44 protein-coding genes and 1 pseudogene (1 of these 45 only partly in view) are annotated in these 53,718 nt (G+C 73.3%); 17 read left to right on the forward strand and 28 right to left on the reverse strand.

Going from position 1 to position 53,718, the window contains the following annotated elements; translation table 11 throughout:
- Positions 1-481, reverse strand: the 5' portion of a protein-coding gene (locus CHR28_RS29560) for a hypothetical protein (protein ID WP_094056769.1). Its footprint begins 74 nt before the window's first position; the window shows 481 of its 555 coding nt (coding positions 1-481); its start codon is at positions 479-481; its stop codon lies beyond the left edge, outside the window.
- Between the two features lie 325 nt (positions 482-806).
- Between CHR28_RS29560 and CHR28_RS29565 the strand changes: the two genes are divergently transcribed.
- On the forward strand, positions 807-1,241 hold the full coding sequence (locus CHR28_RS29565) for a protease inhibitor (RefSeq protein ID WP_094056770.1): 435 nt from the start codon (positions 807-809) through the stop codon (positions 1,239-1,241).
- 164 nt (positions 1,242-1,405) lie between these two features.
- On the opposite strand, the gene CHR28_RS29570 is transcribed toward CHR28_RS29565, so the two are convergent.
- The 9 genes from CHR28_RS29570 to CHR28_RS29610 form a co-directional block, all read right to left on the reverse strand.
- Positions 1,406-1,612: a CDGSH iron-sulfur domain-containing protein gene (locus tag CHR28_RS29570; protein WP_094056771.1), complete on the reverse strand. Its 207-nt coding sequence runs from the start codon at positions 1,610-1,612 to the stop codon at positions 1,406-1,408.
- Positions 1,593-2,246 carry a HemK2/MTQ2 family protein methyltransferase gene (locus CHR28_RS29575; RefSeq protein WP_094056772.1) on the reverse strand — a complete coding sequence of 218 codons (654 nt, stop codon included), beginning with the start codon at positions 2,244-2,246 and terminating at the stop codon, positions 1,593-1,595. The genes CHR28_RS29570 and CHR28_RS29575 overlap by 20 nt, the downstream gene beginning before the upstream one ends.
- Positions 2,247-2,267: 21 nt before the next feature.
- Positions 2,268-3,275: an iron-containing redox enzyme family protein gene (locus CHR28_RS29580; protein WP_094056773.1), complete on the reverse strand. Its 1,008-nt coding sequence runs from the start codon at positions 3,273-3,275 to the stop codon at positions 2,268-2,270.
- Between the two features lie 89 nt (positions 3,276-3,364).
- The gene (locus CHR28_RS29585) at positions 3,365-3,553 is read right to left on the reverse strand and encodes a hypothetical protein (RefSeq protein WP_094056774.1); all 189 of its coding nucleotides are present in this window, start codon (positions 3,551-3,553) and stop codon (positions 3,365-3,367) included.
- A gap of 113 nt (positions 3,554-3,666) precedes the next feature.
- The gene (locus CHR28_RS29590; RefSeq protein WP_094056775.1) at positions 3,667-4,674 is read right to left on the reverse strand and encodes a Ppx/GppA phosphatase family protein; all 1,008 of its coding nucleotides are present in this window, start codon (positions 4,672-4,674) and stop codon (positions 3,667-3,669) included.
- 92 nt (positions 4,675-4,766) lie between these two features.
- Complete coding sequence (locus CHR28_RS29595) at positions 4,767-7,592, reverse strand: NHLP bacteriocin export ABC transporter permease/ATPase subunit (protein ID WP_094056776.1); 2,826 nt, start codon at positions 7,590-7,592, stop codon at positions 4,767-4,769.
- A gap of 1 nt (position 7,593) precedes the next feature.
- Positions 7,594-9,819 carry an NHLP family bacteriocin export ABC transporter peptidase/permease/ATPase subunit gene (locus CHR28_RS29600; protein WP_094056777.1) on the reverse strand — a complete coding sequence of 742 codons (2,226 nt, stop codon included), beginning with the start codon at positions 9,817-9,819 and terminating at the stop codon, positions 7,594-7,596.
- Positions 9,816-10,622 (reverse strand): HlyD family efflux transporter periplasmic adaptor subunit, encoded by an 807-nt coding sequence (locus CHR28_RS29605; RefSeq protein ID WP_094056778.1) that lies wholly within the window; start codon positions 10,620-10,622, stop codon positions 9,816-9,818. The genes CHR28_RS29600 and CHR28_RS29605 overlap by 4 nt, the downstream gene beginning before the upstream one ends.
- Positions 10,623-10,762: 140 nt before the next feature.
- Positions 10,763-10,978 carry a type A2 lantipeptide gene (locus CHR28_RS29610; protein ID WP_094056779.1) on the reverse strand — a complete coding sequence of 72 codons (216 nt, stop codon included), beginning with the start codon at positions 10,976-10,978 and terminating at the stop codon, positions 10,763-10,765.
- Positions 10,979-11,609: 631 nt separating this feature from the next.
- On the opposite strand from CHR28_RS29610, the gene CHR28_RS29615 reads away from it, so the two are divergent.
- Positions 11,610-12,983: a S1 family peptidase gene (locus CHR28_RS29615; protein WP_094056780.1), complete on the forward strand. Its 1,374-nt coding sequence runs from the start codon at positions 11,610-11,612 to the stop codon at positions 12,981-12,983.
- A gap of 220 nt (positions 12,984-13,203) precedes the next feature.
- Here the strand turns inward: CHR28_RS29615 and CHR28_RS29620 are convergent, their stop codons facing one another.
- Positions 13,204-15,351: a PP2C family protein-serine/threonine phosphatase gene (locus CHR28_RS29620; RefSeq protein WP_094056810.1), complete on the reverse strand. Its 2,148-nt coding sequence runs from the start codon at positions 15,349-15,351 to the stop codon at positions 13,204-13,206.
- 227 nt (positions 15,352-15,578) lie between these two features.
- Here CHR28_RS29620 and CHR28_RS29625 point away from each other — a divergent pair.
- Positions 15,579-16,199 (forward strand): annotated as a pseudogene (locus CHR28_RS29625) (LuxR C-terminal-related transcriptional regulator); the annotation flags it as partial.
- Here CHR28_RS29625 and CHR28_RS29630 read toward each other — a convergent pair.
- The 4 genes from CHR28_RS29630 to lanKC form a co-directional block, all read right to left on the reverse strand.
- Entirely contained in the window at positions 16,122-18,686 is a 2,565-nt protein-coding gene (locus CHR28_RS29630; protein WP_306437584.1) for an ATP-binding cassette domain-containing protein, read from the reverse strand. The pseudogene CHR28_RS29625 and the gene CHR28_RS29630 sit on opposite strands and share 78 nt — an antisense overlap.
- Positions 18,683-20,434 carry an ABC transporter ATP-binding protein gene (locus CHR28_RS29635; RefSeq protein WP_094056782.1) on the reverse strand — a complete coding sequence of 584 codons (1,752 nt, stop codon included), beginning with the start codon at positions 20,432-20,434 and terminating at the stop codon, positions 18,683-18,685. Before CHR28_RS29635 ends, CHR28_RS29630 begins: the two co-directional genes overlap by 4 nt.
- Positions 20,435-20,518: 84 nt before the next feature.
- Entirely contained in the window at positions 20,519-20,635 is a 117-nt protein-coding gene (locus CHR28_RS29640) for a SapB/AmfS family lanthipeptide (RefSeq protein ID WP_094056783.1), read from the reverse strand.
- Positions 20,636-20,690: 55 nt separating this feature from the next.
- On the reverse strand, positions 20,691-23,312 hold the full coding sequence (gene lanKC / locus CHR28_RS29645) for a class III lanthionine synthetase LanKC (protein WP_094056784.1): 2,622 nt from the start codon (positions 23,310-23,312) through the stop codon (positions 20,691-20,693).
- Positions 23,313-23,497: 185 nt separating this feature from the next.
- Here lanKC and CHR28_RS29650 point away from each other — a divergent pair, with 185 nt between their 5' ends.
- Positions 23,498-25,951, forward strand: a complete 2,454-nt coding sequence (locus tag CHR28_RS29650) for a SpoIIE family protein phosphatase (protein ID WP_107473145.1) — start codon at positions 23,498-23,500, stop codon at positions 25,949-25,951.
- Positions 25,952-26,093: 142 nt separating this feature from the next.
- Here the strand turns inward: CHR28_RS29650 and CHR28_RS29655 are convergent, their stop codons facing one another.
- Entirely contained in the window at positions 26,094-26,789 is a 696-nt protein-coding gene (locus CHR28_RS29655; protein WP_094056785.1) for a type 1 glutamine amidotransferase domain-containing protein, read from the reverse strand.
- Positions 26,790-26,945: 156 nt separating this feature from the next.
- Here CHR28_RS29655 and CHR28_RS29660 point away from each other — a divergent pair, with 156 nt between their 5' ends.
- The 7 genes from CHR28_RS29660 (at position 26,946) to CHR28_RS29690 (ending at position 32,606) form a co-directional block, all read left to right on the forward strand.
- Complete coding sequence (locus CHR28_RS29660; protein ID WP_373453400.1) at positions 26,946-27,881, forward strand: LysR family transcriptional regulator; 936 nt, start codon at positions 26,946-26,948, stop codon at positions 27,879-27,881.
- A 73-nt stretch (positions 27,882-27,954) separates the two neighbouring features.
- Complete coding sequence (locus tag CHR28_RS29665; protein WP_094056786.1) at positions 27,955-28,374, forward strand: CBS domain-containing protein; 420 nt, start codon at positions 27,955-27,957, stop codon at positions 28,372-28,374.
- A 213-nt stretch (positions 28,375-28,587) separates the two neighbouring features.
- Complete coding sequence (locus CHR28_RS29670) at positions 28,588-28,761, forward strand: hypothetical protein (RefSeq protein ID WP_179272598.1); 174 nt, start codon at positions 28,588-28,590, stop codon at positions 28,759-28,761.
- A 103-nt stretch (positions 28,762-28,864) separates the two neighbouring features.
- Complete coding sequence (locus tag CHR28_RS29675; protein WP_094056788.1) at positions 28,865-29,932, forward strand: glucose-1-phosphate thymidylyltransferase; 1,068 nt, start codon at positions 28,865-28,867, stop codon at positions 29,930-29,932.
- A 19-nt stretch (positions 29,933-29,951) separates the two neighbouring features.
- The gene (gene rfbB, locus CHR28_RS29680; RefSeq protein WP_094056789.1) at positions 29,952-30,932 is read left to right on the forward strand and encodes a dTDP-glucose 4,6-dehydratase; all 981 of its coding nucleotides are present in this window, start codon (positions 29,952-29,954) and stop codon (positions 30,930-30,932) included.
- A complete protein-coding gene (gene rfbD / locus CHR28_RS29685) occupies positions 30,929-31,816 on the forward strand; it encodes a dTDP-4-dehydrorhamnose reductase (RefSeq protein WP_094056790.1) in 888 nt (295 codons plus the stop codon). The genes rfbB and rfbD overlap by 4 nt, the downstream gene beginning before the upstream one ends.
- The gene (locus CHR28_RS29690) at positions 31,803-32,606 is read left to right on the forward strand and encodes a methyltransferase type 11 (RefSeq protein ID WP_094056791.1); all 804 of its coding nucleotides are present in this window, start codon (positions 31,803-31,805) and stop codon (positions 32,604-32,606) included. Before rfbD ends, CHR28_RS29690 begins: the two co-directional genes overlap by 14 nt.
- 59 nt (positions 32,607-32,665) lie before the next feature.
- Here CHR28_RS29690 and rfbC read toward each other — a convergent pair whose 3' ends face one another.
- The 3 genes from rfbC to CHR28_RS29705 all read right to left on the reverse strand — a co-directional run bounded on the left by rfbC (position 32,666) and on the right by CHR28_RS29705 (position 37,422).
- Complete coding sequence (rfbC, locus tag CHR28_RS29695) at positions 32,666-33,274, reverse strand: dTDP-4-dehydrorhamnose 3,5-epimerase (protein ID WP_094056792.1); 609 nt, start codon at positions 33,272-33,274, stop codon at positions 32,666-32,668.
- A 4-nt stretch (positions 33,275-33,278) separates the two neighbouring features.
- Positions 33,279-35,222 (reverse strand): glycosyltransferase family 2 protein, encoded by a 1,944-nt coding sequence (locus tag CHR28_RS29700; RefSeq protein WP_094056793.1) that lies wholly within the window; start codon positions 35,220-35,222, stop codon positions 33,279-33,281.
- 169 nt (positions 35,223-35,391) lie between these two features.
- Positions 35,392-37,422 (reverse strand): DEDDh family exonuclease, encoded by a 2,031-nt coding sequence (locus tag CHR28_RS29705; protein WP_094056794.1) that lies wholly within the window; start codon positions 37,420-37,422, stop codon positions 35,392-35,394.
- A gap of 95 nt (positions 37,423-37,517) precedes the next feature.
- Here CHR28_RS29705 and CHR28_RS29710 point away from each other — a divergent pair, with 95 nt between their 5' ends.
- Positions 37,518-38,027, forward strand: a complete 510-nt coding sequence (locus CHR28_RS29710) for a metallophosphoesterase family protein (protein ID WP_094056795.1) — start codon at positions 37,518-37,520, stop codon at positions 38,025-38,027.
- A 129-nt stretch (positions 38,028-38,156) separates the two neighbouring features.
- Complete coding sequence (locus CHR28_RS29715; protein ID WP_094056796.1) at positions 38,157-38,852, forward strand: TetR/AcrR family transcriptional regulator; 696 nt, start codon at positions 38,157-38,159, stop codon at positions 38,850-38,852.
- Between the two features lie 30 nt (positions 38,853-38,882).
- Here CHR28_RS29715 and CHR28_RS29720 read toward each other — a convergent pair whose 3' ends face one another.
- The 5 genes from CHR28_RS29720 to CHR28_RS29740 all read right to left on the reverse strand — a co-directional run bounded on the left by CHR28_RS29720 (position 38,883) and on the right by CHR28_RS29740 (position 44,234).
- The gene (locus CHR28_RS29720) at positions 38,883-40,127 is read right to left on the reverse strand and encodes a right-handed parallel beta-helix repeat-containing protein (RefSeq protein ID WP_256984484.1); all 1,245 of its coding nucleotides are present in this window, start codon (positions 40,125-40,127) and stop codon (positions 38,883-38,885) included.
- A gap of 295 nt (positions 40,128-40,422) precedes the next feature.
- A complete protein-coding gene (locus tag CHR28_RS29725; RefSeq protein ID WP_094056798.1) occupies positions 40,423-41,475 on the reverse strand; it encodes an alcohol dehydrogenase catalytic domain-containing protein in 1,053 nt (350 codons plus the stop codon).
- A 26-nt stretch (positions 41,476-41,501) separates the two neighbouring features.
- Positions 41,502-42,509 (reverse strand): NADP-dependent oxidoreductase, encoded by a 1,008-nt coding sequence (locus CHR28_RS29730; protein WP_179272599.1) that lies wholly within the window; start codon positions 42,507-42,509, stop codon positions 41,502-41,504.
- A 149-nt stretch (positions 42,510-42,658) separates the two neighbouring features.
- Positions 42,659-42,991 (reverse strand): putative quinol monooxygenase, encoded by a 333-nt coding sequence (locus CHR28_RS29735; protein WP_094056799.1) that lies wholly within the window; start codon positions 42,989-42,991, stop codon positions 42,659-42,661.
- 136 nt (positions 42,992-43,127) lie between these two features.
- Positions 43,128-44,234, reverse strand: coding sequence for an XdhC family protein (locus tag CHR28_RS29740; RefSeq protein WP_179272600.1), 1,107 nt, complete (start codon positions 44,232-44,234; stop codon positions 43,128-43,130).
- A 190-nt stretch (positions 44,235-44,424) separates the two neighbouring features.
- On the opposite strand from CHR28_RS29740, the gene CHR28_RS29745 reads away from it, so the two are divergent.
- A complete protein-coding gene (locus CHR28_RS29745) occupies positions 44,425-46,404 on the forward strand; it encodes an elongation factor G (protein ID WP_094056801.1) in 1,980 nt (659 codons plus the stop codon).
- A gap of 82 nt (positions 46,405-46,486) precedes the next feature.
- A complete protein-coding gene (locus CHR28_RS29750) occupies positions 46,487-48,358 on the forward strand; it encodes a cellulase family glycosylhydrolase (protein ID WP_094056813.1) in 1,872 nt (623 codons plus the stop codon).
- Here the strand turns inward: CHR28_RS29750 and CHR28_RS29755 are convergent.
- Positions 48,339-49,592 carry a YncE family protein gene (locus CHR28_RS29755; protein WP_094056802.1) on the reverse strand — a complete coding sequence of 418 codons (1,254 nt, stop codon included), beginning with the start codon at positions 49,590-49,592 and terminating at the stop codon, positions 48,339-48,341. The two genes, CHR28_RS29750 and CHR28_RS29755, sit on opposite strands and share 20 nt — an antisense overlap.
- A 160-nt stretch (positions 49,593-49,752) precedes the next feature.
- On the opposite strand from CHR28_RS29755, the gene CHR28_RS29760 reads away from it, so the two are divergent.
- Positions 49,753-50,412, forward strand: a complete 660-nt coding sequence (locus CHR28_RS29760) for a TetR/AcrR family transcriptional regulator (RefSeq protein WP_094056803.1) — start codon at positions 49,753-49,755, stop codon at positions 50,410-50,412.
- Positions 50,413-50,500: 88 nt separating this feature from the next.
- Here the strand turns inward: CHR28_RS29760 and CHR28_RS29765 are convergent, their stop codons facing one another.
- Positions 50,501-51,508: a GlxA family transcriptional regulator gene (locus tag CHR28_RS29765; protein ID WP_094056804.1), complete on the reverse strand. Its 1,008-nt coding sequence runs from the start codon at positions 51,506-51,508 to the stop codon at positions 50,501-50,503.
- Positions 51,509-51,644: 136 nt separating this feature from the next.
- Between CHR28_RS29765 and CHR28_RS29770 the strand changes: the two genes are divergently transcribed.
- Complete coding sequence (locus CHR28_RS29770) at positions 51,645-52,532, forward strand: NAD(P)-dependent oxidoreductase (RefSeq protein ID WP_094056805.1); 888 nt, start codon at positions 51,645-51,647, stop codon at positions 52,530-52,532.
- Here CHR28_RS29770 and CHR28_RS29775 read toward each other — a convergent pair.
- Positions 52,529-52,879, reverse strand: a complete 351-nt coding sequence (locus tag CHR28_RS29775; protein WP_094056806.1) for a hypothetical protein — start codon at positions 52,877-52,879, stop codon at positions 52,529-52,531. The genes CHR28_RS29770 and CHR28_RS29775 overlap by 4 nt on opposite strands.
- Positions 52,876-53,718, reverse strand: an 843-nt coding sequence (locus CHR28_RS29780; RefSeq protein ID WP_179272601.1) for a cytochrome c oxidase subunit I, incomplete at its 5' end; no start/stop codon positions are given. The genes CHR28_RS29775 and CHR28_RS29780, both read right to left, overlap by 4 nt.

Consider the following 53,718-nt stretch of genomic DNA (forward strand, 5'->3'; position numbering starts at 1 on the left):
CGAGGGAGTCGCGCAACTCCGCCAGCCAGTCGTCCGTGTGGCGCTGGACCAGACGTACGCACCAGGCCAGCGCGTCACTGCGGCTGCGGGCGACGCCGCCGGCGACCAGGGTGTCGAGGACCTGCCGCTCCGGCTGGCGCAGCCGTGTCATGACGGGTGCGGCGACATGGGTGAACAGGGCCCGCCGCCCGTCGCACTCCACGCCCCAGGACACCTTTCTGCGGAAGCGGTGTTCGGCCTCCCGGGCCACGGCCATCCGGTCCTCGCGCGTGCGCTCGCGGAACTCCTGCATCCGGCTCTCCAGGGCCGCCTCGCGCTCGGCGTCCGAGGCGTCCTCGGTGAGCCGGGGCGCGGGGATGCGGCCGATGACGGTGATCTCCTCACGGTCGACCGTGACCTCGGTCAGTTCCTCGAAGAGGTCGTCGGGCAGGCGGCCGGCGAACCAGCCGCGCAGTTTCTCTCGCTGCTCGTTCGTAATCATGTAATGACGATTACTCGGCGGGAGCATGAACGCAAGCGGTTGCAAAGTGGTCACCCGAGAGCTGAATCGGAATGTTTCAGGCCTATTAACGAGCGCACCGGAATCAGCCATCTGGCCGCTTCCTGACGCCGGAGACCGTGCGGTTACGGGCTTCACCCGCTCCGATTCCGTAACTTCACGCCACTGATTCAACACGCAAGGTTACTGAAACCCGTGGGGTCGATGTGTGTTTCCGCGGCGGACTCGGCAGAGTGGCGCTCGCCGACCCGGCACCGACCGAGCACGGGCCGGCACACCCTGTCATTCGAGCGGAAGGATGCACACAATGCGGACCACCGCGCGCTGGGCCACGACTGTCGGACTGACGGCCACCGCCGTCTGCGGACCCCTCACCGGGGCCGCGCTCGCCGAACCGGGTCAGGCCCCCGCCGCGCTCTACGCCCCGTCGGCCCTCGTCCTCACGGTGGGCCACGGCGAGAGCGCGATCTCCGCGACTCCGGAACGCGCGGTCACCCTGACCTGTGCCCCGCGGCCCGCGGGCACCCACCCGGCCGCCGCCGAGGCCTGCGCCGAGCTGCGCGGCGTCAGCGGCGACTTCGACGCCCTGACCGCCACCGAGGGCGTGATGTGCACCAAGCAGTACGACCCGGTGGTCGTCACCGTGGACGGCGTCTGGCAGGGCCAGCGCGTCTCCTACGAGCGCACCTTCTCCAACGACTGCATGAAGAACGCCTACGGCACGGGCGTCTTCTCCTTCTAGGAGCGGGCACTCCCATGGACCGGGATCGCGCCGTTCCCGTGAGGCACAGCGGACCGTGGCTGGGGAGCCGGGCCGCTGTCACGGGGAACCGCGATCTCGTACAAGGAGGCCGGCGGGCGGAGTGGGGCCGCCCGCCGGCCTCCGGGCCGTTCAGGTCCCCGGGCTCAGGCCCGGTCGCGATGGCTCGTGTCGCACCACGGATAGCGGCGGCTGCGCCGGCAGGTGCACAGCGCCACGCGGAAGCGGTCCGAGGAGACGACGGAGCCGTCCTCCAGCTCCACCTCCACCGGGCCCTCCATCAGCAGGGGGCCCTTGCGCTGCACGGAGACACGGCGCGGTGCGCCGGGCCGGTCAGACGGGGAGTTCGGCACGGACCACCACCAGCTCTTCCTTGTCCTCGTCGGCGGACAGCAGCCCGCGCTCCCGCAGCCAGTTCTCCCGGCCGCGCAGCACGGGACCGAACGCGATCCGCTGCCGCCGGGTCACCGCGGCCTTCAGACCGGCGGCGCGCAGCTGCGCCACCGTCAGGTCCGGGCCGCTGAGCGCCGACTGCACCAGCAGCAGCACCCCGCCCGGGCGCAGCAGCGCGGGCGCCTCCCGGCAGATGCGGTCGACGACCATCCGTCCGTCGCCGCCCGCGTCCCACGCCCGGGCCGCACCGCGCGGCGCGCGGTGGCCGTGGGGAGCGGGCACGTACGGCGGATTGGCCAGGATGAGGTCGAACGTCTCTCCGCGCACGGGGCCGAAGAGGTTGCCGTGCCGGATGCGGACACGCAGTCCCGCGAGCCGGGCGTTGAGCCGGGCGGCCAGCACGGCGCCCCAGGACACGTCGACGGCGGTGACCCGCAGGCCGCGGCGGGCGGCCTCCAGGGCCAGGGCGCCGGATCCGGTGCCCACGTCGAGTACCTCCGCGCCCGGCGGGAGCGGCTCGTCGGACAGGGCACCGGCCAGCAGCTCGGTGTCTTCCTGTGGGGCGTACACGCCCGGGAGTACCAGTGGATTCACGGGCGCCGAGTACCCCCTTGTTCAGGAGGTATGGGTTGCCTCGCGGGCAAGCGGTTCACGCAGTGACGAACGTGACGCACGCCAGTCCGCGAGCAGCTTGGCACCGAAGCGCTCCTCGACGAATTCGGTGGCGTCGATGCCGAAGGCCACGTCCGTGGCGAGATGCGGCTCCTGCTCCAGCAGACCGCCGATGACCTCATGGCGCACGACCTGCTCGTGGACCGCGTCGGCCTCGACGTGCTCGTCGTAGAAGTGTTCGGCCGCGGGGCCGGCGCCGGTTCTGCGCATCGCCTCGGCGAGCCGCCGCGAGCCCGGTGACGAGGTGATCTCGACGGTCGCGAAATGGCCGACCAGGGCGCCCCTGAGGGCCCGGTGCAGACCGAACAGGGACATCATGTTCACGGTGACCAGGGCCTCGGCGGACGCCGCGTCGAGATAGCGGCCGTACGTGGTGTCCAGGCCCAGGTCCGTCATCAGGTCGGCGAACAGCCGGGCGTGCACGCGGTCGGCGCGGCCCCCGCCCCACTCGTCGAACTCGACCGCCGCCATCCCGGCCTTCGCCCGGCCCCACAGCCGCGGCAGCACCCAGGCGTGCGGGTCCGCCTCCTTCAGGTGGTACAGGGAGCGCTGCGCCGCGTACTCGCGCAGATGCCACAGCTCGCCTTCGTCGCGCAGGAAGTACGAGACGCCCGTACCCTCCACCGGCTCGACCAGCAGGGCCGCCAGCGCCTCGTCCACACTGTCGTGGACGCGGGCGTCGGTGCGCAGGGCCGACAGGAAGCGGTGCTCCATGGCCGCGCGCACCCGCAGCAGGTCGGGATCCCACTCGCGCTCCGGGGGCACCTGGGCGAAGCCCCGGTAGTGCAGCTCGTAGCAGAGGTAGAGGGCGAGCTGGAGGTCCTCGCCGTACACCGCGGCCCGGGCGACGTCCTCCATGCGGGGCAGTCGGCCCGCACCCCGCAGATACGCCGCGACGCCCCTGCTCAGCGGGCCGCGCGGCGTGGGTAGTCCTGGTTCTTCGTGCTCCATGCGCGCCGGGTACCCGCAGCGGGCCCAAGGTCACCGCCGGAGCGGGAGATCCTGGTCATGGCCCCGGGCGCGCGCCCGGGGCGCCCGTATCAGTCCCCTTCGGCCTGGTCCTGCGCGCCGGTGTTCGGGGAGGTGGCGTCGCCGGCCTCACCCCGGTGGCGCCGCTGTGCGGCGGAGTCCTCGGTGCGCGTCTCGGCGTCCTCGATCTCGCGCAGCACCTCCTCCAGGGCCGTCTCGGGCTGCTTGCCGGAGTGGTCGCGGTCGTGCTCGTGGGACACGGGTGTCTCCTTTCCTCGGTGCGGTGGGCGAGGCGCCGGTACTTCTGGTGTCGCCAGTGCTCCGGGTGTCGCGCTGGTGCGTCGGTGCGTCGGTGCGTCGTCCGGGGAGGCGCTCAGTGTGCGGAGGTCGCGATGCGCAGCGGTACGGGCTCGGCCGGGGCCGACTCCGCGTTGTGCCGGGACACCTCGGCCCACCAGGACGGGCCGTCCTCGATGTGCCGCAGCATCACACCCTCGCGGATCGCCCAGGGGCAGACGGTGAGGGACCGCAGGCCGGTCAGTTTCATCGCCGTGTGCCCGACGACCGCCCCGGCCAGGCTCTGCCCCGCCCGCGGGGCCGAGATGCCGGGCAGGCGCGCACGGTCCGCCGCGGGCAGGGCGGCCAGCTGCTTGATCGCCTCGCGCAGGTCCTCCCGGCGCATCTCACGGTCCACGAACGGGCCGTGCCGTCCGGGTGCGGCGCCGCACAGCCGGCCCAGCTGCTGGAAGGTGCGCGAGGTGGCGACCGCGGTGCGCGGACCCTCCCAGCGGATCCGCGCCGCGACGTCACGCAGCTGGTGGCGGACCTTGCGGCGCAGGGCGCGCAGCCGCTCCGGCGAGGGCGGGTCCTCGTCCTCGAAGTACTCGTGGGTGAGGCGGCGCGCCCCCAGCGGCAGCGACGCCACGAAGTCCGGCAGACGGCCGCGCCCGAAGGCGACCTCCAGGGTGCCGCCGCCGATGTCGAGCAGCGCGAGCGGGCCAGAGCGCCAGCCCATCCAGCGGCGGGCCCCGAGGAACGTCAGCTCGGCCTCGACCTCGCCGGGCAGCGTGCACAGGTCCACGCCCGTGCGGGTCCGGACGGTGTGCAGCACCTCCTGCCGGTTCGGCGCGTTGCGCACGACGGCGGTCGCGAAGGCCAGCGGACCGGCCGCGCCCCAGCGGGTGGCCGTCCTGCTCGCCTCCGCGACCGCGTGCACCAGCTGCTCCACGGCCGGCTCCGGGATGGGACCCCCCGGTGTGACCTGCTCGGACAGCCTCAGCCGCCACTTGGCGGTGTGCACGGGCAGCGGGACCCCGTCCGCCGCGTCCGCGACCACGAGTCTGACCGTGTTCGATCCCACGTCCACCACGCTGATTCGCATGCGCGGTGGGTACCCATTTCCTGCCCGGAGCAACGGCTCGGGCCGAGGGATGGCCGAGGATGCGCCATCGGAGTCCCGGTCGGCACGCCGTGTCACGCCATCTGCCGCCGCACCAGCTCGTGCAGCCGGCCGTTCGTGTCGGCGAGCAGCTGGGCGGGCGGGCCCTGCTGGATGACCTTGCCGTCCTCCATCACCACGACCCGGTCGGCGTCCATCACGGTCGACAGGCGGTGGGCGATGACGATCCGGGTGGCCTGGAGGGCCTTGGTGCTCTCGATGACCGTGCGCTGCGTCTCGTTGTCGAGGGCGCTGGTCGCCTCGTCGAAGAAGAGGATCCGCGGCCGGCGGATCAGCGCCTGGGCGATCATCAGCCGCTGGCGCTGCCCGCCGGAGACGGCCCCGCTGCCCGAGACGATGGTGTGCAGGCCCATCGGCATCCGCTTGATGTCCTCGGCGAGCCCGGCCATCTCGGCGGCCGCCATCGCCTCCTCGGGCGTGAACGGCTCGGTGCCGCAGATGACGTCCAGGATGGAGCCGGTGAACGGCTGCGCGTGCTGCAGCACCACACCGCACTGGCGGCGCACCGCCGACTGGTCGAGGGCCGCCAGGTCCTGGCCGTCGTAGAGCACGCTGCCCGAGACGGGGCGGTCGAAGCCGATCAGCAGGCGCAGCAGGGTCGACTTGCCGCAGCCGCTCGGGCCGACGATCGCCACGAACTCGCCGGGCCGCACCTCGAAGGACACGTCGTCCAGGACCAGCGGCCCGTCGTCCGTGTAGCGGAAGGACACGCGCCGCGCCTCGATCGCCCCGGTCAGCGGGCCCGGCCGGGTGCTCGCCGCGCGCACCTCGGGCGTGGCGTCCAGCACCGGCTTGATCTCCTCGAACAGCGGCAGCGCCGCCACCGCCGAGACGAACGCGCCGGTGAGCTGGGTGACGGACGTCAGCAGCATCGTCACCGACGTGTTGAACGTCAGGAACGCCGCCGCCGACATCGAGCCCCGGGCCGGACCGGCCAGCAGCATGAACATCAGCAGGGTGCACAGCGGCAGGTACACCGCGCCCAGCACGGAGGTGACGTTCTTGATGCGCCCGACCCGCTGCTGCAGTTCCCGGCTGCGCGCGAACTCCGACGCCCAGGCGGCGTAGGCGTAGTTCTCGGCGGCGGCCACCCGCAGCTTGGGCAGGCCGCGCAGGGTCTGGAAGGCCTGGTTGTTGAGCTTGTTGGAGAGCACCACCAGCCGCCGCTGCCAGCGCACCTGCCACAGACCGAGCCCCAGGAACACCGCGGCGATGACGACGAGCATGCCGATCGCGGCCATGGCCATCGGCACGCTGAACCAGAGCAGCAGCCCGAGGTTCATCGCGCCGACCGTCACCGACTGGGCGACCGTCGGCCCGACCCCGGCGAGCAGCCGGCGGATGGAGCTGATCCCCATGGCCGCGCTGGCCAATTCGCCGGTGGAGCGCTCGGTGAAGAACGTCGTCGGCAGCCTGAGCAGCCGGTCCCACACGGCCGGCTGGAGCGTGGCCTCGATACGGCCCTCCAGCCGCAGGATGGTCAGGTTCTGCAGCAGCATGAAGGTTGCGGCGACCACACTGCTGAGCATCACCGCCAGGCACACCTGCACGATCAGGTCCGTCTGCGCCTTCGGTACGAACTCGCCCAGTACCTTGCCCGTCGCGATCGGCACCAGCGCGCCGATCGCCACCGTGACCAGACCGCTGAGCAGCAGAGCCGTCAGGTCGCCGCGCATGCCCCGCATACAGAACCGCAGCAGCCGCAGCGGGCTGAGACCGCGCTCGGGCAGCGGACGGTAGAACATCACCGCGCGCGGTTCGAACTCGTCGGCGTTCGCCTTCTCGACGGGCGTCTCGCGTCCGGTGGAGGGATGCACCGCCACGTACCCGCCGCGCCGCCACAGAAGCGCCACCGGAGCGCCCGACAGGGCCCGCCGGCCCACCAGCGGCCCGACGTCGTCCCGCCACCAGCGGCCGTCCAGCCGTACGGCCCGGGTCCGCACCCGGGAGGCCAGGGCGACCTGCTCGACCGGGTCGAGGCGGTCGCCGCCGGTGCCCTTCTGCGTGGGCTCGGCGATGCTGATCCCGGCGGCCTGCCCGACCAGCCTGCACGCCGCGTAGGTCGCGTCGGCGTCGGCCGCGGTGGTCCGCTTCGACGACCGCTTGCCGATGGATGCGAGCAGCGTCCGATCGGCCTGGGCGCGGACCGCCTCACCGGCCTTGATGCCCTCGGCCGTGCGGTCCTCGTGGGTGCGCTCCAGCTGCTCGATCCAGCGGTCCAGGGTGGTCAGCAGCCGGTACTGCTGGTCGACCATGGACTGCCACAGCGCCGGGTCCATCAGCAGGTCGGCCGCCGCCTCGGCGCCGTAGAGCGAGCCGTACTGCACGCTGCCCGGCGGCACCTGCATCCAGAACACGTCGTCGTCCGTGGGCGCCGCGGCCCGTTCCGTGGCCATCGGCGCCTGGAACAGGATGGACAGGCTGCGGCCCACGCCGAGGGCGAGCGCGTACTCCAGGGGACTCGTCGTCGGCGGTACGTACTGCGGGTTGCCGTACTCGTCGTACGACCAGGTCGCGGTGTGGGCGGGCTGGTACAGCTCGCGCAGGCCGATGCGGTGCACCACGCAGTCCCGCAAGGGGCGGGCGACCAGGGTGTGCTGGGGCCCGGCCACCGGGCCGAGCACCAGCGAGCCCGCCTCCAGCCGGCCCAGGTGGTGCCAGTGGCCCTGCCGGCCGGCGTCGACCGCGAACAGGTCGACGGCGCCGGAGGCGACCAGCCACAGCACCTGGGGGCCTTCCAGGTCGAGGCGGTTGAAGCCGGCGCAGTCGAGGCGCGAGCCCAGCTGCCCGAAGGCGCCCAGGACGAGGTCCCCGTCGTGTCCTTCGTGGACGGTCGTCATCTCACCGTTCCCTGACCAGTGCCGCGTAGGCGCCGCCGAGCGCCACCAGTTCCTCGTGCCGTCCCCGCTCCACGACCGTGCCGTGCTGCAGGACGACGATCTCGTCGCTGTCGCGCACGGTGCTCAGCCGGTGCGCGATCACCACGCAGGCGCAGCCGCGCCGGCGCAGGTTGTCCATCACGACCAGTTCGGTCTCCGCGTCCAGCGCGCTGGTCACCTCGTCGAGCACCAGGATGCTGGGGCGGCGCACCAGCGCCCGCGCGATCTCCAGGCGCTGGCGCTGACCGCCGGAGAAGTTGCGGCCGTCCTGCTCGACCCGGCTGTGGATGCCGCCGGGCCGGCGCGTGATCACGTCGTACAGGGCGGCGTCGCGCAGCGCGTCCTCCACGGCGTCGTCCGGGATCGACGGGTCCCACAGCGCCACGTTGTCGCGGACCGTGCCCTCGAAGAGGAACACGTCCTGGTCGACGAAGGAGACGGAGGCGGCCAGGGCCCCGCGCGGGATGTCCTCGACGCGCTGCCCGTCGATGCGGATCACGCCCTCCCACGGCGCGTACAGGCCGGAGATCAGCCGGGACACCGTGGACTTCCCGGAGCCCGAGCCGCCGACCAGCGCCACCTGCTGCCCGGGCCCGACGGTCAGGTCGAAGCCGGTCAGCAGCGGCTTGTCGAGCGGGCTGTAGCCGAAGGTGATGTTCTCCAGCTCGACGTGGCCCTGCAGCCGGCGCGTCGACTCACCGGCACCGGGGCGGCCGTAGAGCGGGTCGGCCTTGAAGTTCTCCACGTCCTTCAGCCGGGCCACGTCGGCGGCGAAGTCCTGGATGCGGCCCGCGACGCCGTTGAGCCGGGTCAGCGGGGCGGTGAACCGGGTGACCAGGGCCTGGAAGGCGACCAGCAGGCCGACGGAGATGTGTCCCTCGACCGCCCGCATGCCGCCGATCCACAGGATCAGCGCGCTGTTGAGCGTGGCGAGCGTCGGCGCGACCACGCCCAGCCAGGCGCTGGGCACGCCGAGCCGCTGCTGCTCCTCCAGGGTGGTGGCGTGCTGCCCGGCCCACTTGCGGAAGTAGCCGTCCTCGCCGCCGGTCGCCTTCATCGTCTCGATGAGCTGCAGACCGGTGTAGGCGGTGTTGGTGAGCCGGGCCGTGTCGGCGCGCAGTTTCGCCGTACGGGTGGCGCGCAGCCGTACGACGATCCGCATGGCCACGATGTTCAGCAGCGCGACCCCGATGCCGACGAACGTCAGCTGCGGGTCGTAGGTGTACAGCAGCACCGCGTACAGCACGACCACGACGGCGTCCACGCCCGCCGCCGCGAGGTCGCGGGAGAGGGTCTCGGCGACCGCGTCGTTGGACTGCAGGCGCTGCACCAGGTCGGCCGGGCTGCGCTGGGAGAAGAACGTCACCGGCAGCCGCAGCAGGTGGCGCAGGAACCGGGCGCTGGACAGGGTCGAGGAGATGATCCGGCCGTGCAGCAGATTGGCCTGCTGGAGCCAGGTCAGCACGACCGTGAGCAGCACGCACGCCGCCATCGACGGGAACAGCACGCCCAGCAGCGAGGTCTGGCCGCCGATCAGGAACTCGTCGATGTAGGTGCGGCTGAGCGCGGGCACCGCAGCGCCGACGCCGACCAGCAGCAGGCTCGCCAGGACGGCGGCGGGCAGGGTGCCGGCGGTGCCGCGCAGCCGTGCGGGCATGGCGCCCAGGACGCCCGGCTTGCGGCCGCCGCGGGCGAAGTCCTCGCCGGGCTCCATGACCAGCACGACGCCGGTGAAGCTGCCGTCGAAGTCCTCCATGGGCACGAACCGGCGGCCCTTGCCGGGGTCGTTGATGTAGACGCCCCGGCGGCCGAAGCGGCGGCCCATGCCGTCGTAGACGACGTAGTGGTTGAACTCCCAGAACAGGACGGCCGGCGACTTCACCTCGGCGAGGGCGGCCAGGTCCATCTGCATGCCCTTGGCGGTGAGGCCGTAACTGCGGGCCGCCTTGAGCAGGTTGCTGGCGCGCGAGCCGTCGCGGGAGACGCCGCAGGCGATGCGCAGCTCCTCCAGCGGGACGTGCTTGCCGTAGTGGCCGAGCACCATCGCCAGGGACGCGGCGCCGCACTCGACGGCCTCCATCTGCAGGACGGTGGGGGTGCGGACGGCCTTCGCCCCGGCCTTGGGCACCTTGCGTTTCGGCGGGGCGGCGCGGCGCCTGCCCCGGCTCTCCTGGACGGGCGCGCTCATGGCAGCAGCCAGTCGACGGGACGCTGGTCGGCCATCTTGATGGAGCCGGAGGCCGCCGTCATGGACGTCAGCCTGAACGGCGGTCCCTCGGCGGAGGACCACGCGTAACCGCTCTTCGTGGCGGAGGACTTGTCCAATCGGACCGTCACGGCCACCGGCCTGCCCTTCTTCGTGAACTGCTCGCCCAGCTGGCTGTCCCCGAGGAACGCGGCGATCTGCTGCGGCGACTGGGCGGAGCGGTCGACGGACTTCACATGGCCGCGCAGCACGCCGTACTCCTGCGTGGGCACCGACTGCACGGTCAGGTCGACGGCGGCGCCGTCGGGGATCGAGGCGGCGTTCTCGGCGGGCACGTAGACCGTGGCGTAGAGGGGGTCCCCGGCGCGGGCGACCTTCTCGACGGCGGCCACGTCCGCGCCGGTCCTGATGATCTGTCCGACGCTCGTGGCGAGCGCGGAGACCCGGCCGGCGTCCAGCGTGCGCACCACGCTCTCGCCCTGGGGGGTGCGGACCTTGAGCACGGGGGAGTTCGCCGGGAGCCGTTCGCCCTGCTCGGCGAGGACGGCGGTGACCTGGCCCGAGACGGGGCTCTGCAGGATGTAACTGCCCTGCCCGTGCGTGAGGATGGCGGGCGCGCTGACGGTGGAGGCCACCGAACCGGTCACCGCCCACACCGAGGCGGCCGCCATCGCGACCACCGTCACGGAGAGCACGAGCCACCCCTGCGGGCGGGCGAAACGCACCGGAAGGTCGAGCTCCTCCGGTGACTGGAGCTTGGCGAGGGCCTGTTGGCGGAACTGCAAGGAACTTCCCTCACCCGGAGAAGAGGTTCTTACGGACGTGGCGGAGACGGCCGGGGCGCCCGGCCGGGCACCGCGTCATGGCACCCGAAGATCCCGGAACCGCCGGCTGCGGCTCCGGGAGTCGACGGCGTGAGGCCGGATCAGAGACCGGCGACCAGGTTGGTGACCGGGGCCGTGTTCAGGCCGGTGACACCCTCGACGGTGCCGACGGCGGTGTTCACCAGGCCGGAAACCGGAGCGATGCTGTCCACCGTGTCGGTGACGGTGTTCACGGCGTTCAGGGACAGGCCGCCGGAGACGGCGTCGAGCTCGGCGTCGGCGATCTCGACGGTCTCGACCTGGGGGGTGGAGTTCATGATGGAACTTCCCTTCGTATGGATATCTCACAAGGGGGGAGCGGCCCCCTCTGGGGACAGATGACGGCCGCGACCGCGAGCGCCGGGCAGCCGTTTCCGAATGCCCTTCGCGGCTCCCGCGGTGCGATGGATCAAAGCACGCCGCAGGCGCGGGCTTCCAATCAACCACCCCTCTCACCAGGGAACTTGCGGCGCAGTGGCACCTATCCGTGCAGGCTTGCGCACGCCTCGGTGGCGACTTCTTCACATGCGCCACGGCATCGGCTCATTCCCCCTCTTGAATCGCCGGACGGCGAATCCGGCACTCCCGTCGTAATGGCGTGACCGACGCGAAGGGCCGGGGGGCGAGTCCCTTTTCGGTGACTGGGTTGCGCATTCGATGTGCAGATTCGCTGGAGGTGGGATTCAACTCGGCGATCACAACAGATCGTTTCCGACCGGATGCGGAGTGTGTCGGGATCGGTGGCTCGGCGGGGCACGCGCGACTGACAGGCCGTCACCAGGTGCGGGAGCCACTTGCAAAAGGAATTGAACGCCCGGCGCGGCCCGTGCGTACCAACAGCCATCCAGGCGCCCCCCAACGAGCTGCCGGACGGCGGCCCCCACTCCGTCCCCCCAGGAGGAGAGAAGTTTGAGTCACAAGCGAATTCCGAAGCGCAAGGCCGCGATAGCGGCGGGCAGCGTGGTGGCGCTCGGCGCGGCCGCGATCCTGCTCCCCAACGCCAACGCCTCGCAGGACGGTTCGTCCGACGGCGCGGCGGCCGCGCCGAAGACCCTGAAGGCCGGCGACGCCTCGGATCTCGCCTCGCAGCTCGCCGGGCTCCTCGGTGACGCGTTCGGCGGCTCCTACTACGACGGTGACAACCAGCAGCTCGTCGTCAACGTCGTACCGGGCGACAACAACAACGTGATCGTGCAGGCGAAGGCGGCCGGCGCGAAGGTCCGCGAGGTCGACAACAGCTGGTCGGAGCTCCAGGACGGGGCGTCGACGCTGAAGTCCGAGGCGACCATCGAGGGCACCTCCTGGTCGATCGACCCGCGCACCAACAAGCTTCTGGTGACGGCCGACAGCACCGTGACCGGTGCCAAGTGGGACCGGCTGGAGTCCACCGTGCAGAGCCTCGGCTCCGGCATGGCGACCCTCAAGAAGTCGGCCGGCACCTTCAAGCCGTTCGTCTCCGGGGGCGACGCCATCTTCGCGGGCGGCTCGCGCTGCTCCCTCGGCTTCAACGTCACCGCGGGCGACGGCTCCCCGGCGTTCCTGACGGCCGGTCACTGCACCCTCGGCGGCAACGAGTGGTCCGACACGCAGGGCGGCCAGCCGATCGCCACGGTCGACCAGTCGACCTTCCCCGGCAACGGTGACTTCGCACTCGTGAAGTACGACGACCCGGCGACCCAGGCGCCCAGCGAGGTCAACCTCGGCAACCAGACCGTCCAGATCACCGAGGCCGCGGAGGCGACCGTCGGCCAGCAGGTCTTCCGGATGGGCAGCACCACCGGGCTCGCCGACGGCCAGGTCCTCGGTCTCGACGCCACGGTGAACTACCCGGAGGGCACGGTCACCGGCCTCATCCAGACCGACGTCTGTGCCGAGCCCGGCGACAGCGGCGGCTCGCTGTTCACCCAGGACGGTCTCGCGATCGGCCTCACCTCCGGCGGCAGCGGTGACTGCACCGTCGGCGGCGAGACCTTCTTCCAGCCGGTCACCACCGCGCTGGAGGCGGTCGGCGCGACCCTCGGCGGCGGCGCGGCGGACGGTGGAGCGGGCGCGGGCGAGGAAGCCGGCGCCGGCCAGGAAGCGGGCGCGGGCGAAGAGGCCGGTGCCGGGAACGGTCAGGGCGTCGGCGCCGGCAACGGTCAGGGCGCCGGCAATGGCCAGGGCGTCGGCGCGGGGAACGGTCAGGGCGCCGGTGCCGGGAACGGTCAGGGCGTCGGTGCCGGGAACGGTCAGGACACCGGCCAGGGCGTCGAGGGCGACTCGGGTCTGACCGAGTCGCGCTGACCCCACCACGTCGGCAGCCGGTCCGACGCCGCCGCTCCGGCCCCGCCCCCCTTCCTGGCGGGACCGGAGCGGCCACCGGTACCCCACGCCACCGTTCGGCCACGCCCCCGGCCGCTGGTGAGCCGGGCCGGCCCTCCGGCGGGAGGACCGGCCCGTCGCGCTGCCCGGCGCCGGGCGATCCGGCCGACGGGGCGCACGCGGTGCTGCCTACCGTGCCGGCCTACCCGACCGCCCTGATCAGCAGCAGGGCGATGTCGTCCAGCCGTTCCTCGCCGTCCGAGTGGTGGCGTTCGTGGTGTACGAGGCTGTCGGCCAGGCGGTCCAGCGGCTGGTCCCCGGCGTCGGCCAGGCGGTGGCCCAGATCCGCGAGGGCCTCCTCGAAGTCCGTGCCCGGGGACTCCACCAGCCCGTCGGTGTAGAGGACGAGCAGGGAACCGGGAGCCAGAGCGACCTCCGTCGTCGGGTACACGGCCCCGGCGTCGATGCCGAGCAGCGGACCCCCGGCCAGGTCGAGCACGCGCACCCGCCCGTCCGGCCGTCGCAGCAGCGGCGGCGGATGGCCCGCCCGGGACATCACGGCCCGCCCGTGCGCCGGGTCCAGCCGCAGGTACAGGCAGCTCGCGAACAGGTCGGACCCCAGCTCCAGCAGCAGCCGGTTGGTGCTGCGCATGACCTCCTCGGGCGCCTGGCCCACGGCCGTGTACGCCCGGACCGCCGTCCGTACCTGCCCCATCAGCCCGGCCGCCGTGACGTTGTGCCCCTGCACGTCCCCGATCACCGCCGCCGCCTTGCCCTGCGTGCGCACCAGGTCGTAGAAGTCGCCGCCGATGTCCATGCCCTGCGTGGCCGGCACATAGCGGCCCGCCGCCTCGATGCCGGGCAGCGACGGCAGCGAGTGCGGCAGCAGCGCCTCCTGCAGGCCGTGTGCGAGCCGGTGCTTGGCGTCGTACAGGAGTGCCCGCTCCAGCGCCTGGGCGATCAGCCCGGCCAGGCTGGTCATGATCGCCCGCTCCTCGGTCGGGAAGGGATGCGGCTCGGCGTAGGAGAGCACGCACGTCCCCACCGGCCGCCCCTGGGCGATCAGCGGCAGGTAGGCCCAGGCCGCGAAGCCGTCGGGGGTGGCCAGCCGCGCCGGGTACAGGCGCTCCAGCTGCTCCTGCGACTCGAAGAACGCCGGCACGCCCGTGCGCAGTACCTGCGTGCCGGGCGTCGGTTCGGACAGGGGCAGCCCGTCGAACCGTTCCACCACATGTGCGTCCGGGTAGCCGCGGTGCCCGAGGACGCGCAGCCGGTTGGCCCGCGACCCCAGCACGACCAGGGCCTGGCTGCCCACGGCCGGTGCGATCTCGTCGGCGACCAGCTGTACCACGTCCTGCACCCCGACCGCCTCGGTCAGCGCCCCGGCCAGGTTCAGCACCTGCGAGATGGTGACCAGCCGGGACGGCGTCCCGTCGGGCGGTGGCACGGTCCGGTTCATCTCTGACACGGCCCGGGACCGGGTGATGCGCACGCTCAGGCCCGTCGTGCTGGGATACAGCCGGAACGACAGCCACTCGCCGGGCGGGCGCAGCGCCACGAACGACGTGATGTGCTGGCTGAGCAGCGCGGCCCGGTACCGGTCCTCGTACACGGGGTCGTTGAGCCACGGCACCGACGCCCACAGCTGTGTGCCCAGCAGCCGGCTGACCGGGACGTTCAGCAGCTCGGACGCCGCCGCGTTGACGAAGCCGATCCGCCCGTGCAGGTCCAGCGACACCAGCCCGTACGGCAGCCGGCTCACCATCCGGGCCGCCTCGACGGTGCCCAGCGTCCCGGCCACCCCGCCCCCCAGGGGCGCGGCGACCAGGTCGGGTTCGGGGTGCGGCGGGATGCTCTGCCGGGCGGCCCGCTCCAGCCGGACCGCCAGCCGTCCGCAGGCCGCGGTGAGGTGCTCGCGCTCGTGCTCGGACAGCTCCGGCGGGTGCGCGCCCGGCCAGGTCACGAAGACCGCGCCGTACACCGTGGAGTCGGTGGCGACCGGGACCGCGGCGAGGGCGAACGGATAGGGCAGCACCACCGCGATGCGCGGATACTGGCGGGCCATCTCCTCCTCGCCGCCCACCCAGACCAGCCGCCGCTCGCGCGCCGCGTCCGCCACCGGGATCGGCGCGGTCAGCCCCACCCGCTCCCAGGGCGCCGCGAATGCCCGCGGCAGCCCGGCCATCACCGCCATCTCCAGCACGGGCTGGTCCTGCGCGAGCAGGTACACCGCGCCCGAGTGGGCGTGCACCTCGTCCATCATCGAGGCCAGCGCCAGGGACAGCAGCGGACGGCCGACCGGCGCCCTGGCGGCTGCCGGCGCCTGCGCGGACGGCTGCCCGTCGGACACGCCGACCACCTCCTCGCACGGCCGCGCGACCGGACCCAGGACTAAATCTCCCCCTTGGCGGCCCGTCGCGCACGACGAACGGTCGGCGACCCACCCGGTTACCGCCGGTCACATCCGGAGGGCCGCTTGGGGGACGCCCCGTGTACCCCGACTGCTGCGAGCCATGCCCCCGCATCGGAAGCGCGGCCGGGCGTACGGGCGCTGCGTGTGCGCCCCCGCGCACCCTGATGGCCGGTTCTTCGCACCCACGCAGGGTCACGGTCACGAACAATGGGCACGCGCTCCAAGGGACGAGGGGCGTACGGCGAGCCGAGGGGGTGGCAGTGATCCGGGTGCTGTTGGTGCACGACGAGTGTCTGGTCCGATCGGTGCTGGCGGAGTGGCTGCGGGCGGAGCCCGATCTGGCGGTGCAGGACACGTCGTGGCGCGGGGCGCCCGGCCTGCTCCGGTCGGTACGGCCGGACGTGTGCGCGGCGGACCTGGAGTGCGCGGACTCCTACGGCATCCCGCCGCTGGGAGAACTGAGCCGGGCGGGCGCGGACCAGGTGCGTCCGCGATTACTGGTGCTCGCGACCGCGAGCCGACCGGGTCTGCTGAAACGTGCTGTGGAAGCGGGGGCGCTGGGTTATGTCGACAAGGAGGGGTCGCCGCAGAACCTGCTGCGCGGAATCCGCCGGGTCGCCGAGGGGGAACGTTTCGTCAACGACTCCCTCGGCTTCGGGTTCCTGAAGGCGGCCGAGATGCCGCTGACCCGCAGAGAACTGAGCGTGTTATCCCTCGCGGCCGAGGGAGCCTCCATCGCGGAGATCGCCGGAAGCCTGCACCTCTCCCACGGGACGGTGCGCAACTACATGGCCGCCATCACCCGCAAGACCGGGGCCCGCAACCGCATCGACGCGATCCGCATCTCGCAGGGCCAGGGCTGGCTCTGACCGCCGCCGGGAGGGCCCGGGCGCCCAGCTGCCCACCAGGTCCCGGTAGAGCGCCGAGGTCCGCATCAGCTCCTCGTGACGGCCGTGCGCCGAGTTCCGGCCGTCCATGACCAGCACCCGCCCGGCCCGCCGGGCCGAGCTGATGCGGTGGGCGACCACCACCAGGGTTCCGCCCGGCCGCCGGGCGAAGGCCCGCTCCGCGCGCTCCTCCGTCCCGGGGTCCAGATGGCAGGTGGCCTCGTCGAGCAGGGCGAGCGGGGCGTCTGACAGGTAGGCCCTGGTCAGCGCGATCAGCTGCCGCTCGCCGGCCGACAGGGACGCCGGGTCGACCCGCGCGCCTAGTCCGCCCAGGCGTGCGGCCAGCGGGGCGAGGCCGACCGCCTCGGACGCGGCGCGCAGTTCCTCCTCGGGGACCGGGCCGGCCCGCAAGTAGGCGAGATTCTCGGCCAGGGTGCCGCCGAAGACATACGCCTCCTGCGGGATGAGCACCCGGCCGGCCGCGGCCTCCGGCCCGGGCACCGGGTGCCCGCCGACCCGGATCGTCCCGCAGCGCGGCGTGAGCAGCCCGGCCACGAGGGCGGTGAGTGTCGACTTGCCGACACCGCTGGGACCCACGACGGCCAGATGCGAGCCGGCCGGAACGGTGAGATCGAGACCCCGCACCACGGGCTCACTGGCCGGACCGTAGGCGAACGTGACACCGGCCAGCTCGACGGCGGGGGCGATGGCGCCCGCGGCGGCGGACCGGGACCGGGGCGCGGGAGTCCGCCCGCACACGGGTCCACCGCTGGCCCCCGGGGCGGGGACCCGGCCGGGCACGGCTCCCGGGGCGGGGCCACAGCCGGGGACCGCCTCCGGGGCGGGGTTACGGTCGGGGACCGCTTCCGGGGCGGGGGCCCGGTGGGGCGCGGCTTCCGGGGCGGGGCCACGGCTGGGGACTGCCTCCGGGCCGGAGCTGTGGTCGGGGACCGCTTCCGGGGCGGGGGCCCGGTGGGGCGCGGCTTCCGGGGCGGGGCCACGGCTGGGGACTGCCTCCGGGCCGGAGCTGTGGTCGGGGACCGCTTCCGGGGCGGGGGCCCGGTGGGGCGCGGCTTCCGGGGCGGGGCCACGGCTGGGGACTGCCTCCGGGCCGGAGCTGTGGTCGGGGACCGCTTCCGGGGCGGGGTTACGGTCGGGGACCGCTTCCGGGGCGGGGTTACGGTCGGGGATCGACCCCGGGCCTGGGACCTGGTGGGGCACCGACTCTGGGGAGGGCGGTGTCGCGGCGGGGGTGTCGTCGGTCGGCCGCGGACCTTGCGTCCGGGCGGTCGCGGGGTCGTGGCCCGGTTCGGGGGCGTCCGCTCGGGACAGTCTGCGCAGGACCACCGTCAGGCGGGAGCCGCTGGTGCCCAGGCCGTGGACCAGGTTGCGCAGGGCGGGGAGCAGGGACTGCGTGACATAGGCGAGGGCACCGACCAGGGCGCCGGCGGTCACGCCGTGGTCGAGGAGCCAGGGGGCCGTGACGAGCAGCAGCACGATCGGCAGCTGGCCGCCGACCGCCAGGGACGCCACCCGCAGCACCCCCCAGTGCGCCAGGGCCCGGGCCGCGCGCAGCTCCGCCTCGACACGCTCCCCGGTACCGGCGGCGACCTGCGCCTCCGCGCCCGTCGCCGTGACGTCCCGCAGGCCCGGGCAGACGGTGCCCAGATGTCCGGCCAGGGCCTCGTCGGCGACCAGGAACGCCTCCTGCCGCCGGGCCAGTGGCCGCAGCGTCACCGCGAACAGCGCCACACCCGCGGCCAGCGGCGGGCCCACGACCAGCAGCAGCGGCGGGGCGAGCGCGAACAGCCCGGCCAGGGCGCCCGCGGCGGTGAACACGAAGGAGCGGGAGACCATGACCAGCCCGGCGAAGGTGTCCCGGGCGATCTCCACCTGCTGGGTCAGCCCCGACAGCGTTCCCGGGTCGCCGGTGCGCACGCCGCGGGAGACCACCCGGTGCACCAGCCGGTCCCGGAGGGGCTCGACGAGGGCGGCGAGGGCGGCGTGGATCCGTGCGGTGCCGTAGGCGCCGATCAGCACCCCGGCCCCGGTCACCGCGAGCCAGGCCAGTCCTGTGTCCGCCCGCCCGCGCAGGAAGCCGTCGTCCAGGGCCCGGGCGGTCCCGTAGCCCATGAGGAAGGTCTGCCCGGTCTCCAGCACGGACCAGAACACGAGTCGCGCCAGGGCCCGCCGGCGCCCCAGCAGAAACCGCAGCCCCCGCACGGACAGCGCGGCACCGCCCCCGTCACCCCTGTCACCCTCCGGGCCGCCGCCGGGTACGGCAGCGCCGCGCTCCGGCCCTCCCGGTCCAGTCGCGTCGCGCTCCGGCCCTCCCAGCGCAGCCGGGCCCTCCTCGGGGCCGCCACGCGCGGATGTGTCGGTCATGGTTGTGCTCCGCTTTCGGTCTCCGGGTATGCCGTGTTCTCCGCCTCCCCGAACACCGCCCGGTACTCCGGGATCCGCCACAGTTCCTCGTGCGGCCCGACCGCCCGTACGCGTCCGCCGTCCAGCCAGGCCACCGCGTCGGCGCGGGCCGCGGTCGCGCTGCGGTGGGCGACCAGGAGCCGGGTGGTGCCGGGCCCGGCGCCGAGGAGGGCGTCGGCGATGCGGCGTTCCGTCACCGTGTCGAGGCTGGAGAGCGCGTCGTCCAGGATCAGCAGACGGCCGCCGTGGGCGAACGCCCGGGCGAGGCCGAGCCGTTGGGACTCGCCGCCCGAGCGCGGGGCGTCGGCGACGGGCGTGTCGTAGCCCTCGGGCAGGCGGCGGACGAAGTCGTCCGCCAGGGCCGTGCGGGCCGCCTGACGGATCGCGGCGGGGGAGGGGGACGCCAGGCCCAGGCCGATCGCCTGCCCGACCGTGCCGCCCAGGAGCGCCGGACGGGCGAAGGCGTAGCCGACGGCGCGGCGCAGGTCGTCATGGGGCAGGTCGCGCAGCGGTACGCCGTCGAGCAGGACCTCGCCCCCGTCCGGGTCCGCGAGCCGGCCGGCGAGTGCGGCCAGCAGGGACTTGCCGGCACCGGAGCGGCCGACCACGGCCAGGGCGGTGCCCCCGGGCACGACGAGGTCCACCCCGTCGAGCACCGCGCGTCCGCCCCGCCGGGCCGTCACGCCCCGCAGCTCCAGCCGGCCGGGTCCGCCGGGCAGCGGGCGGGTGCCGAACACGGCGGCCGGTTCGGTCTCGACCTCGCCGAGGCGCCGGGCCGCCGCCCGGGCCCGGGCCAGCCCGGCGAGCCGCCCGACCAGGACGCCGACGCCCGTGGCGAGCACCGCGTACCGCGAGGCGGCCAGCACCTCGCCGACCGAGAGCCGGCCCCGGGTGAGCAGCACACCGGCCACGGCGACGACCCCGAGGTGCAGCAGCGGCGCCACGGCGACCGCCCGCGCGGCGGCCCGCCCCTGCACGCGCCACATGCGGTGCCCGGCCCGGGACAGCTCCGGCAGCGGCCGCAGCACCCGGGCCGTCTCCCGGTCCTGCGTACCCGCCGCCCGGACGGTACGGACCCCTTCGACGGCCTCGGCCAGCGCCGCCGCGATATCGCCCTGGGCCCGCTGGTAGCGCGCCGCGCTCTCGGCGGTGTCCCGGGCGACGGCACGCAGCAGGAGGGTCAGCAGGGGCGCTCCGGCGAGGAAGACGGTCGCGAGCCACCAGTCGATCAGGCCGAGCGCGACGACCCCGCCGACGGGCCCGGCGAGCGCGGCCAGGAGAGCCGCACGGGCCGCGGGCGTGGTCCCGGCCTCGGCGGCGTTGCCGACCAGACGTGCGACGAGGTCACCGGAGCCGAACCGGTCGGCGGCGCGCGGCCCGGTGCCCAGCACGTGCCCGGTGAGCCGGCGCCGCAGCCACGCGGTCGAACGGGCGTCGACGGTGCCGGTGAGGACCGTCTGGGCGGCGTCCAGCAGGGCCAGCAGCAGTACCAGGCCGGCGCAGCAGAGCACCCAGCGGGTCGCGGGGGCGTGCGCCAGCAGCAGATCGAGGGTCCGGCCCAGCGCGGCCGGAAGCAGCAGCCCGGCACCGGTCGCCGCCGTGCTCACCAGGCACAGGGCCGCACAGCCGGCCGCGCTGTGCCGGGTGGCCGTACGCAGCAGCGCGCGGGCGTGCCCGGCCGCCGGGTCGTCGTCGGCACGCGTGGTCATACGGGCCTTCCGTGGAACGGGTGGGCCCCGGACGGCCCCTCCCCGTGGGGAGGGAGCCGCCCGGAGCCGTCCGCGGACCGTCGGTCAGAGACAGAGCAGGACGCTCGCCGCGCTGATGCAGGAGATCAGGCTCACCGTGCTGGCGCCGCCGCCGTCCGTACGCTCTTCGGTCTCGATCGTCTGCAGGTCGAGAAGTGCCATGGTGTGTCCTTTCATCGGGTGTCCGTCCGTGGTCATCCGTGGGGACGGGGTGGTGTCACGACTCCGCGGGATCGCGGAACCGCGTCGAGGGGCCGCCGTGCGGCGGCGGGAGGAACGGCAGGTGGGCGCCGGTGGCCGGGTCGAGGGCCGCGCCGAGCGCCAGCAGGCACCCGGCCGTTCCGGTGGCGAGGTCCATGGACAGCCGCATCATCTGGTGCCCGGGGAAGGCCAGTTGGCCCTCGTACGCCATCGAGAACCAGCCGAGCCCGGCGATCTGCCCGGCCAGCCGGTCGGGGCCGGCGCCCGGCGCGGTGGTACGGCTGAGGTGCAGGATCATTCCGGCGCGGCCCTGGAACAGCCCGGGCTGCGCGTAGAAGCGTGAGGTGGCGGCGGTGAGGACGCCGGAGCGCGCGGCCGCGAACTCCTCGGCGAGGGTGGGCGCGTGGGAGACGAGGTCGTCGAGGACCAGGCCCAGACCGGCGCTGCCGTCGCCGAGGTAGGGCAGGGTCCGCCAGCCCTCGTCGACCTCCAGCGCCCCGTTCTCGCGGGTCACGCAGGACTGCAGGTCCCGGCGCAGGGCCACGGCCGCCGCCTCCAGCCAGGCGTCCTGGCCGGTCCACTCGTACTGCCGCAGCAGGAACAGCGCCGGCCCGGTCGCGCCCCGCAGCAGCCCGGCGCGCTGCCGTGCCGCGGCCGGGGGAGGCTCGGCGAGCCGGTGCACCAGGATCCGCGCGGCGTCGGCGGCCCGGTCGCGCAGCTCGCTCTCGCCCGTGGTGCGGGCCAGCTGCCCGAGGACCAGGCCCAGTCCGGCCAGTCCGCCGTGCAGGTCCGAGGAGAGGTTCTGCCAGCGCTCCGCGAGGATCGCCTCGATCAGGTCCAGGGCCCGCTGCCGGTGCCCGAGCCGGTCCAGGACCAGCGCGACGCCCGCGAGCCCGTCGTACAGGCCGAGGGGCGTGCCCACCGGGGCCGGGGCGGTGTGGGCCAGCAGCCAGCGCTCGCCCTCCTCGTACCGCTCGGCGCCGACGGCGTCCAGCGCGTACAGCACCCCGGCCGCGCCGTGCGCGATCCCCAGCCCGCCACCGTCGGAGAACTGGGCGACGTCCCCGGGGAAGAGCCGGTCGGTCCGCTCCGGGGTCGCCGAGGCGAGGATCGCCTTGACCATCGAGTCCCGGCTGTACGGCCAGTCGCCCGGGTCCACCGGCGAGGAGGCGGCGGCCGGCGCGCGGCCGGACACCTCCCGCGTGATCTCCGCGACCGCCTCGTCGAGGAACGCGCGCGGCACGTCCGGGAACTGCTGCGCGATCACCTCCGCCAGATGCGCCGCCTTGCCGCGGTCGACCACGAACAGCGTGGTCACCGGCAGGAACAGGGCCAGCCGCAGACAGGCCAGCGCATAGCGGTCGACGTCCGCGCCCCGGCGGTCCGGCGGCGCGAAGAAACCGGGGTGGGCGACGACCTGACGGCCGTTCTCCCCGACCGGGGCCGCGGCCTCGAAGTCGATCAGGAAGACCGACTCCTCGTCAGGGGCGACCATGATGTTGAAGACGTGCAGGTCGTTGAAGACGATGCCGCGCGCGTGCACCGCCGCCACGGCCTCCTCCACCCGGCGGTGGACGCGCAGCGCCCACGCCGTGTACGAGGCGACGGCCTCCGGGTCGGGGTCCTGCGCCAGCAGCGGGTGCCGCTCCGCGAAGAAGGAGTTGAGCGGACGGCCCTCGACGAAGTCCATCACCAGGAAGCGGTGGCCGCCGAGCTCGAACCAGTCGCGCACCTCCGGGACCACGCCCGTGCCCGCGACCTGCTCCAGCGCCCGCCGCTCGCGCTCCAGCCGGGCGATCGCGTCGGCGCCGTCCGAGGCGAGCCCCGCGTGCGGCCGGCCCTCCTTCAGGACGACCTTGCGCCCGTCGCGGGTGTCGGTGCCCGCGTACACCCCGCCGCCGTTGGAGAAGTGCAGTGCCTTCTCGATGCGGTACGGCAGGTCGCCGACCGTGGTGGTGTTGCGCGCGTCGAGATGCGGCTGGAGGAACGCCGGGAGCGTCACCCACTCGGGCACCTGGAAGGACGGCGACCGCCGGTCCGGCACCAGGCGTCCCTCACCGTCGCGCACCGCCGGCACCAGCGAGCCCCGGTCGTCCACGACGAACGCGCGGGCGAACGCGCCGTACCGCACGTACAGCGGCCCTTCGCCCCAGCGCAGGTCGGTGAGGATGTACGGCCCCTCGAACCCCTCCAGCAGCGCGCCGAGCCCGCGCAGCACCTCGTGCAGCTGCTCCTCGCCGTCCGGGTAGACGGTGACGAACTTGCCGCTGCCGTCACGCGGCGCGTACTTGGTGTTGCGCAGGTGCAGCAGGTGCGGACCGGGGACGAACTTGAAGGGGATCCGCCGCTCGACGCAGTAGTCCCACACGATCCCGGAGATCTCCCCCGCGTTCGCGCGGGTCGCCGAGGCGTGGATCTTCCAGCCCTGCGCCGGGCCCTGCGCCGGCTTCCCGTCCGGGCCGAGCGGCGTCATCGTCAGCCAGTCGCCGATCCGCGCGGCCTCCCAGCCCTCGGGCACCGGCCGGCGGGCCGTCTCGTAGAGGTGCGCGGCCGTCCCCTGCCCGCCGTCGGCGAGCCGGTCCGGCGTCTCGTAGAAATGCCGGTCGGCCAGCGCGTACACCTCGTACCGCTTGTCCATGCGTCCCCCTCCGTGACGAGGACCGAGCCTTCCAGCCGGCCGAGGGCCCGCACAGTCACGGCTGTCACGAGGTCACCGTGCGGAACGCATGCGTCAAGACATGTTCGATGCCGTTCGAGCGCAGGGGCGGGCCGGGGTCCACGGAACGCTCACAGGGGCTGCGCAGGTGTCTCATTAGCGCTGTAATGGCCAACGTGGTCAGTCCGGGCGCCCGAGAACGCGGAACGCGAACGCTGCGTGCCGAAGGTGCCCTCAAAGCGGTCGCGGCCGATCAGGAGTCACCCGACCGGGTGCGCCGCGTCCTCGAACAGGCACTCGTCTTCGCCGGTGCGGCGTTCGCCGCCGTCTACACGCCCGGCGAGGACGGCGAACTGCTGTGCCTGGTCGAGTCGGCCGGGGTGCCCCGAACCCTCTACGGACTGCGCGACGGTTACCCGCGTGCCGGCCGGTCCCCGGTCGCGGTGGCCCACCGGGAGGAGCGGCCGGTCTCCCTGGGGCCGGCGGAACTCGCCGCCCACGCCCAGTCCCGGCGCGTGCCGTCCCGCGACTTCCACCTGACGGCCCTGCCGCTGCCCGGCGACGGCGGCGGCGGCTGTCTGCTCGCCGTGAGCGAGCGTCCGGAGGGGTTCGGCGCCGACGACCGCGAGTGCCTGGAACTCGTCGCCGAGGCCGTCGCCTACACCGCACCGGCCGCGCCCGCCGAGGGCGCCGAGCTGCCGCCGGGCGCGTTCAGCCTCGCCATGGACACCGGCCGCGTCCGAGTCGGCCACGACCTGCTGGACCTGTTCGGCCTCGACCCCGTCGACTTCGACGGCCGCGTCGAGACCCTGCTCGGCCTCACCGTGCCGGAGGACCTGCCGTCCCTGATGTCGGTCGTGGAGGCCGACCACATGTCCATCGGCGACCGGGAGCTGGAGTTCCGCGTGCTCCAGCCCACGGGGCCGCCGAAGTGGCTGCGGCTGCGCGGGCGCCTGCTGCCCGGCGGCGAGGGCCGGCCCGCGCGGCTCGTGGGCACCGTGGCCGACGCCTCCACCCTGCGCTCCGACGTCACCGACGTGGCCCGGGTGCAGCGCCTGGCCGCCGCCCTGGCCACCGCCGTCACCGTCCGCGACGTCGGCAAGGCCGTGGTCGCGGCCCTGCGCCGGCCGCTCAGGGCCGACCGGATCGCGCTCGCCGAGCTGGAGGGCGACCGGCTCGTCGTCACCGTCCTCGACCCGCCCGAACCCGAGGCCTGGCCCGAGCTGTGGCGCAGCGAATGGCGCGGGGAGTGGCCCGACGCGCCCGTGCGGGCCATGCCCACCCTCGCCGCCGCGCTGCGCGAGGGCCGGGCCCGGATCTGGCCCGCCGGCAGCCCCCTGGAACGCGCCCTCGGCGAGGTGGGGCCCGGCGGCCTCGCCGTCCTGCCGCTGCCCGCCGGGAACCGCATGGCCGGGGCCTGCCTGATCGGCTGGGACGCCCCGCACGACTTCGGCGCCGACGAACGCGCCCTGCTCACCGCCTGCGCCGGCCTCGCCGGACAGGCGCTGGTACGGGCCCGGGCCGTCGACGCCGAACACGAACTCGTCGGCATGCTGCAGCGCCAGTTGCTGCCGCGCCGCCTGCCCCGGCTGCCGGGCGCGGTGGCCGTCGCCCGCTACCTGCCCAGCACGGCCGGGCTGGAGCTCGGCGGCGACTGGTACGACGTCATCCCGCTGCCCGACCACCACGTGGCCCTCGTCATCGGCGACGTCCAGGGCCACAGTGCCGGTGCCGCCACGCTCATGGGCCAGATGCGCACCGCCCTGCGCGCCTACGCCGTCGAGGGGCACCCGCCGGACGTGGTGGTCGCGCACGCCAACCGGCTTCTCATGGACATGGACAGCGAACTCTTCGCCACCTGCTGCTACGTCGACCTCGACCTGGAGGAGGGGTCCGCCTGGTGCGTGCGGGCCGGGCACCTGCCGCCGGTGCTGCGCTACCCGGACGGCCGGACCGAGATCGCGGAGGCCGAGGGCGGCCCGCCCCTCGGGGTGATCACCCGGGCCGACTTCCCCATGAGCCCGCTCCGGCTGCCGCCCGGCACCCTGATCGCCCTGGCCACCGACGGCCTGGTCGAGACGCCCGACGCCGACATCGACGAGGGCATGGACCGCCTCGCCTGCCGGCTGGCCGAGACCGCCCCCGTCGACCTGGGGCTGGTCGCCGACGCCCTCCTCGGCGAGGCCCGGCGCAGCGACGACGTCGCGCTGCTCCTGCTGCGCTACGACGGCATGGACACGCGTCCGCTGCGGGAGAGCTGGACGGTGTGGCGGGTGCCGCAGGCGGTCGGGCAGGCCCGCCGTTTCGTCCGGCGCACCCTGCGCTCGTGGGGCGTCACCGAGGAGCAGGACGCCGTGCTCGTCGTCGTCTCCGAACTCGTCACCAACGCCCTCGTCCACACCGACGGCCGGGTCCGCATGGACCTCACCCTCATCAACAACCGCCTGCGGGTGGCCGTCGCCGACGCGTCCCCGCGCACCCCCGTCCGCCCCACCAGCATCGGCTGGGAGGCCACCGGGGGCCGCGGCATCCTCCTCGTCGAGGCCCTCTCGGCGACCTGGGGCACCCTGCCGGTCAGCGGCGGCAAGCAGGTGTGGGCGGAACTGGTCCTGGGCCGCTGAGCGCGGAGAGCGGCCGGGCCCCGGGGGCTGGGGCGGCTTCCGGGGTCCCGGGGGCCTGCGGTAGCTCCAGGGTTCCAGGGGGTGCGGTGGCTCGGGGCTCCGGGGGCCGCATGAGCTCCGGGGCTCCGGGGGCCTGCGGGGCTCAGCCCAGGCGCTTCAGCAGTTCCTGGGCCAGCGGTGCCGAGGAGGCCGGGTTCTGGCCCGTGACCAGGTTGCGGTCGGTGACCACCAGCGGGGCCCACGGCTCACCCGCCCGTACGGTCACGCCCGCCTCGGTGAGACGGTCCTGCAGCAGCCACTTCGCGCGCTCGGCGAGACCGCCCTGGATCTCCTCGGCGTTGGTGAACGCCGCGACCTCGTACCCGGCGAAGGCGTTCCGGCCGTCGGCCCCCACCGCGGCCAGCAGCGCGGCGGGCCCGTGGCAGACCACACCGAGCGGAAGGCCCGACTCCAGGGCCCGGGCGAGCAGCCGGCCCGAGTCCGCGTTCACCGCGAGGTCCTCCATCGGGCCGTGGCCGCCCGGGTAGAAGACGGCCGCGTAGTCGTCCAGCCGGACGTCCTCCAGGCGGAGGGGACTGCGCAGCTCGGTGAAGGACTCCAGCGCCTTCGCGATCCGGTCGGCGTTCTCCTGGCCCCCGTTCACCTCGGGAGCCAGCGAAGCCCGGTCGACGGTGGGGACGACACCGCCGGGCGTGGCCACGACGACCTCGTGGCCGGCGGCCCGGAAGGCCTCGTAGGGGGCGACGGCCTCCTCGGCCCAGAAGCCGGTGGGGTGCTGGGAGCCGTCGGCCAGGGTCCAGCTGTCGGCGCCGGTGACGACGAAGAGGATCTTCGACATGGTGGTGCATCTCCGTGGGGACGGCCGCGGTGGAACAGCGCGGCAAGGGGGTTCGGACACGGACGACCGTAGGCGCCCGGACCCTCGCATTTCCAATGTCCGGACCGATGGCTGCCATAGAAATCCGCATGGCAGCGGGCGGTAGGCTCGGATGGTGTGAGACCCCTGGACCCCCTCGGCGCGGCCGGGACACCCGCGCAGCCCGACCTCAATCTGCTGCGTACCTTCCTGGCCGTCTACCGGGCCGGCTCCTTCACGGCAGCCGCGCAGCTGCTGGGCCTGTCCCAGCCGACGGTCACCACGCAGATCCGCTCGCTGGAGCGCCAGACCCGCCGTGAGCTGTTCGAACGGCTGCCGCGCGGGGTCGCCCCGACGGCCGTGGCCGACGAGCTCGCGGCCCGGGTCGCGGGCCCTCTCGACGCACTCGCCGAAGCCACCGGGCACGGCCCCCGGCAGGAGTCGCCCGCCGAGCCGGTCCACCTCGCCGGGCCCGCCGAACTGCTGTCCACCCGGGCCCTGCCCGCCCTGGCCCCGCTGGTCACCGAGGGCGTACGGCTGCGCGTCGCCACGGGGCTGACCGAGCCCCTGCTCGACGAACTGCGCGCCGGCCGGCACGACCTGGTGATCGCCACGACCCGGCCCCGCGGCCGCACCCTGTCGGCGGAGCCGCTGACGGACGAGGAGTTCGTCCTGGTCGCCGCCCCCGCCTGGGCCGACCGGGTCGGCGGGCAGCTGGCTTCCGAGGGGCCCGCCGCACTGCACGGCGTGCCGCTGATCACGTACGCCGAGGACCTGCCCATCGTGCGCCGCTACTGGCGGCATGTCTTCGGCCGGCGTCTGAACTGCCGGGCCGCCGTCTCGGTGCCGGACCTGAGGGCCGTCCTGGCGCTGGTCACGGCCGGAGCCGGGTTCAGCGTCCTGCCCCGCTATCTGTGCGCCGGGGAACTGGCGTCCGGCGCCCTGGTCGCCCTCGGCACCCCCGAGGACGCGCCGATCAACACCGGCTACCTCGTCCAGCGGCCCGGTACCTCCGCCAACCCGCACGTCGCCCTCGTCCGCGACCGCCTGCGCGAGGCCGGACGCACCTGGTGATCCCGCGCGCGGTCCGGGTACCCGGACCGCGCAAGACGGAGAGAACCGCACGAGCCGAAGGAAGAGGAACGTCATGGCTCAGCACGTCCGCGACATCATGACCGGGGACCCGGTCACCGTAGAGCCGCAGACCTCCGTCGCCGAGGTGGCGCGTCTCATGCGCGACGAGGACCTCGGAGTCGTCCTGGTGACGGACGGCGACGATCTGCGCGGTGCGGTCACCGACCGCGACCTGGTGGTGCGCTGTGTCAGCCGGGGCGGCGACCCCGAGCAGATCACCGTCGCCGGCGCCTGCAGCGACGAGCTGGTCACCGTCGGCCCCGACGAGGACCTCGGCCACGCGGTGGAGCTGATGCGCGAGCACTCCGTGCGCCGGATCCCGGTCGTCGACCACGGGCACCCCGTGGGCATCGTCTCCCTCGGCGACCTGGCCATGGAACGCGACCCGGAGTCGGCGCTCGGCGACATCAGCGCCGCGCGTCCCAACACCTGACCACGCCGACCCGCCGGACGGCCCCGCGCACCCCTCCGTGCGCGGGGCCGTCCGTTTCCGTGCGCGGGCCGTCCCACGATGCGGTGAACAGCGCGACCGCGCAGGGGGGTTCGGGGAACGGGGCCCGGGCGTCCGCATCCGTGTTTGTCCGGTTTCACCCTGGGGACTCGAACACCTGCGGATGCAGAAGGAAGATGATGAGTCGTGACGCCCATGGACACCCCTGAGAAGACCGCCGTCCGTCGCCCGGAGACCGGCTGGTCGCAGGCACGTCGCCTGCGCGGCAAGGCCGCGCTGCGCACCTGCCTCCCCGCCGTGGAGGACCGGGCCGCTCCCGGAACTGCGCACTCCGGGCCGGAGTGGAACATCGTCCGGGGCGAGGACTGACCACTCCGTGAGAACCACTCGGTGACGCGCCGGACAACTGCGCGCGTCGACAACCGAAAGAAGTGATGTTCACAACCACCGGATGGCGACTAAGGTGAGCTGAATGAAGGCTCTCGTGCTGTCCGGCGGTGCAGGAACACGGCTGAGGCCGATCACTCACACGTCGGCCAAGCAACTGGTGCCCGTGGCCAACAAGGCCGTCCTGTTCTACGGGTTGGAGTCGATCGCCGACGCCGGCATCACCGACGTGGGCATGATCGTCGGGGACACGGCCGCGGAGATCGAAGAGGCGGTGGGGGACGGGTCGAGGTTCGGCCTGAAGGTCACGTACATCCCCCAGGAGCGGCCCCTCGGGCTGGCCCACGCGGTGCTGATCGCCCGGGAGTTCCTCGGCGACGACGATTTCGTGATGTACCTCGGAGACAACTTCATCGTCGGCGGCATCACCGGCCTCGTCGACGAGTTCCGCACCCACCGGCCCGACGCGCAGATCCTCCTGACGCGCGTTGCCGACCCGCGCGCCTTCGGCGTCGCCGAACTGGATCCGTCCGGCCAGGTGATCGGGCTGGAGGAGAAGCCCGAGGAGCCCAAGAGCGACCTCGCCCTGGTCGGCGTCTACATGTTCACGCCCCTCGTCCACGAGGCGGTCCGCGCCATCGAACCGTCCTGGCGCGGCGAACTGGAGATCACCCACGCCATCCAGCACCTCATCGACTCCGGCGCCGACGTGCGCTCCACGGTCATCAAGGGCTACTGGAAGGACACCGGCAACGTCGGCGACATGCTCGAGGTGAACCGCACGGTCCTCGAAGGCATGGAGCGCCGCATCGACGGCGACGTCGACGAGGCCTCGGAGACCATCGGACGGGTCGTCGTCGAGGAGGGCGCCCGGATCGTCAACTCCCGCATCGTCGGCCCCGCCGTCATAGGCGCGGGCACCTTCGTCAGCAACTCCTACGTGGGGCCCTTCACCTCCGTCGCGGAGAACTGCCGGATCACCGACAGTGAACTGGAGTTCTCCATCGTGCTGCGGGACTCCTCGATCCAGGGCGTCGGCCGGATCGAGTCCTCGCTGATCGGCCGGCACGTCGAGGTGACGCCGGCGCCCAGCGTCCCCAGCGCCCACCGATTCGTCCTCGGAGACCACAGCAAGGTGCAGATCACTTCATGAGCAAGGTGCGGATCACTTCATGAACCTCCTCGTCACCGGCGCCGCCGGCTTCATCGGCTCCCGCTACGTGCGCGCACTGCTCGCCTCGGACGCCGCCGACGCGCCGCGCGTCACCGTGCTGGACAAGCTCACCTACGCCGGCACCCTCGACAACCTCGAACTCACCCACCCGCGGCTGGAGTTCGTGCAGGGCGACATCTGCGACGCCGAACTCGTCGACAAGCTCGTGGCCGACGCCGACCAGGTCGTGCACTTCGCCGCCGAGTCCCACGTGGACCGCTCGATCACCGGCGCAGCCGACTTCGTCCGCACCAACGTGCTCGGCACCCAGACGCTGCTGGACGCCGCCCTGCGCCACGGCACCGGCCCGTTCGTGCACGTCTCCACCGACGAGGTCTACGGCTCCATCGAGACCGGCTCCTGGCCGGAGACCCACCCGCTGCAGCCGAACTCCCCGTACTCGGCCTCCAAGGCCTCCTCCGACCTGCTCGCCCTGGCCTACCACCGCACCCACGGCCTGGACGTGCGCGTCACCCGGTGCTCCAACAACTACGGCCCGCACCAGTTCCCCGAGAAGGTCATCCCGCTGTTCGTCACCAACCTCCTCGACGGACTGAACGTGCCGCTGTACGGCGAGGGCCGCAACGTCCGCGACTGGCTGCACGTCGACGACCACTGCCAGGGCGTCGACCTCGTGCGCACCAAGGGCCGGCCCGGCGAGGTCTACAACATCGGCGGCGGCACCGAGCTCACCAACAAGGAGCTGACCGGGCTGCTGCTGGAGGCCTGCGGCGCGGACTGGGACCGCGTGGAGTACGTCGAGGACCGCAAGGGCCACGACCTGCGTTACTCGGTCGACTGGTCCAAGGCCCGCGACGAACTCGGCTACCGCCCCCGCCACGACTTCACCACCGGGCTCGCCGAGACCGTCGCCTGGTACCGCGACAACCGCGCCTGGTGGGAGCCCCTGAAGCGGCGCGTCGCCCAGGAGCGGGCATGAAGTGGCTGATCACCGGCGCCGGCGGAATGCTCGGGCACGACGTCACCGAGGAGCTCACCCGCCGCGGTGAGACGGTCGTGGCCCTCGACCGCGCCGCCCTGGACATCACGCGCCCCGACGCCGTCGACGCGGCCGTCCGGGAGCACACCCCCGACCTCGTCGTGAACTGCGCCGCCTACACGGCCGTCGACGACGCCGAGACCGACGAGGCCCGCGCCCTGGAGATCAACGGCACGGGCCCGCGCCTGCTCGCCCGGGCCTGCGCCGCGCACGACGCCCGGCTGATCCACGTCTCCACGGACTACGTCTTCTCCGGCGAGTCCCGCACCGCCCCCTACCCGGAGGACCACCCGGCGGGACCGCGCACCGCCTACGGCCGCACCAAGCTGGCCGGCGAGCAGGCAGTGCTGGAGGAGCTCCCCGGGGCGAGCGCGGTCGTGCGCACGGCCTGGCTGTACGGGGTGCACGGCGGCAACTTCGTGCGGACCATGATCGATCTCGAAGGCCGCCGCGACACCCTCGACGTCGTCGACGACCAGCGCGGGCAGCCCACCTGGAGCGCGGACGTCGCCGAGCGGATCGCCGACCTCGGACCCCGGCTCGGCCCGGACGCGCACGGCGTCTTCCACGCCACGAACTCCGGCGAGGCCAGCTGGTACGAGCTGGCCCGCGAGGTGTTCGCCCTCATCGGCGCCGACCCCGAGCGGGTGCGCCCCACCAGCAGCGCGGCCTTCCCGCGGCCCGCGCCCCGCCCGGCGTACAGCGCCCTCGCGCACGACCGGTGGCAGGAGATCGGCCTGCCGCTGGCGCGCGAGTGGCGCTCCGCCCTGCACGAAGCACTGCCCCGCATCCGCAAGGAAGGTCTTCCTCGTGAAACGCCATGAGTTCCTCCGGGAACTGCACAAGGTCAGCGCCAACCGCAACTACCTGGAGATCGGCGTCAACGACGGGCGCAGCCTGACGCTGTCCCGCGTCCCCAGCATCGCGATCGACCCCGCCTTCAAGGTGGTCTCGGAGCTGAAGTGCGACGTCCACCTGGTGAAGGCCACCAGCGACGACTTCTTCGCCCGGGACAACCCGCTGCAGCACCTCAAGGGCGGCCGGCACCCGCTGCGCAACCTGCGCCGGGGCCGCAGCCCGATCGGGTACTGGCGCCGCACCACGCTCGACCTGTCCTTCATCGACGGCATGCACCTGTTCGAGTTCGCGCTGCGCGACTTCATGAACGTCGAGAAGTACTCGGACTGGTCCAGCGTGATCGTCCTCGACGACATGCTGCCGCGCAGCATCGACGAGGCGGCCCGCGACCGGCACACCAACGCCTGGACCGGTGACGTCTTCAAGATCACCGAGGTGCTGGCCCGCTACCGCCCGGACCTGGTGACCATCCAGGTGGACACCGCGCCCACCGGTCAGCTGGTCGTCTTCGGCGCCGACCCGAAGAACACGGTGCTGCACGACAAGTACGACGAGATCATGGCGGAGTACAAGGTCCCGGACCCGCAGAAGGTCCCGGAGGCGATCCTGGAGCGGGCCGGCGCCGTACGCCCCGAGGCGCTCCTGGAAGCCGGCTTCTGGCGCCCGCTGGCCCAGGCCCGCAACCGCGGTCTGCCGCGCTCCGTGGGCTGGGAGCCCCTGCGCAAGGCCCTGGAGCAGGTCGGCGTCAGCCGCTGACACACCGACGCCGGCCGCCCCGGAAGGGGGCGGCCGGCGTCGTCGTCTCTCCGCGCCCGTCAGGCGGATCGCCGGTCGCCGCGCAGCTCCTCGTAGTACGCCAGGCACGCCTCGTACGAGGGCAGCAGTCCCTGCCGTTCCGCCTCGGCCAGCGTCGGGGCCTGCTCGTCCTTGGGGGACAGCACCGGCGTGATGCCCTCGGGCCACTCGATGCCGAGCGCCGGGTCGAGCGGGTGGATGCCGTGTTCGCGTTCCGGGGCGTATCCCGCCGAGCACAGGTACACCACCGTGGCGTCGTCGGTCAGCGCCATGAAGGCGTGGCCCAGGCCCTCGGCGAGGAAGACCGCGGCACGCGTGTCGTCGTCCAGCCGGACGGCCTCCCACGTCCCGTAGGTGGGGGAGCCGACGCGGATGTCGATCACCACGTCCAGGACCGCGCCGCGCACGCACGTGACGTACTTCGCCTGGCTGGGCGGCACGTCGGCGAAGTGCACCCCCCGCAGCACACCCCGCCGGGAGACCGAGCCGTTGGCCTGGGCCAGCGACAGCTCACGGCCCGTGGCCTCGAAGAACTCCGCGCCCCGGAACCACTCGTGGAAGCTGCCCCGCTCGTCCGGGAAGACCTTGGGCTCCAGCACCCAGGCGCCTTCTATCCCCAGTGGTCGCATTCCGTCACTTTCCTCCGGTCCTGATACGGGACAACACCGAGCGGCGCGCGGTGCCGAGCACGCGCCGCGCCCGCCGCGCCAGCCGCAGTGCCACTCCGGGCCGCGGCACTTCCACGACCCGCAGCGTGCCGTCGGCGGCGCGCAGGGCGAACGGCAGGCCCGTGAAGCGCGGCCGTTCGCCGCCCGGGGCCGGGCACAGCGCGACGCGCCAGACGCCGTCCGAGAGCTCCTCGGCGGGCAGGTCCGCCGCCAGCACGGACCCCGCCGTGTCCGGGGCGGGGGAGAGGACACCGGGCGCGTCGAAGAACCGGCTGGCGGAGACGAGCCGCAGCCGCACCTCCGTCTCCCCCGGGACGTGCAGCGGAAGAGGGACCTGGAAGCGGCTGCCGGAGACGGTGACGTCCGTCCGCCGTACCGCGCCCAGCCCGAGCCGCTTGCCGCGGGTGCCGAACTCCAGGGAGAGGTTGCCGTGCGGCTGCGTCCAGTACGGCAGGGCCGTGCGGTCGCCGACGACGCCGGCTCCCGGCGCGGGCCGGTCCTCACGGGGCGCCGGGCCCAGCCGGCACTCCTTGGTCCAGCCGCCCAGCTTCACCCGGACGAGCGCGTCCCAGACGCCGCCGGCCGGCAGGGCGGCGGGGTCGACGGTGGCGGTCGCCCGCAGCACCAGCCGTACCTCCTCGCCGTCCCCGGCGGGCACGGTCTCGCGGGTGAACTCGACCGGCTGGAAGTACTGCGCGGCGCTGGAGCGCTCCCGCAGCAGCAGATCGGCCGTGGCCTGCCCGAAGCGCGCGGCGGTCTCCGAGGCCACCCACCGCACCGCCTCGGTCACGTCCTTCGGCACGTCGGTCAGCGGCGCCGCCTCGGCGTCGGCCGGGAACACCATCGGCTCGCCCGCGGACACGTACTCGGCGGTGAAACCGATGCCGAGCGAGCCGTCCCGCCACTCGACGTGCAGGGGGGTCGCCCGGGGAGCGACGCCCGCCTCCCACTCGGCGAACGCCACCACGTCGTCGTACCGGTCGGCGGCCGTCAGGGCGGCGACGACCTGCTGCGTCGGCTGCAGACCGGCCGCCACGCCGGGCCCGAAGCGCTCCACGACCACCTCGTGGATCTCGGCGAACAGCTCCCTGCGGTAGTCGTCCGGCAGTCTCAGGAACCGCCGGGCGCGCAGCCGCTCCACCATCTCCACCCGCAGCCAGCGGCGGAACAGCCGGTCGCGCACCGGGCCGGGCTCGGTGTACCGCTCGACGACGTCGAGGGCCTCACGCAGGTTCTTGAAGTAGCCGACGGGGTCGAAGCGTTCGAAACCGGCGTTGGAGCCGTCGTCGCGCCTGAGGTGGTAGTAGCAGACGTAGTCGCTGAGCACGGAGACGTTCTCCGCGCGCAGATACGCCTCCGCGATGAAGACGTGGTCCTCCAGGCGCCGTCTGCCCTCGGGGAAGCGCAGCCCGATGCGGTCGAGGAACGCCCGCCGGATCATCTTGTGCGGGGTGAGGCTGTCGATGAGCGGGGCGTTCTCGACGGTGGCGCGGGGGTGGTTGCGGCGGAACAGCTCCACCGGCACCCCGCGGCCCTTGCCGGCCATCTTGCCCACGATCACGTCGGCGCCGTTGGCGACGCCGTAGTCGTACATCCGCTCCAGGGCCTCGTCGCCCAGGTAGTCGTCGTTGTCGACGAACATCACGAACTCGCCCCGGGAGGCCTCGATGCCGACGTTGCGGGGCTTGCCCGACCAGCCGGAGTTCTCCTGGTGGATGACCTTCATCCGGGGGTCCTCGGCAGCGAGCGCGTCCAGCCGGGCCGGGGTCTGGTCGGTCGAGCCGTCGTCGACGAAGATCACCTCGTACTCGTCGGGAGGCAGCGACTGCCGCTGCAGCGAGGAGATGCAGTCCTCGATGTAGATCCCCGGGTTGTACACGGGGACGATGACGCTGACCTTGACCGGCATCGGGTTTCCGGGCCCCTTCGGGTCGCTTGCCGTAGACGTCCTGTTGTACTGCGTGTTGCCCGATGCTAACCCGCTCGGCGAGGCCCCCTCACCTTTCGAGACCTCGCCGTGATCATCTCGTCCGCAGGCAACTGAGCTGCGGCGTCTGTCTGTTCGCGGTCAAGACCGCTCAGTCGGCGACATCCACGCCGTAGCTCCGGGCCAGGGCCTCCAGCCCTCGGTCGTACCCCTGCCCCACGGTGCGCAGGCGCCACAGCGGGCCGCGGCGGTAGAGCTCGGCGAGCAGCAGGGTGCGCTCGGTGGTCGCGGCGTCCAGCGTGGCCTGGACCAGGGGTGCGGCGCTGGGGCCGGGGCCGGAGCTGATGTGGATCGCGCCGACGTCACCGAAGGTGGGTGAGCCGTCGATGGCGGCGGCGACCACGACCTTGCGGGCCGAGGGCGGCAGTGCGGCGAGATCGACGCCGATCGTCTGCTCGGTCGGCCCGTCGCTGTGCAGCCGCACCGTCCCGCCCGGGTTCTCCGGCGCGCCGTAGAAGACGAAGTCCTCGTCGAAGCAGACCTGTTCGTCGTCGTCGACGACGAACGCGACCACGTCGATCTCGCACGACGTCTGCTGCGCCCAGCTCGCCGTGACGGTCCAGGGGGCCGCGGGCACGGACCCGCACGGCTGCGGCAGGTCGACGACGCCGCCGCGCGGCAGGACCAACGGTGCCGACGGCGTGCCGCCCTGCCGGGGGAGCGGGGCGATGGCCGGGGCGTCGAGCCAGGCGGCGCCGTGCGTGGGGAACGCGAGGGCGGTGATCCGCTTCATCCGGCGGTCCCGCTCGCCGCCGGCCAGGAGCACGACGTCGGTGACGCTGGCGGACAGATTGATCGCCGCTGCCCCGCCGAGCTCGACGACCCGGCCACGGGCCGCGACGGCTTCGGGATGCGTACCCCCCAGCACCAGGACGCGCCGTCCGGCCAGGGGACGGTCCCCGGTGACCGGGCGCACCGGGGGCACCGGGCGCGGCGGCGTGGCCGGTGCCGGTGCCGGCTCCGCGGAACCGGGGGGAGTGGAGACCGCGGGCTCCGGGTCGGGCTGCGCGGGGCCGGGCGGAGCGGGGATCGCGGGCTTCGGGTCGGGTCGCGCGGGGTCGGTGACGGCGGGTACCGGGCCGGGCTGTGCGGGGTCGGGCGGAGCGGGGATCGCGGGCTTCGGGTCGGGGTGCTGCGCGGGGGCGGTGGTGGAGGGCGTCGCGGGTGAGGGGATCGCCGCATCGGAGGGTCGGGTGCGCTCATGCGGTGTCCCCGGCCGTACGTCCGCCAGCAGCCTGACGAACGTGGGCTCGTCGAGCACCGGCACGCCCTCGGCCAGGGCGCGCCGGGCCTTGCCGGAGCCGGACGAGGCGTCGTTGGTGACGAGCGCGCTGGTGTGCCGGCTGACGGACGTCATGACGTTCAGCCCGGCCTCGACGGCCTGCCGCTCCAGTTCTGCGCGTGCCCTGAGCGTCTCGCCGGTGAGCGCGACCTTCATGCCCTGCACCAGCGGCCCGCCCGGCTCCAGCCGGCCCGGATTCCGGTAAGCGCACGGCGTCTTGGGCGTCCGGGGAGCGAACCGGGGGTCCTGGCGGGGCGGGCAGGACACGAACGGCAACGGCAGATCCAGGCGCGCCGCCTCCCGCAGCGAGGCGCGCAGCACGCCCGCCAGGACGCGGGTGTCGTCGAGCGCGTCATGGGCCTTGACCTGCCGGACGCCGTAGTGGGCGGCGAGCGTGCCCAGTCTGAGGTCCTCGGTTGGCGGATCGACCCGCCGGTTCAGCGCGAGCGTGCACAGGCGTCGCGCCACCGGCAGCACGGCACCGGCCCGGGCGAACTCGTGGGCCAGGAAGTCGTAGTCGAACTGGGCGTTGTGCGCGACGAGCACCCGGTCCCGCAGCATCCCCGCGAGCCGCGGCGCGACCCGGTCGAAGACCGGCGCACCGCGCAGCCTCTCGGACGTCAGCCCGTGGACGTGCACCGGCCCCGGATCGCAGCCGGGGTCGAGGAGCGTCGAGAACTCGTCCGTCTGCTCCCCGTCCGGGCCCAGGACCACCACGGCCAGGGACAGCACCCGGTCCCGGCGGGCGACCAGCCCGGACGTCTCCACGTCGACCACCGCCCAGTCGTGGGGGTAGTCGCGCAGGCCGGACGCATCGAAGGCAGGGGAGAGGAGAGACATGGAGGAAGGATGGAGGGATCTTCACCAGTCCTTCAACCTGGATGCCGATTCATCCGCATAAGTAGATATTGCACGGCACCCTCTAGAGTGAGGACGTGCGCCTGCTCCTGATGTCCGACACCCACCTGCCCAAGCGTGCCAAGAGCCTGCCCGCCCCCCTGCTCGCCGAACTCCCGCACGCCGACGTCGTCTTCCACGCCGGGGACTGGGTCGACACGGACACCCTCGATCTGCTGGAGGCCCGCTGCCGCCGGCTCGTCGGGGTGTACGGCAACAACGACGGGCCGGAGCTGCGCGCGCGGCTGCCGGAGGTGGCGTACGCGGAACTGGGAGGGGTGCGGTTCGGCGTGGTCCACGAGACGGGCGCCAAACAGGGCAGGGAACAGCGGTGCGCCGCCCGCTTCCCCGACCTGGACGTGCTGGTTTTCGGCCACAGCCACATCCCCTGGGACAGCACGGCCCCGACCGGCCTGCGTCTGCTCAACCCGGGTTCCCCGACCGACCGTCGCCGTCAGCCGCACTGCACGTACATGACCGCCACGGTCGCCGACGGGCTCCTGACGGACGTGGAACTGCACCGCCTGCCGCCCCGCACCCCACGCTGAACGGCCGGACGCCCCGGCCTGACGCCCCGGCCGGACGCCTCTGCCTCGCCGCCTCTCCGACGACGATCCCGGCCAGGGACCGCAGTCCGGCAGGCGACGGTGCGCGGCTCCTCCTCTAGAGTCGGCCCCATGAGGCAGGCACCGGCCCAGGACCGCGGCGCGCGGTCCCGCGACGCGATCCTGGACACCGCCGGCGAGCTGATGTCACGCCACGGCTACGCCGCCACGTCCATCTCGATGATCTCCACCGCCTGTGGTCTGCCGGTGAGTTCGATCTACTGGCACTTCCGCAGCAAGGAAGGCATCTACGTCGCGGTGCTGGAGCGCGCCACAACCGTGCTGCTGGCCGCCCTGCCCCCGGCCGAGGTGCCGGGCGCCGACGTCACGCAGCGCCTGGACGCCTTCCTTTCGAACCTCGCGGGCGCCTTCCGGCAGCACCCGCGAGGTGTGCAACTGCTGTTGGGGCTGGGCGTGGTGCAGAAGGACGCCGGCGCGGCGGCCATGGCCGAGGTGCACCGCTACCGTGACGCGCTGGTGGCCTGGGCCCGAAACTCCGTCAGCTCCGTCTTCGCGCTGCGGGACCGCCCCGAGGTGGCCGACGAGCTGGCCCGCTTCACGCTGAGGATGACGAGCGGCACTGCGGTGGCGCGTTGGTTCGAGCCGGACGTGGTCCTGGAGACCGAACCGCTGCGCGTGACCCTGCCGGCGCTGGCCGCCCATCACGGCGTGCCCGTGCGGGGCACCCCCGTCGAGGGCGGTCCCGGCGAGGACGCCCCCGGCGAGGGCGCCCCCGCCCTCGGGGTCACGCCCGGGACGGCACCCTGAGGTCACGCCCCGCGCGCGTGTGACGCGGTGTCATGACACGGCCTCGTAGGCGCCGATGTCACAGCCGGTGCCCTGAGGGCGCGTGACGCCGCGCTGGTCGGTGGCCGGGCAGTCGTCGGCCGCGTCCAGTCCGGGGCTGCCGGGCAGCAGGGCGACGGTGTCGGTGGGGCCGCCGTTGTCGGCCAGCGGCCCGGTCAGAGGGCTGCGGCTGGGCAGATCACCCGCGGCGGTGAGGCGGCAGCTGCCGTCGCCGTCGAGGTTGTGGCCCTCGGACGCGATGGTGGCGAAGGCCCTCTTGCAGTCGGCGGGCGCCCCGCCGACGGTGTTGTCCGCGATGACGGTGTTGCGCAGCGTCATGCGTCCCAGGGGCAGGTCGACGAGGTCGGGGATCGGGGCGGGCAGACTGTCGAGATAGGCGGGGGCGATGTTGATCCCGCCTCCGCCGTCGCTGGAACGGTTGCCGGTGATGGTCGAGTTGAGGATCTCCACGAGCCCGGTGCCGCGGATGTCGATGCCCCCGCCGTAACCGGCGAGGCTCCCGGGGCGGTCGCCGGGGTTCGTCACCCGGTTGTCCGCGATCGTCGAGTTGGTCACGGTGCCCGTGTCGTCGAACCTGATGCCGCCGGCCTCTCCCGCGGTGTTGCCGCTGACGGTGCTCTCGATCAGGTCGAGGTGGGAGTCGGGGACGTTGAAGATGCCGCCGCCGTAGCCGGCGGAGTTCCCGGTCACGGTGACCCGGCGCAGCGTCATGTGGTGTCCGTTGGCGATCGCGCCACCACCGGTGTCGGTGAAGGGCAGTTCGCGCTGCCTGGCCACTCCGCCGGTGATCGTCAGATCGGACAGCCGGGAGTCCGCCTGCATGCGGAAGGCCCGGTCCAGGCGGTTGGCGTCGATGACGGTGGTCCGTGCGCCCGCTCCCCTGATCGTGGTGGGGGCGGCGACGTTCAGGTCGCCCGTGGTGGGGTCGGGGTGGTCGCCCATGATCAGTCGCGGGTCGGGCGGGATCGTCAGCCGGTAGTGGCCGGGGGGCAGGGTGATCGTGCTGCCCGGCCGGGCGTTGGCGGCCATCACCGCGGCACGCAGGCTGCAGCCGCCCGAAACGGTGCGGCACCGGCCGTCCGCGGCGTCGGCGTCGGCCGCGTCGGACGTGGTGTCCACGGTGAACTCCGCAGGACCCGAGTCCGCGGGCGCGGCGGCATGGGCGAAGGGCGGTGCGGCGGTGGCGAGCAGCACGGCGGCGAGGGCGGCCGTGACGGCGGTGCCTGTGCACTTCATGTGGAACCCCTCTCGGCGAGGCATCCGGGCGTACCAGGACTCGACTGCGCGGGGGATGACGTGCTGGTGAGCGATGCGCGGCTCGTAGGGGGAACGGTGTCGGCGCGTCCGTGGGCGCGCCTTCCCGGTACCGCCCGCGGTTTGAAGGGAGCGTTCCATTCGGACCGGTACGTGTCCACGGGCGCACCCGGAATTGGCCGAATGGGAGGGCCCCGGCCACCACCTCGCGGCGGTCTCCGGGGCCCTTGAGCCGGGAGGTGGGCGGGTCGCCGAGCGGGTCAGTGGCCCGGCCCGGTCAGCCGGCCGGGTCGAGGAGGATCTTGCGGACGCCGTCGGCGCGGCTCGCGAACAGGTCGTACGCGGCCGGGCCTTCGGAGAGGGCGAAGCGGTGGGAGATCACGGCCTCGGGCCTGATGCGGCCGGCGCGGGTGAGGGCGATCAGGGGAGGCAGTTCGTAGTGCACGGAGCACAGCCCGATGGCGAACTCCAGTTCCTTGACCTGCGCCAGGTACATGTGGAACGGGAAGGCCTTGTTCTGGCTGACGCCGATGACGCTGACCCGGCCCGCCTGCCGGACGGCCTTGAGGGCGAGCTGGATGGTTGCGTCCGAACCCACCGCCTCCACCACGGCGTCCGGGCCACGGCCGGCGGTCATGTCCCGGATGGCCGCCCGCGCGTCGTCCCCCTCGACCGGCTCGACGCCCAGGCCGGCGGCGAAGGCGCGGCGCTCCGCGACCAGGTCCACGCCCAGCACCCGGGCCGCGCCCATCGCGAAGGCGGACTGGGCGGCCATCAGGCCGACCGGGCCGAGGCCGACGACCAGGACCGTCTCGCCGGGCTGGATGCGGGCGCGGCGGCAGCCGTACCAGGCGGTGGGAGCGTTGTCCGTCAGGACGACGGCGGCGTCGTCGGAGATGTCCTCGGGCAAGGGCACCAGATTGACGTCGGCGTAGGGCACGCCCAGGAGCTGGGCCTGGCTGCCCGGGAGCTTCGGGCTCACTCCGTAGCAGAGGTCGGTGCCCGACTCGGCGTGCTCGCAGCGGGCGGTGAATCCGGCCGCACACTGCCGGCACCGCGCACAGCCGACGGAGGCCGGCACCAGCACCCGGTCGCCGGGCTTGATCCGGGTCACCCCGTCGCCGGTGTCGACGACCACGCCGACGCACTCGTGTCCCGGGGTGTAGCCCAGCTCCGGGCTGAACCCGTGGCCGTCGTAGATGTGCAGGTCGCTGCCGCAGATGCCGGCCGCGGTCACCCGCACCACCGCGTCGGTGGACGCGGTGACGACCGGGTCGGGAACCTCCCCGTAGCGGATGTCGTGACGGCCGTGGTAGGTCAGTGCCTTCATCGGATCTCTCCCTCCCCTCGGATCCGTCAGTCCGCGATCTTCAGCACGAGCTTGCCGTGGTTCTCACCGCGGAACAGGCGCATCAGCGTGTCGGGGAAGTCCGCGACCGAGCCGGACACCACGTCCTCCCGCGACTTCAGCAGGCCCTCGGCCCGCCACGCGGCCATCCGCGCGATGCCCTCCGCGTACCGGTCGGCGTAGTCGAACACCACGATGCCCGTCATGGAGGCGCGGTTCACCAGCAGGGACAGGTAGTTGGCGGGACCTTGCGGCTTGGTGCTGTTGTACTGGGAGATCGCGCCGCAGACGACCACACGGGCGCCGCGCGCCAGCCGGGTCAGCACCGCGTCCAGCACGTCGCCGCCGACGTTGTCGAAGTACACGTCGACCCCGTCGGGGGCGTGCTCGCGCAGCGCCTTGCGGACATCCTCGTTCTGGTAGTCGATCGCGGCGTCGAACCCGAACTCGTCCACCACCATGCGGCACTTGGCCTCGCCGCCGGCGATGCCGACGACCCGGCAGCCGAGGATCCTGGCGATCTGCCCGACGACGCTGCCGACGGCCCCGGCCGCTCCGGAGACCACGACGGTCTGCCCCGGCTCGGGACGCCCGACCTCGATCAGACCGAAGTAGGCCGTCAGGCCCGACATGCCGAGCGTGCCGAGATACGTCGGCAAGGGGGCCGCCGCCGGGTCGACCTTGGTCACGTCACGCCCGTCCGAGACGCAGTACTCCTGCACCCCGAACGAGCCCGACACATGGTCGCCGACCGCGAACCCGGGGTGCCGGGAGGCGATCACCCTCCCCACCGCGCCGGCCCGCATCACGTCGCCGATCTCCACCGGGCGGATGTAGGACCTGCCCGCGTTCATCCAGCCGCGCATGGCCGGGTCGATCGACAGACAGAGCACCTGTACCAGGAACTCCCCGTCACCCGGCTGCCCGGCCGGCTCCTCGACATGCTGCCAGTCGGTGGGACGCGGCTCTCCCACGGGACGAGCGGCCAGGCGTATCTGACGGTTGATCGTGCTCATGTGCGGCGGCTCCCTCGACTGCAGCGACTCCCCCGACTGCATACCGTCCAGTCGGTACGGCCGTGAGCGTACGGGGACCCGCCGTGCGAGGCAAGAGCCGGTCCGCCTCGGCCCGGCGCTCGTGCCGGTGGCAGGTCCCGTACCGGGAGCTACTCCTGCTCCGGCACCGCCATCTCCCCGAGGAGCGACCAGTCGTCCTGCGGCACGTTCGCGTTCACGATGCGCGGCGTCTCGGCCAGATGCGGCGGCAGTGTCCGCCGCGCCGCCTCGAAGTGCGCCGACTGCACGTGCGCGGCGCCGGCCGCGTCGTCGCGGAAGGCCTCGACCAGGACGTACTCCGACGGCTCGTCCACACTGCGCGACCAGTCGAACCACAGGCAGCCCGGCTCGGCGCGCGTCGCCCGGGTGAAGTCGGCGGTGATCTCGGGCCAGCGGTCGGCGTGCTCGGGACGGACCCGGAACTTGGCGGTGATGAAGATCATGAGATGCCCTTCACTGGTGTGCGGGTGTGCGGGTGTGCGGGTGTGCGGGTGTGCGGGTGTGCGGGTGTGCGGGTGTGCGGCGTGTGCCGGCGGTGTGACCGGAGCGCCGGCAGCGTCACGCGAGCGCCGGTGGTGATCAGGAGGGCCGGTGCGGATGCACTGCTCCCTCCGTCGCGGACAGCGGCGCGCCGCTGCCGCCCCAGCGCAGCGCCACGATCTCGGCGGCGACGGACACCGCCACCTCCTCGGGCGTACGCGCCCCCAGGTCGAGTCCCACCGGTGAGCGCAGCCGCGCCAGCTCCCGCTCGGTCAGCCCGGCCTCGGCCAGCCGGGCCGCCCGGTCGTCGTGGGTACGGCGGCTGCCCATCGCCCCGATGTACGCGGCCGGCCGGCGCAGCGCCTCCGTCAGCAGCGGCACGTCGAACTTGGGGTCGTGGGTGAGCACGCAGATCACCGTACGGTCGTCGGTGTCCGTCTCGCGCAGATAGCGGTGCGGCCACTCCGCGACCACCTCCACGCCCTCGGGGAAGCGGCGGGGCGTGGCGAAGACCGGGCGGGCGTCGCAGACGGTGACCCGGTAGCCGAGGAAGCCGCCGATGCGGGCCACGGCCGCCGCGTAGTCGATCGCCCCGAAGACCAGCATCCGCGGCGGCGCGGCGAACGACTGCAGGAACACGGTGACGGCGTCCTCCCGGCGCTGCCCCTGGGGGCCGTAGTGCCGCAGACCGGTCGCGCCGAGGGCGAGCTCCCCGCGCGCGTCCGCCGTCACGGCCGCGTCCAGGCCGCTCGCGCCCAGCGTGCCGAGCACCCGGTCCGGCCAGACGGCGAGCGCCGCCCCGCGACGCGCCGGTCCGTCGGTGACGGTGGCCACGGTCACCGGCTCGCCCGCCGCGACGGAGTCCGCGACCGCGCCGAACGCGGGATCGAGCTCCGGCGTCACGGCCCGCACCAGGACCGTGATCTCGCCGCCGCAGGTCAGGCCGACGGCGAAGGCGTCCTCGTCGCTGTAGCCGAAGGTCTCCAGGCGCGCCGCGCCGCTCGCCACCACCTCCTGCGCCAGCTCGAACACCGCGCCCTCGACGCAGCCCCCGGACACACTGCCCACGACCTCCTCGCCGGGCCCCACCGCCATCGCCGCGCCCGGGTCGCGCGGCGCGCTGCGGCTGACCTCGACGACCGTCGCGAGGCCGAACGGAAGCCCGGACGCGTACCAGCCGCCGAGCACCGCGAGGACGTCACGCACGAGCCGCTCCTCTCCGTCGCGCAACCCGCCGGGTACCCCGGCGGCGGTTAATTCCGTTGTGGCCCGCAGGGCCGGTCTGCTGCACTGCTCGGGTCAGCGACGTCATGGAGTCCCGAGGAGAGCCGGATGCGCACTGCGTTCATGTCCCCCCAGTCAGCAACGGCTCCCTCCTCGAAGGACATGACGCTTCGTGCACGTGCTCAACCTCGGGATTCTCGCCCATGTCGACGCCGGTAAGACCAGCCTGACCGAGCGGCTGCTCCATTCGGCCGGGGTGATCGACGAAATCGGCAGCGTCGACGACGGGAACACCCGCACCGACACCCTCGCGCTGGAACGGCAGCGTGGCATCACCATCAAGTCCGCCGTCGTCTCGTTCCCGCTCGACGGCGTCACCGTCAACCTCATCGACACCCCCGGTCACCCGGATTTCATCGCCGAGGTGGAGCGGGTCCTCGGCGTGCTGGACGGCGCCGTCCTCGTGATCTCCGCCGTGGAGGGCGTCCAGGCGCAGACGCGGGTGCTGATGCGGACGCTGCAGCGGCTGCGCATCCCGACACTGCTGTTCGTCAACAAGATCGACCGCCGCGGCGCACGCCACGCGGAGGTGCTGCGCGAGATCGCGGCCCGGCTGACCCCCGCGATCGTCCCGATGGGGACCGTCACCGGCCCCGGGACCCGCGCGGCACGCTTCGTCCCGGGCGTCGGACCCGGTGCGCCCGGCGCCCTCGACGTGCTGACCGAGCACGACGACGCCCTGCTGGCCGCGTACGTCGACGACCGGGTCACCGGCGCGCTCCTGCACCGCTCCCTCGTCGCACAGACCCGGCAGGCCCTGGTCCACCCCGTCCACTTCGGCTCCGCCGCCACCGGCGCCGGTGTGGCGGACCTGCTGTCCGGCATCGAGGAACTGCTGCCGGCGGCCGACGGGGACGCGGACGGGCCGGTCTCCGGCACCGTGTTCAAGGTCGAGCGGGGCCCGGCGGGGGAGAAGATCGCCTACGTCCGGATGTTCTCCGGCACCCTGCGCACCCGCGACCGGATCCCCTTCGGCGCGGACGGCGCCGAGGGCCGGGTCACCGCGATCAGCGTCTTCGGCCACGGCACCGACACCCGCGCGGACGCCGTCACCGCCGGCCGGATCGCCCGGCTGTGGGGGCTGGGCGACATCAGGATCGGCGACGCCCTCGGCGAACCCCGCAAGGCCTACGAGCACGTCTTCGCCCCGCCCACCCTGGAGACGGTCGTCGTCCCCGGCCCGGACACGCACCGGGGAGCGCTCCACCTCGCCCTCACCCAGCTCGCCGAGCAGGACCCCCTGATCGGCCTGCGCCACGACCCGCGCCGGCAGGAGACCTCCGTCTCCCTCTACGGCGAGGTGCAGAAGGAGGTCGTCCAGGCCACCCTCGCCGACGACTACGGCCTCGACGTCACCTTCCGCGAGACCACCCCGCTGTGCGTCGAACGCCTCGTCGGCACCGGGCACGCGGTCGAGTTCGACAAGAAGGACCCGAACCCGTTCCTCGCGACGGTCGGGTTGCGCGTGGAGCCCGCCCCGCCCGGCTCGGGCGTCACCTTCCGGCTGGAAGTGGAGCTCGGCTCCATGCCGTACGCCTTCTTCAAGGCCGTCGAGGACACCGTGCGCGAGACCCTCGACCAGGGCCTGCACGGGTGGCGGATCCCCGACTGCGTGGTCACCATGACGCACAGCGGCTACTCGCCCCGGCAGAGCCACGCCCACCAGGGGTTCGACAAGAGCATGTCGAGCACGGGCGCCGACTTCCGCGGCGTGACCCCGCTGGTGCTCGTGGAGGCGCTGCGGCGGGCCGGGACGCGCGTGCACGAGCCCCTGCACCGCTTCCGCGTCGAGGCCCCGGCCGACACCCTGGGCGTCCTGCTGCCGGCCCTCGCCGGGCTGGGGGCGGTGCCGGAGACGACGCGCAACCGGGACGACCTCTGCGTCCTGGAGGGCACCGTGCCGGCGGCCCGGGCGCACGCCCTGGAACAGCGGCTGCCGGGACTCACCCGGGGGGAGGGCGAGCTGGAGAGCTCCTTCGCCCGCTACGCCCCGGTCACCCACGGCACCGTCCCCGAGCGTCCGCGCACCGACCACAACCCGCTGAACAGGAAGGAGTACCTGCTGAACGTGACGCGCAGGGTGGGCGGCTGAGACGTGCGCATGCGGCGAGCAGTGACTTACTCCGGAGTCAGGGGTGTTGACGGTGTCCGGATATCACCGGACTGTAGTGGACATGCCAACCATGCGAGCGCGTCTCCTGGTCGTCCTGGCCGTCCTCTTCGGCTCGACGGCGGTGGCGGGTGTCCCGCCCGCCACCGCCGCGCCCCCGTCCGGCTCCCTCTGGTTCGACGACCCCGCCGTCACCGTGCGGGACGGCCGCTTCACCGACGTCCACGGCCGCGAGATCGTGCTGCGCGGCTACAACGTCTCCGGCGAGACGAAACTCGCGGAGAACAAGGGCTTGCCGTTCGCCTCGACGGCCGACGCCAGGAAGTCGGCCACCGCGCTGCGCGCCCTCGGCGGCGGCAACACCGTCCGCTTCCTGCTCTCCTGGGCGTACGCCGAGCCCGAGCGGGGCCGGGTCGACACGGGCTATCTGACCGCCGCCACCGAGCAGATGAAGGCCTTCCTCGACGCGGGCCTGCGCGTCTACCCCGACTTCCACCAGGACCTCTACTCCCGCCACCTGTTCGACGCCGACAGCTGGTACACCGGCGACGGCGCCCCTAAGTGGGCGGTGGACGCCGGGAACTACCCCGACGAGTCCTGCGGCATCTGCCTGTTCTGGGGGCAGAACATCACCCAGAACGAGGCCGTGAAGCGCGCCACGTACGACTTCTGGCACAACGCGCACGGCGTGCAGGACGCCTTCCTCGCCACCGCCGAGAAGACCATGGCGCACCTGCGCCGGCACCTGAGCGCCGACCAGTTCAAGGGCGTCGCCGGCTTCGACCCTTACAACGAGCCGCACGCCGGCGTGTACGACTCCGGGCAGACCAGCCGGGCCTGGGAGAAGGACGTCCTGTGGCCGTTCTACGAGAAGTTCCGGGCCCGCATGGACACGGCCGGCTGGCGCGACAAGCCCGCCTTCGTCGAGCCGAACCTCTTCTGGAACGCCAACCTCGGCTTCCAGAAGCAGGAGGGCGGCCTGCTGGACGCGGGCACGCTCGGCCCGCGCTACGTCTTCAACACGCACTTCTACGACCAGAAGGCCATCTCCGGCGTCTTCATGTGGGGCAAGGCGGCCGACGGCCAGTACGCGGGCGACTTCCGCACGGTCCGCGACCGGGCGGCGGCCGCGCGGACGGCCGCGGTGGTCAGCGAGTTCGGGCATCCGCTGGCCGGCAGCGTCTCCGACAAGGCGCCGACCGTCCTCAAGGCGATGTACCAGGCCCTCGACTCCCGCGTGAAGGGCGCCGACTGGTGGTCCGACCCGGCGGCCTCGGGACCCGTGCTCTCCGGCTCCCAGTGGCAGTGGGACATCTACAACGGCCGCCACCGCGAGCCGATGAACGGCAACCCCGGCAAGGTCCTCACCGAGGGCGACGCCTGGAACGACGAGGACCTGTCCGCCGTACGCCTCGACGACGCGGGCAGGCCGGTGCTGCGCCAGGACGCCCGGCTGCTGGACCGCCTGTACCCGAGCGCCACCGCCGGCACGACCGTCGGCTTCACCTACGAGGACCGCTCCCGGGACGGTGCGACGGCCCTCACCTGGAACCCGGTGCCGGCCTCCCTGCCGCAGGTGCGCAGGCTGGTGGGGTCCGGCCAGTACGGGCTGCTGCTGTGGCGCTCGAACGGCGGCCCGGCCCCCACCGAGCTGCACCTGCCGGCGAGCTTCCCGGCCGCCTCCACCACGGTCGTCTCCGACCTGGGCACCGTCCACGCCCCGCCGGCGTACAGCGCGGCCGACCCGGTCGGGGTCGCCGAGGAGCCCGGGGGCACGGGAAGCCGCCGCCTGCTGCTCACCGCGCCGGACTCCGGGGTCCTGCACTACGCGCTGGTGACCAACGGGGCGACGGCTCCCTCGGCGGACCTGCTCGAAGCGGCCCGTTCCGAACTGTCCGCCTGGGCGGCGCGGAAGGTCAGCCGGCGGACGGGCTAGTCCAGTCGGCGGCCACCCGGCCGAGCCGGACGCGCTGCGGGTGGTCGCCGACCGGCACGGACACGACCTTCCGGCCCGTGGCGAAGTCGATGGCCGTGACCTGGTCGGTGCCGCTCTCGGAGACCACGCAGGACCTGCCGTCACCGCTGACCGTGGCCCAGTAGGGCTTGGAGGCGGTGACGAGCGGGCCCTCTTGGAGGGTGGCGCGGTCCACCACCGTGGCGTAGTCGTCCATGGTCCCGGCGACGCACAGCTTCGTGCCGTCCGGGCTCATGGACAGGCCGTGGTGGCGCGAGTCGTTGACGAAGGTGGTGCGGTCGTCGCTGGTCGCCGGGTTCTTCGGCAGGGTCTTCGTGCGGGTGATCCTGTCGGTGGCCAGGTCGTACTCGAAGAAGCCGTTGAAGAACGACACCTGGAAGTACAGCTTCGACTCGTCCGGCGAGAACACGGCCGGGCGCACCGCGTCCGAGAAGTCCTTCAGCCCGATCGCGTCCAGGCGCGCCCGCATGTCGATGACCTTGACCTGCCGGTACGTGGTCGCGTCGATGACGGTGATGCGGCGGTCGCCCTTCGTCCAGTCCAGCCAGGGCGCGTCGGTCTGCGTGTTCACCTCGCCGATCGACATGTTGTAGAGGTACTTGCCGTCCTTGGTGAAGATGTTCTCGTGCGGCTTGTCGCCGGTGGTGGCCTTGCCGAGCTGTCGTCCGGTGTCGATGTCCAGGACGTGCACGGCGTTGCCGGTCGAGGCCGACACCGCGACCCGCTCGCCGTCGGGGGAGACGGCCATGTGGTCGGCGCGGAAACCGGACACCTGGAAGCGCCAGTTGATCCGCCCGGAGGCGAGGTCGATCGAGACGACGTCGGCGAAGCTGGGCCGGGACACGACCACCGACTTCCCGTCCGGCGTGGAGTACATGTCGTCCACGAACTGGTCGTGTCCCTCGCCGACGCTGTTGCGGATCGTCATGAAGGCGATCCATCTGATCGGATCGGCGTTGATCTCCGCCATCCGTTCGGCCTTGTCGGGGACGACGTCGATCCGGCCGATCCTCGTGAAGTCGTCGGCGGACTCGATGACATCGGCGGTGCCGTCCCAGTTGTTGCCCACGAACAGCACCTCGCGCAGCGCTGCGGAGGAACCCGGCTCCGCCGCGGCGGCGGTGGCGGGCAGGGCGGTGGCCAGGGCGAGGGCGGCGGTCAGGGAGCACAGGTGCCGTCGTCGGAAGACGGACATGGCTGATCCCTCCTCGGTGGTGGGGTGAGGAATCTGAACACACGTGCTTTCAGAGTCAACTTACTGAAAAGTAAGGAAGGGGTGGCCTTCTCCACAAGACCGCGTGCACGACAAAATCGGTGTGCGAGCGAGGAACGCGCGCGCGAGGAAGGGAGAGCCGGTGCCGGGCAGACTCAGAGCGCCGACCGGCCGCTACGGCGGAAAGACCGCCGCGCAGCGGCAGGCCGAGCGGCGCCGGCGGTTCCTCGACGCCGCGCTCGACCTGTTCGGCGGCGACCCCGGCTTCCGCGCGACCACCGTCGCGGCCCTCAGCGAGGCGGCCGGGCTGTCGACCCGTCAGTTCTACGAGGAGTTCCGCACCCTGGAGGACGTGCTCGCCGCGCTGCACCTCGAAGTCAACGGCTGGGCCGAGGCGGCGGTGCTGCAGGCCGCCACCGGGGCCGCCGGCCTGCCGCTGGCCGAACGCGCCACCGCGATCTTCCGCGCCTACGCCGGGAACCTCGCCGCCGATCCGCGCCGGATCCGCATCACGTTCGTCGAGATCATCGGCGTCAGTCCGCGCCTGGAGGAGCAGCGCCTGGCGCGTCGCGCCAACTGGGTCGACCTGATCTGCGCCGAGGCCGATGCGGCCGTCGCGCGCGGAGAGGCGGCCCCGCGCGACTACCGCCTCGCGGCGACCGGCTTCATCGGCAGCGTCAACGGCCTGCTGCACGACTGGAGCGCCGGCTGGGTGGACGCGACCCTGGAGGAGGTCGTCGACGAACTGGTCCGCCAGCTGCTCGGCATCCTGCGGCCCGCGGGATGGGACCCGCGCGGCTGAGCCGGACCCCGCGACGGACCCGGCGGCTGGGACAGACCCGGCGACGCACCCGGCGGCTGGGACAGACCCGACGGACCCGGCCGCCGGGTCAGACCCGGGCGGGCCCGCGCCCGCCCGCCCGCGCCCCGGGGAAGGCCCGCCGGTAGTCGCCGGGCGACACCCCGAGGTGCCTGAGGAAGTGGTGGCGCAGGTTGTTGGCCGTGCCGAGACCGCTCAGCTCGCCGACCTTCTCGATGGGCAGGTCCGTCGACTCCAGCAGGGACCGGGCGCGGCCGAGCCGCTGGTCCAGGAGCCACTGCAGCGGTGTGGTGCCGGTGGCCGCCTGGAGGCGCCGGTAGAACGTCCGCGGGCTCATCGCCGCCCGGCGCGCCAGGTCCGCGACGGTCAGCGGCCGGTCCAGGTGGGCCCGCGCCCACGCGAGGACCGGCGCCAGCCCCTCGTCGTCCCGGGCCGGCACGGACAGCTCGATGAACTGCGCCTGCCCGCCCGGCCGGTGGGCGGGCACCACCATCCGGCGCGCCAGCTGGTTGGCGACGTGCGCGCCGAGGTCGCGCCGCACCAGGTGCAGGCACAGGTCGAGGCCGGCGGTGAGCCCGGCGCTGGTGAGCACGTCGCCCTCGTCCACGTACAGCACCGACGCGTCCACCTCCACCTTCGGGTAGCGCTCGGCCAGTTGCGCGGTGTGCATCCAGTGGGCCGTCGCGCGCCGCCCGTCCAGCAGCCCCGCCTCGGCGAGCGCGAAGGCGCCGGTGCACAGGGACACCATCCGCGCGCCCGCCGCATGGGCCCGGCGCAGCGCGTCGATCAGCTCCGGCGGCAGCGGCCTGCCCTCCTCGACACACGGGTCGGGCACCGACGGCACGACGACCGTGTCGGCGCGGGCCAGTTCGTCGAGACCGTAGGGCGTGCGCAGACTCAGTCCGGGACCGTCCGGCTGCCCGCCCCCGACCCCGCACAGCTTCAACTCGTACCAGGGATCGGCCAGATCGGGCTGAGGCTTGCCGAACACGGTGCAGGGGATGCTCAGTTCGTACAGGTCCCAGGAGGGGACCCCGATGTCCTCGGTGACCACGACGGCGACGGAACCGGCACTCATGCCCCGAAGCCTATGGCAGGAATTTGGTGGAGGCCGTCACCACTGTCACTGTCCCGGCCCTTCGCGCCCTGCGAGCGTGGACGTACGTGATCACACGCCACGTACGAACACCCCTGCACACGCGAGGAGTCGCAGCATGACCGCACCACAGCAGGCCGTCACCGTCCTCGGACTGGGCCAGATGGGCTCGGCCCTGGCCGCCGCGCTGCTGGACCGGGGACATCCGACCACGGTCTGGAACCGGACCCCGGACAAGGCCGGGCCCCTGGTCGAGCGCGGCGCCCGCGCGGCGGCGACACCCCGGGAGGCGATCGCCGCCTCCCCGCTGGTCATCGCCTGCGTCCTGGACTACGAGGCGCTGCACACGGTCGTCGACCCGGTCGCCGACGCGCTCCGGGGCAGAACCCTCGTCAACCTCACCTCCGGCTCCCCCGAGCAGGCCCGGGAGGCCGTCGCCTGGGCGGGCTCCCTCGGGGCCGGCTACCTGGACGGCGCCATCATGACCACCCCGCCGGGCGTGGGCGACCCGGCCATGATGTTCCTCTACAGCGGCTCCGAGGAGGTCTTCGAGACCCACCGCCCGACCCTCGCGGCCCTCGGCGACCCCCTCCACCTCGGCGCCGACCCCGGTCTCGCCTCCCTCTACGACGCCGCCCTGCTCGGCCTGATGTGGTCCACCATGACCGGCTGGCTGCACGGCACGGCCCTCGTCGGCGCCGAGGGCACACCGGCCGCCGCGTTCACTCCCGTCGCCCTGCGCTGGCTGACGGCGGTGTCGGGCTTCCTCACCCGGTACGCGCCCCAGGTGGACGCGGGTCACTACCCGGGCGACGACGCCACCGTCGACGTGCAGATCGCGGCCATCGACCATCTCATCCACGCGGCAGGGGCCCGGGGCGTCGACAACGCCCTCCCGGAACTGCTGAAGGCCATGATGGAGAAGGCGAGCGCCGCGGGCCACGGGCAGGACAGCTACGCCGCCGTCATCGAGGTGCTGCGCCCGGCGTCCGGGACTGAGGGCTAGGCCACCGCCGGCACGGCGACGGTGACGGCCACGACCAGCGCGAGCCCCAGCAGCAGGCCGGCCAGCAACCGCGCCCGCAGCCTGCGGTACACCGCCTCGTACTCGCCCCGCAGTTCCTCCCCGCGGCGCGCCGTCAGTTCCCAGGAGGCCCGGGCGAGGGCGAGGTGCTCCGCCGCGAACCGCCGTTCCACCTCGGCCCGTTCCGCCGCCGGCAGCCAGTCCAGCCCGGCGGCGAACCGGGCTGCGGCGGCGCGGGCCTCCTCACGCGCGGCGGCGGCGAGCAGATGACCCGCCACCTCGTTGTGGAACGCCCGCAGGTCGACCGGGGGTTCGCCCGTCGCGGTCATCGGAGCGTCAGCTCCCGTTCCGCCGCCGCGACCCCCGCGTGGTGCAGGTCGAACGCCGGGGACTCGCTGCGGATCCTGGGCAGCGCGACGAAGTTGTGCCGCGGCGGCGGGCAGGAGGTGGCCCACTCCAGGGAACGGCCGTACCCCCACGGGTCGTCGGCCGTGACCCGCTCGCCGTACCGGGCCGTCTTCCACACGTTGTAGAAGAACGGCAGCATCGACATCCCGAGCAGGAACGAGAAGACGCTCGACAGCGTGTTGAGCGTCGTCAGGCCCTCCGCGGCCAGGTAGTCGGGGATCCGCCGCTGCATGCCCTGGGCCCCCAGCCAGTGCTGGACCAGGAACGTGCCGTGGAAGCCGATGAACAGCGTCCAGAAGGTGATCTTGCCCAGGCGCTCGTCCAGCATCCGCCCGGTGAACTTCGGCCACCAGAAGTGGAACCCGGCGAACATCGCGAACACCACCGTCCCGAAGATCACGTAGTGGAAGTGCGCGACCACGAAGTACGAGTCGGAGACGTGGAAATCGAGGGGCGGCGAAGCGAGCAGCACGCCCGTCAGTCCGCCGAACACGAAGGTGATCAGAAAGCCCGTGGCCCACAGCATGGGCGTCTCGAACGAGAGGCTCCCGCGCCACATCGTGCCGATCCAGTTGAAGAACTTCACACCGGTCGGGACGGCGATGAGGAACGTCATGAAGGAGAAGAACGGCAGCAGCACACCGCCGGTGACGTACATGTGGTGTGCCCACACCGTCACGGACAGGCCCGCGATCGCGATGGTCGCGCCGATCAGACCCGTGTAGCCGAACATCGGCTTGCGGGAGAAGACCGGGATGAC

It is taken from the genome of Streptomyces sp. XY006 (genome assembly GCF_002237655.1).
GTDB lineage: Bacteria > Actinomycetota > Actinomycetes > Streptomycetales > Streptomycetaceae > Streptomyces > Streptomyces levis.

What these genes read in the sequence shown, in the direction of transcription:
- CHR28_RS29565 (WP_094056770.1), top strand. Translation starts at nt 807, where the DNA reads ATGCGGACCACCGCGCGCTGGGCCACGACTGTCGGACTGACGGCCACC.
- CHR28_RS29580 (WP_094056773.1), bottom strand. Translation starts at nt 3,275, where the DNA reads ATGGAGCACGAAGAACCAGGACTACCCACGCCGCGCGGCCCGCTGAGC.
- CHR28_RS29590 (WP_094056775.1), bottom strand. Translation starts at nt 4,674, where the DNA reads ATGCGAATCAGCGTGGTGGACGTGGGATCGAACACGGTCAGACTCGTG.
- CHR28_RS29595 (WP_094056776.1), bottom strand. Translation starts at nt 7,592, where the DNA reads ATGACGACCGTCCACGAAGGACACGACGGGGACCTCGTCCTGGGCGCC.
- CHR28_RS29600 (WP_094056777.1), bottom strand. Translation starts at nt 9,819, where the DNA reads ATGAGCGCGCCCGTCCAGGAGAGCCGGGGCAGGCGCCGCGCCGCCCCG.
- CHR28_RS29610 (WP_094056779.1), bottom strand. Translation starts at nt 10,978, where the DNA reads ATGAACTCCACCCCCCAGGTCGAGACCGTCGAGATCGCCGACGCCGAG.
- CHR28_RS29630 (WP_306437584.1), bottom strand. Translation starts at nt 18,686, where the DNA reads ATGACCGACACATCCGCGCGTGGCGGCCCCGAGGAGGGCCCGGCTGCG.
- CHR28_RS29635 (WP_094056782.1), bottom strand. Translation starts at nt 20,434, where the DNA reads ATGACCACGCGTGCCGACGACGACCCGGCGGCCGGGCACGCCCGCGCG.
- CHR28_RS29640 (WP_094056783.1), bottom strand. Translation starts at nt 20,635, where the DNA reads ATGGCACTTCTCGACCTGCAGACGATCGAGACCGAAGAGCGTACGGAC.
- lanKC (WP_094056784.1), bottom strand. Translation starts at nt 23,312, where the DNA reads ATGGACAAGCGGTACGAGGTGTACGCGCTGGCCGACCGGCATTTCTAC.
- CHR28_RS29650 (WP_107473145.1), top strand. Translation starts at nt 23,498, where the DNA reads ATGGCCAACGTGGTCAGTCCGGGCGCCCGAGAACGCGGAACGCGAACG.
- CHR28_RS29655 (WP_094056785.1), bottom strand. Translation starts at nt 26,789, where the DNA reads ATGTCGAAGATCCTCTTCGTCGTCACCGGCGCCGACAGCTGGACCCTG.
- CHR28_RS29665 (WP_094056786.1), top strand. Translation starts at nt 27,955, where the DNA reads ATGGCTCAGCACGTCCGCGACATCATGACCGGGGACCCGGTCACCGTA.
- CHR28_RS29670 (WP_179272598.1), top strand. Translation starts at nt 28,588, where the DNA reads ATGGACACCCCTGAGAAGACCGCCGTCCGTCGCCCGGAGACCGGCTGG.
- CHR28_RS29675 (WP_094056788.1), top strand. Translation starts at nt 28,865, where the DNA reads ATGAAGGCTCTCGTGCTGTCCGGCGGTGCAGGAACACGGCTGAGGCCG.
- rfbB (WP_094056789.1), top strand. Translation starts at nt 29,952, where the DNA reads ATGAACCTCCTCGTCACCGGCGCCGCCGGCTTCATCGGCTCCCGCTAC.
- rfbD (WP_094056790.1), top strand. Translation starts at nt 30,929, where the DNA reads ATGAAGTGGCTGATCACCGGCGCCGGCGGAATGCTCGGGCACGACGTC.
- rfbC (WP_094056792.1), bottom strand. Translation starts at nt 33,274, where the DNA reads ATGCGACCACTGGGGATAGAAGGCGCCTGGGTGCTGGAGCCCAAGGTC.
- CHR28_RS29700 (WP_094056793.1), bottom strand. Translation starts at nt 35,222, where the DNA reads ATGCCGGTCAAGGTCAGCGTCATCGTCCCCGTGTACAACCCGGGGATC.
- CHR28_RS29705 (WP_094056794.1), bottom strand. Translation starts at nt 37,422, where the DNA reads ATGTCTCTCCTCTCCCCTGCCTTCGATGCGTCCGGCCTGCGCGACTAC.
- CHR28_RS29715 (WP_094056796.1), top strand. Translation starts at nt 38,157, where the DNA reads ATGAGGCAGGCACCGGCCCAGGACCGCGGCGCGCGGTCCCGCGACGCG.
- CHR28_RS29720 (WP_256984484.1), bottom strand. Translation starts at nt 40,127, where the DNA reads ATGAAGTGCACAGGCACCGCCGTCACGGCCGCCCTCGCCGCCGTGCTG.
- CHR28_RS29725 (WP_094056798.1), bottom strand. Translation starts at nt 41,475, where the DNA reads ATGAAGGCACTGACCTACCACGGCCGTCACGACATCCGCTACGGGGAG.
- CHR28_RS29730 (WP_179272599.1), bottom strand. Translation starts at nt 42,509, where the DNA reads ATGAGCACGATCAACCGTCAGATACGCCTGGCCGCTCGTCCCGTGGGA.
- CHR28_RS29735 (WP_094056799.1), bottom strand. Translation starts at nt 42,991, where the DNA reads ATGATCTTCATCACCGCCAAGTTCCGGGTCCGTCCCGAGCACGCCGAC.
- CHR28_RS29750 (WP_094056813.1), top strand. Translation starts at nt 46,487, where the DNA reads ATGCCAACCATGCGAGCGCGTCTCCTGGTCGTCCTGGCCGTCCTCTTC.
- CHR28_RS29755 (WP_094056802.1), bottom strand. Translation starts at nt 49,592, where the DNA reads ATGTCCGTCTTCCGACGACGGCACCTGTGCTCCCTGACCGCCGCCCTC.
- CHR28_RS29765 (WP_094056804.1), bottom strand. Translation starts at nt 51,508, where the DNA reads ATGAGTGCCGGTTCCGTCGCCGTCGTGGTCACCGAGGACATCGGGGTC.
- CHR28_RS29770 (WP_094056805.1), top strand. Translation starts at nt 51,645, where the DNA reads ATGACCGCACCACAGCAGGCCGTCACCGTCCTCGGACTGGGCCAGATG.
- CHR28_RS29775 (WP_094056806.1), bottom strand. Translation starts at nt 52,879, where the DNA reads ATGACCGCGACGGGCGAACCCCCGGTCGACCTGCGGGCGTTCCACAAC.